This is a genomic window from Candidatus Stygibacter australis, from assembly GCA_030765845.1.
Lineage (GTDB): Bacteria > Cloacimonadota > Cloacimonadia > Cloacimonadales > TCS61 > Stygibacter > Stygibacter australis.
In genome coordinates, this window is the sequence record JAVCDJ010000203.1 from 57,672 (window position 1) to 115,342 (window position 57,671).

Here is a 57,671-nt window from a genome sequence, read left to right on the forward strand (position 1 = left end):
GATTTACCGTTACGGGTGTGATCAAGGATCTGCCGCAAAACAGTCATTTGAACTTTGAGGCTCTTGCTTCCATGGTAACACTGGCTCAATTTTATGGAGCAGAAACATTTCACAGTCTGGATCCCAATCTTTTCTGGAATGTGGGATTTTACTCATTTATAAAACTAACAGAGGGCGGATCAATTGACAACATCATGCGAGGTTATCCTGCCTTTAATGAAAAATACATCAAAGCGTTAGGAGAAACCCTCAATGCCAAATTCCAGTTAATGGCGCAGCGACTGGATAAAGTGCATTTGAATTCCAAACTGAAATATGAGCTACCTACCGGTAATATGGGGTATGTTTTTATCTTTGGCATTGTAGCACTTTTTCTATTATTGATAGGCTGCATAAACTACATGAATATGGCGACAGCGCAATCATCAGGACGTGCAACAGAAGTGGGAATCCGCAAAGTAGCAGGAGCGCAGAGAGGTTCATTGCAAATGCAATTCCTGCTGGAATCAGTAGTGATCAGCATATTTGCTTATGTGTTGGCAGTATTAGCAGTGGAATTGCTCTTGCCGACATTTAATGAGCTTGCCGGAAGAGAACTCAGCTTAAACATTGGTGAAAACCTTAATTATTATGGGTTATTTCTGTTGGTGAGCGTAGTGGTGGGATTAGTATCGGGTAGTTATCCAGCATTTTACCTATCATCGTTTGTACCCGTGGAAGTACTTAAAGGAAAATTGAGCAAGGGAAGTACAACCTTACGTAAGCTTTTGGTAGTAGTGCAATTTTCCATATCTATCATCATGATAATCTGTACTCTGGGAGTGGTAAGTCAGCTTAAATTCATGCAGAATACTGATCTGGGATTTGATAAAGATAATATAGTGGTTTTGACAATTAGAGATACAACGGGAGCCAGAAATCTGGCAACCTTTAGAGATGAGCTTTTGCAGCATCCGAAGATATTGAAAGCCGGCACATCATCAAGCATACCAGGTAGTGGATATGGTATCATTGTGCAGCGTTTTGAAACAGATGAAGGTGAGATGAGTGAGAAAGCCATCAACTTTGTGATGGTTGATGAGAATTATCTGGATGTGATGGATATAAAGATACTATTGGGTAGAGAATTTGATCCTGAACTGGCAACCGATCTGGAAGAAGCCTGCCTGATAAATCAAAGCTGTGCAGAAAATCTGGGCTGGGGTGAAAATGCCATTGGCAAGAAACTTGATTTCGGAGCCGCACCAGACGGAACAGCAACCAGAAATACACGCGTGATTGGAGTAGTGAAAGATTTTCATTACACATCTCTGCACAATCTGATTGATCCACTCATATTAATGCTTTCTGATGAGCCATTACAGACAATAACGTTACGGATAGATCAAAGTGATCTGGAATCTACCCTGAGTTTTATGGAAGAGAAATGGAACGAATTTTGCCCGACATTTCCTTTCAGCTACGAATTTATGGATGACAACCTGAGAGCACAATATGAAGCAGAAGAAAAGACCAGCCGTGTATTTAGTTATTTCACCATTATCTGCATTTTCATTGCCTGTCTGGGACTTCTGGGCTTAACAGCTTATGCCACGGAGCAAAGGATCAGAGAGATCAGCATCCGTAAAGTACTGGGTGCCACAGAGAAATCAATCGTATATCTGCTAACCAGCAATTTTGCCATCCTGGTGATAATTTCCAATGTAATAGCCTGGCCTGTTGCCTGGTGGGGAATGAAAAATTGGTTGGAGAATTTTGCCTATAGTACAAAACTTTCACCACTTATATATGTCGCAGCAGGATTGATAGCATTAATAATTGCCATATTGACAATAAGCATCAGAGCAATACATGCCGCAAGGACAAATCCGGCAGATGCTTTGAAATACGAATAGGAATATAAAATCATGATACTGAATTATCTAAAAATTGCTTACCGGAATATACTCCGTCAGAAGTTTTATTCACTGCTGAATATAGCGGGACTGGCTATCAGCATCACCTGTTGTATTTTGATCAGTCTTTATATTCAGGAAGAAGTATCATACGATAAATTTCAGCCAGGTGGAGAACGTATTTATCGTTTGGTTAACCGGAATAATATGGGGGGGAAGATCGATACTTACTGCAATGCCCCACGACCTATAACCCCTCAAATGAAAGAAATATATCCAGAAATAGAAGCAGTAACACGGGTGAGGGGAGCAAATGGATTATACACTCATTCAGCAAATATCTCCTATGAGCAGAATCTGATAGCTTCAGAAAAGGTATATATTGTGGACTCGACTTTTTTTGATGTTTTTGCCACGGAATTTATTGCTGGTAACCCAAAGGATGGTTTAACCGGAGAAGTTGGAATACTCATCTCTGAGAGCCTGGCAAAGAAATTGTTTGGATCAGAAGAAGCATTGGGTAAAACCATGCTCTTAGATGAACAATTTCCGATAACTGTTAAAGCAGTATTCAAAGATCAGCCGGGACGGAGTCATTTTGAATATGAAGCTCTTTTACCCTGGAGGTTAGCTTATAGACAGGGAGAGGAAATTGCCTGGTATGGCTGGCAGGTATATCATTATCTAAAATTGTATGAAGGTGCTGATGCAAAAGAGCTTCAGGCAAAATTCCCTCAATTTTTCACTGATTATATGAAAGAGAAATATGATACTCTGGATGGTACGTCAGAGCTGTCTCTGCAGCCTCTTAAAGATATTCATCTGAAATCAAATCTTATCTGGGAAATGGTTCCTAATGGCAATCTTAATAATTTATATATTATGGCATCCATAGGATTATTCTTATTGATAATTGCCTGTATTAATTATGTGAATCTGGCAACAGCCAGATCAGTAAGGCGAGCCAGAGAAGTGGGGCTCAGGAAATTATTCGGTTCTCCACGAGGACTATTGATCCGCCAGTTTTTAGTGGAATCTATCATTTTATCATTGATTGCTTCTCTGGTTGCACTGGTCATTGCAGAATTATTATTACCAGTATTTAATAGTATTGCTGTACGGGACATCAGTTTAAATTTATTAAATAATCATGTTCTGATCCTGGGGATTATTGGATTAGGAATATTTGTGGGACTTCTGGCAGGAATATATCCGGCATTAGTGTTGTCAAATTTTAGCATTGTGGAAGCAATAAAATCAAGATCAGAAAATGGCACAGGTGGTATGGTGCTGCGTAAGATATTAATAGTTATGCAGTTTGCAATTTCAATCACCCTTATCATTTCCACTCTTATTTTGGTTGAGCAGATGAAATTTGCCCGGGATATTGATATGGGGTTCAATAAGGAAAATGTGCTGGCAGTTACCGTGCGCGATACACTGGTAGCCAGGAATCTCCAAGTGATCAAACAGGAACTCAGAGATAATCCTGAGATAATCTCAGCAGCTTGTTCATTAAATATGCCAGGCACTACTTTTAACCGTTTTCCAGCAACTATTGAAAATAATGAGGGAGGTTTTAGTCAGACGAGTTGCCAATTCATGCAGATAGATTATGATTTTATTCCCACGATGGATATGACTATAGTTGAAGGCAGAAACTATCAGCGTGATCAGGAAGAGAATCGTTTTTCAGTGATATTAGTAAATGAAGCTTTAGTGAGAAAATTTGGCTGGGATAACCCAATCGGAAAGCGTGTATTTCTTTATACAGATAGCTTAGGCACTGCATTTTATCAGGAAGTGATTGGAGTAGTAAAAGATTTTCATCCCAATTCCGTGCGGCAGGAGATCAGTCCTATGATAATATATCTGATCAATGATAATCTGGAAGCACGCAGCGGAGGAAATCTGAATCTGTTTATCCGTTTAAAAGGTGAGAATCTGCATCAGACAATGACTGATATCAAAGATATCATTCAGCAATATAATCCTGATGATCCATTTCAGTATGTATTTCTGGATGAACATCTGAGCCGGATGTATGAAGGGGAAGAAAGATTGATCCAGCTTTTCAGTTATTTTACTATGATGATCATCTTTATAGCCTGTCTGGGATTATTTGGACTGGCATCATTCACGGCAGAAAAGCGAAGAAGAGAAATCGGTATTCGCAAAGTGCTGGGTGCCACTATCCGTCAGATAGTGCTTTTATTATCAACAGAATTTTCACGCTGGGTGCTATTGGCAAACGTAATCGCCTGGCCCCTTGCCTGGTATTTCATGAATAAATGGTTAGAGAATTTTGCCTACCACATCCAGATAACTCTTCTTAATTTCATCATCGCCGGTCTGGCAGCCTTAGTGATAGCATTATTTACGGTAAGTTTTCAGGCATTAAGGGCAGCAATGAGCAATCCGATAAAATCAATCAGGTATGAGTAAATGAGGGAAATATTATGATATTCAGTATAATCAAGACAGCGATCAGGCATTTATATAAGAGAAAAGCGTTTTCTTTGATCAATATACTGGGACTGGCTATAGGAATGAGCTGCTGTATATTCATATTGCTCTGGGTGAGTGATGAGCTTAGTTATGACAGATTTCATCCTAATTTTGAGAATATCTATCGCGTGGCAGAAAATCAGAAACAGGGAGATGACCCCTTTCCTGTAGGTGTCACTCCTGCTCCCTTAGGTCCTGCAATGGTAGAAAGTTTTCCTGAGATAATTAACAGTGTGCGTATTCAATATGGCGTAAGCGGATTAATAAAATACGATGATAAATTGTTTCGTGAATCAGATATTATTCTTACCGATCCGTCATTTTTTGAGGTATTTAATTTTCCACTGTTGAAAGGTGATAAAAGTCAGGTGCTGGCAGAGAATAGCTCATTTGTGATCACTGAATCCATTGCCAAAAAGTATTTTGGAGACGAAGACCCCATTGGTAAAGTGTTAAATTTTAATAATGCTATCGATCAAACAGTAACTGGTGTGATGGCAGATCCCCCTGCAAACACCCATCTTCAATTCGATATAATAGCTCCATTTAAAATTCTGGAACAGTTTGGTGCTGATCTTGAAACCAGTTGGGGCAGTAATTCATATATTACTTATGTGGAACTGGCAGATAAGGTGCCATATAAGGAATTGAACGCAAAAATTGAGGATTTTCTATCTGAACATGATCCTGGATATTATGTGGAATTGCATTTGCAGCCACTTAAAGACATGCACTTGAAATCTAATTATACTGCAGACTGGAGTGGGCATGGCAGTGAGTTGTACGTTAAGATGTTTTCATTAATTGCTGTATTTATCCTGGTGATCGCCTGCATTAATTTCATGAATTTATCTACTGCCCAGTCACCATTAAGAGCACGCGAGATTGGCATTAGAAAAGTTGCAGGTGCAAATCGCAGTTTGCTTATCTGGCAGTTTTTGGGTGAATCTTTGCTGATAGCGTTCCTGGCACTGTGTATTGGTATTGTCATAGTAGAAATTCTCCTGCCTTATTACAATACTTTTACCGGCAAGGAGATGAGCCTTGATCTTACGGGTAACTGGAGATTATTAACTGGTATTATATTAATTGCTTTGATCACAGGATTTGTAGCTGGCAGTTATCCAGCTCTGGTATTATCAGGATTTAAGCCCGTACAGGTATTAAAAGGCAAAGTAAGCAGCAGTAAAGGTGGAGCGATATTTAGAAAGGTGTTAGTGATCTTTCAGTTCACACTTTCCATAGCTTTGATCTCAAGCACTATGATAATATTTAAGCAGATAAATCTCATACGCAATATTGATCTGGGCTATAATAAAGATCAGATCATTAAAATAAATCAGAATACAAGTTTGAGACCCCAGTTTGAGGCATTTAAAGCAGAATTATTAAGTAACCCCAGGATAAAATCACTTACTACCTCCAGCGGACGACCTACAGATATTTATAACTCCGGGTATGGATTAAGTTGGGAAGGGATGCCGGATTCCGAAGATAGAAGACATCTAGTGCATACTCTTAATGTGGGTCCGGGTTTTTTTGAGACATTTGATATCAAGATCAAAGAAGGCAGAGCTTTTTCTAGTGAAATTACATCTGATACTTTGAATTATATCTGTAATAGTGAAGTGCTTAAGATAATCGGAAAAGATAATCCTCTGGGAATCGGGATATCATATTATCGTGAGGAAGAAGGGGAATTAATCGGAATAGTAGAAGATTTTCATTTTAAATCTTTGCACAGTAAAATAGAACCTTTAATAATCTCATTTGCAGATAAAAATGTACATGATCAGATATTCATCAGGATGCAGACAGGTGATATGGAAGCAACTTTATCTGATATAAAAACATTATGGGAAAAATACAGTGATGATTATCCTTTTGAATACAGGTTCCTGGATGAATATTATGATCGATTATACAAGGCCGAATTCCGGATGAGCAAATTGTTCAACCTGTTTGCTGTCCTGGCAATTCTGATTTCCTGTCTGGGTCTCTTTGGGCTGGTTTCTTATACAACAACCTGCCGGATCAGGGAGATAGGTATCAGAAAAGTAATGGGAGCAAGCGTCGCGAACATTCTGGTGCTGCTATCAAGCAGATTCCTGATATTAGTTATATTCTCAAACCTTCTGGCAGGAGCACTTTCCTGGTATTATATGACGAAATGGTTAGATAATTTTGCTTATAGAATAGATGCCGGGATATTGAATTTTATCTATGCTGGTCTAATTGCTCTGGGGGTTGCCTTGATCACTTTGAGCTGGCATACGCTTAAAGCAGCAAACGCTAATCCCATAAGATCATTAAGGTACGAGTAGGCAGCCATGTTCAGGAATTATCTGTTAACTGCGCTCCGAAATATCAGAAGAAATAAGCTTCTGACGGTGATCAATGTTACAGGTCTCACTCTTTGTTTTGTTTGTGTATTTTTAATCGCCGTTTATTGCCTGAATGAATGCTGTTACGATAAATATAACAAAAATTCACAGGATATCTACAGGGTGATCAGATCCTATGAATCTGCTGATGGGGTGCTCAGATACGAAGGTAATTGTCCTGACAGAATTGGAAGGGATTTCCAGTTGTCATATCCTGATCAGGTTTCATCAGTAAGTAGATTATGGAATTACTGGGGACTGGGTTTTAATATTCAGTATAATGACGTGCTCTATCAGGAGAAGAATCTATTTTATGCCGATAAAGGTATATTTGATATTTTTGATATTGAAGTATTAGCTGGTGATGTTTCAGGATCATTTGATCAACCAGGTCAAGTGGCAATATCGGAAACAACAGCAAAGGTTTATTTCAATGGTGAAGATGCGGTTGGTAAATCGCTGAAAGTCAATAATGGTTATGATCTAACCGTTTGCGCCGTAATAAGTGATCTCCCCCGACAATCGCATCTTCACTTAGATTTTATTGCTTCATTTTCTACGTTGGAAAGTCAACCCTGGAATAGATATTTAGGGTCACTCGATAGTGACTTCTGCTATGTTTACTTATTAGCAAACAGTGGTAGTCAGGAGCTGGAAATAGCTTTTGACAGTTATTGCCAAAACCACATACCAGCAGAATATAGAGATCAGAATAAATTACTGCTTCAGCCTTTAGAAAAGATTCACCTTGATAATAAACTGGTGGATGAAATAGAAACTGGGGGAAACCGGAAGCAGTTATTTATTCTGAGATTCATCGCCATGTTTCTGCTTCTGATCACTACAATAAATTATATAAATCTAAGCCTGGCATCCAGTAGCAGAAGGCTTCATGAAATCAATCTTTATCGGGTAAATGGAGCCAGCAGAATTCAAATTATCTGGCAATTCCTGATTGAAGCTTTAATAATATGTACATTTTCACTCCTGGCAGCAATGACGATCATTGAATCATCATTACCAGTGATCAGCAGATATGTTGGCATATATTATCAAAATTCTCAGATCTGGAGTCTGAGATCAGTTCTGCAGCTTATCAGCACGGGATATTTTATCAGTATTTTAATTAGTATCTATCCAGCTATAATAATCTCTCGGCTGAGTCAGAGTGAGTTCATAAATTTCCAAATAGTAACATCAAAAAGCCTTATCTGGAAGAAATTGCTGGTGATCACTCAGTTGATGATAACAACAATTCTGATCACCAGTTCATTGGTAATCTCCAAACAGGTCAATTTTCTGGAGAATTTTGATACCAATTATGATAAAGATAATCTTGTCATCCTGCCGGTGAATAATACGCCCATAGCAGATGAGAAATATCAGGCATTCAAAGATGATATACTCTCTAATGGTAAAGTTGAGAGTGTTTGTGGAATGCGTACTATAGCGGGTATGAATCATATCAGTGAGGGTTTTTCAATCACAGAAGATTTTTCTGAACAATCAAAAGTACCTTTCCTTCTGGTGAGAGATGATTTTCCGGCAACATTTGGGCTAAATATTGTTGCCGGGCGTAACTTTGTAACTGGAGATAAAGGCGATATAGATTCAGGAGTTTTAATAAATGAAGAATATGCGCAGGTCTTGGGATATGAGCCAGATGAAGCGATAGGCAGAAACCTGTATCATCAAGGTTGGGGCAAATTGACTATCATTGGAATCGTGAAAGATTTCAATTTTGAATCTTTGCACCGCGATATCAAACCTTTGGTGATCAAGCAGATATGGGAAAGCAGGTATTCATCATTAACTGATTATATTGCCATCAGGACTACTGTGAATGAAACAACTAAGATCATCCCCTATTTAGAGGAAACCTGGGAGAAATCCGCTCCGGAAAGCGCTTTTGAGTTTATGACGTTAAGAACTGGTTTGAGTGGAAATTATGAGAATGAAAGAATTACGGGAAAGATCACGGTTATATTTACTTATATTGCCATTATCACAGCAAGTTTTGGTCTTCTGGGTTTGATGCTGTTGATCACAGAAAATCGCAGGCGCGAGATCGGGATCAGAAAATCGCTGGGAGCAGGTATTTATAGTCTGATAATGCTTGTTATCACAGAACAGCTCAATCTTACTCTATTAGCATTTATTTTAGCTATACCGGCTGCCTTGATATTTTTAAACCAATGGCTGGCAAATTTCGCCTACAGAACGTCAATATCGCTTGAATCAATTTTAACTGCAGGTTTAGTGATATTATTGATTTGTATCTTTACGATAAGTATTCAGATATTAAAGGCAAGTCATACAAATCCTGCTGATATTTTACGAAATGAATAGGAGTGCATTATGTTCAAAAATTATGTAAAAATTGCTATAAGAAATATTCTAAGAAATAAACTTTATTCTCTTATCAATATATTGGGACTTACTATTGGGATAACTGCCTGTTTACTTATTATGTTATTTATCAATTATGAGTATTCTTATGAAAATATGTTTTCCAAAGCGGACAGGATATATCGCGTACTTACCATTGATGCAGCACTGGGTACAAATAAGCAGAGGGTGGGTATCACAATGCCTCCTTTGGGAACTGTTCTGACGGATAACTTTCCTGAAATTGAAGCTGCTACGCGAGTATCCGGTGGACGCAGAACGTTGATGCAAATCGGAGACGAACAAGGGATTTATGCTGAAAAAATGAGAGCAGCAGACACCAATTTCTTTGCAATATTCGATTTTAAATTATTGAAAGGGGATATTCAAACGGCACTTTCCGAACCTTACAATTTAGTTTTAACCACTAAAATGGCTAATTCATTATTCGGTGATAAAGAGGTGATGGGAAAGTCTGTGAAAGCTGCTGGAATAGAAATGACAGTGACTGGAATAATGTCAGATTTACCGGCTAATACTCATTTCACCTTTGATGCCCTGGCTTCGATTTCAACTTTTGCAGCTCTGGCAAAAGCACAACAACCGGAAAACAGCACCAGACCTATCTGGCTGGAAGAGTGGCAGATGATTGCAATGCCCACTTATATGCTGGCTGCCCCCAAAGCTGATCTAACTGGTCTTGATGAGCGAATTACAGCTTTAACCAGAGAATATGATGTGGGAGAAAATTTCACTATTACCCTGCAGGCTCTCAATGATGTCCATCTTCATTCCACAGACGTTATCTTTGATAGAATCGCTAATAAAGGAGATATTAAAAATATTTACATTTTTGCTATAATTGCTCTTTTGATTTTGGTCATTGCAACAGTGAACTATATGAATCTTTCAACTGCCTGCAGTTTGCAGCGCTCCCGTGAAGTAGGCATCCGAAAAGTTGTGGGATCTCAAATCAGCCAGCTCCGTATGCAGTTTCTGGGTGAATCACTGGGAATCACACTGCTATCGATATTGCTGGCAATCCCTTTACTGGAACTTACAATACCTTTTTTGAACAGTATCTCTGGTTCTCAGATTATCATGGGTGGTGAAGAGTTACAATTGATAGGTTATTCCATGCTGGCGATCTGTATTTTGATCGGTATTCTGGCAGGATTATACCCGGCATTTGTGTTATCCCGCTATAAACCGGTTCAGGTTCTAATGGGGGCATTTAAATCACAGGATAAAGGTGTTTTACTGCGTCGTATATTGGTGATATTTCAGTTCACCCTTTCCATTGCCATGATCGGACTAACGGTGATCATTCAGCAGCAGATGCATTATATCTCACAAAAAGATATTGGATATAATAGAGAGCAGGTTGCTGTTTTCGAAATGTCTGGCAGACCAATGTATAATCAAGCAGATAATTTCAGTGCTTCTCTGCGTGAATTCAGCGGGATCAAAAGTGTTGGATCAGCGAGTAATATACCAGGACGTACTTTTAGCCGAACAGGTCTTCTTCCAGAAGGGTCTGCTTCTGATGATATCTGGATTTGGAGCAGATTAAATATTAAACCTGATTTCATATCAGCACTTGATATGCAGATTATAGAAGGTAGAAACTTCCGGTCTGAAAATGAAGATTCTGATGAAAACAGCGTCCTGATCAACGAGACAGCTGTTCAGCAAATAGGCTGGGAAAATCCAATCGGTATGATGATCTATAGAGAATCTGGTGATTCTGTAGGCGTGGAGGTTATTGGAGTAGTTAAGGATTTTCATTTTATTACAATGCATCAAAACATCGAGCCAGTAATAATTTATCCTCTTTTAAATAATCCCGCAAGCTTTATTGCAGCAAAAATTGAAAAGGGCAGAATAAATGAAGCGTTGGAATATATGGAAACAAAATGGCAGGAATTTTTCCCCGATTATCCATTTAGCTTCATTTTTCTGGATGATGAATTCAATGCCTTATATTCGAGAGACCAGAATACCGGCACAGTTGTGAAAATATTCTCTCTTCTGACCATTTTTGTTGCCTGTCTTGGATTACTGGGACTTTCCAGTCATTCTATCAGTCAGCGCCGCAAAGAGATAGGAATTCGCAAAGTACTTGGTGCCACTACGGGAGAAATGACCCGGCTTCTACTATTAAATTTTATCCAGTGGGTAGCTCTGGCAAATATTTTTGCCATTCCCCTTGGCTGGTATGTAGCCAGGCAGTGGTTAAAGAATTTTGCTTACCATATAGATCCCGGGATCCTCACTTTTATCATTTCAGGAGCCATAGCTGTGCTCATTGCAATGATAGCAATTATATTCCAAACAGTAAGAACTGCAAATGCAAATCCAGCCGATGCTTTGAAATATGAATAGAAATTATTATGTTTAAGAAATACTTTTTACTTGCATTAAGGGGAATTTCCAGAAACAGGAGTTACTCCTTTATCAATATTCTGGGATTTGCTCTGGGACTTTATGTCTGCATAATCATCAGTCTTTATGTTCTTGATGATCTCACCTTTGATCATCAATTTGAAGAACCGGAGAATATCTATAGAATAGTATCTAATGATAATTCCAAGGACTGGATATCCGCTGTCACAGTGGGACCTTTATATGGGTTTCTGGAAGAAAACGTACCGGAAGTGGTGGCAGCAACGCGGATTGGACGCTATGGTGTACGCCTGCTCAGAAATGATATTGAACAACCAGATTCCATGGCAATTTTCCGTAGAGCATTACTCACCGATAGTGATTATTTCAGGGTATTTCGACCAGAAATTATCAGTGGTGAGAAAGAAAATCCTCTCTCCGATCCTAATGCTGTATATCTTACAGAAGCTACTGCTGAAGCAATATATGGTGATGAAGATCCAGTTGGAAAGAGCATTGAGATCAGTTTTATAGAGAATGGCTATGTGGCTGGAATTGTAAAAGAGCCCCCTTTAAACACTCATATGCGGTACGGTGTAATAATTACAATGGATCCTTCATTTAACCCGCTCTGGTGGGATTCATGGGAAAATCTCACCCTTACAGGATATGTGAGAGTGCAGGATAATATCGACGTTAAATCAATGGAACAAAAAATCGTTGATGTAGCCAGGCAAAATGGGATGACCACTATGTTCACGCCAGTAATGCAGCCATTACTGGAGATGCATCTTAAATCTTCTGAACTGAGGTATGATGCCTTTAATCTGAATAAAAGTGATGCCTCTATCCCTTACAGCCTTATCATCATTGCAATCCTTGTTTTGATAGTTGCCTCCATAAATTTCATCAATCTATCCACAGCAAAATCTTCTAATCGAGGTAAGGAAATAGGTGTCAGAAAGGTTCTTGGTGCTGATAAATTCCAATTATCAATGCAGTTTCTAACAGAATCAATCCTATATACAATTCTGGCAATGATCATAGCTCTGGGAGCCGTAGAAATCTCCTTATCATGGCTACAGCCATTCTTAAACAAACCTCTTGAATTTAACATCATCCAGAATCCATTCACTATTCCTTTTGCAATGTTAGCAGCGATCTTTATTGGTGTAATTTCTGGTTTATATCCCTCAATGGTGTTATCATCATTTAAGCCTATCAGTACTCTCAAAGGTGAATTTAAATCCGGTAAGAAGGGTATTGTCATGCGCCGGATTCTGGTTATCGGGCAATTTTCGATTTCTATTGCTTTAATCCTGGCAGTGCTCGTAGTTATTAGTCAATTAAAATATATGCAGAAAATCAATCTTGGTTATAATAAGGAAAGTGTTCTGGTAATCAGGACCCGGGACGTGAGAATTGATTTGGAATCAGATATATTCAAAGAGAGAGTGATGGAACTACCAGCAGTAAGCAATTCTGCCAGACTGCGTCAGCTGCCTGGTAACACATTACCTACTGCTGAGGTATATTTTGATTATCGCACAGATGAAATTGGCATAATGACTGATGAGATATTTGTTGATGAGAATTTCATTGATGCGCTTGACGTGGATTTGATCACAGGTAGAAATTTTATCAGAGGATCTCAAGCTGACTCAGCATCTTCAATATTGATGAATGAAACTGCCTTTAAAATGACGGGCTGGGATAATATTGATGGTCATAAAATAATCTGGGTTCCCGCTGATGGTGTAGATGTGGAACTTAATGTAATTGGTGTGATCAAAGACATTCATCTTGGAGAAGCAAAAAATGTGATCGAACCCATGATCATTCATTATAACCCGCGAAGTGATTTCCTGTTGGTTCGCACAAATGACATTGAACTGGCAGCCTCTCAAATTGAATTAGTGTCCAATGAGTTTTTACCGGAACGTGATTTTGATTACTTCCCGCTTAATGATATATTTATGATGCAATTCAGGGAAGAAGACAGCTTTGCGCAGAAGATAGCAGTTTTTGCTATTATCGCAATTTTGATCGCCTGTCTGGGATTATTTGCCCTGGCAGCATTCATCACAGAAAAAAGAACCCGTGAAATTGGAATACGTAAGGTGCTTGGCTCTCCCATCTGGTCTATAGTTGTATTATTAACCAGTGATTTTATAAAATGGGTGCTGATCGCAAATCTGATCGCCTGGCCCCTTGCCTGGTATGCTATGAGTGCCTGGCTGCAGAATTTTGCCTATAGAACGCCATTGAATCCCCTCTTATTTGTTGTCGCGGGTTTCGCAGCGTTGATCATTGCCATTATAACTGTAGGTTTTCATACTCTCAAAGCAGCAAACCAGAATCCAGCGAATATAATGAAATATGAATAGGAGATATAATGCTTAAAATGCAGAAAGTTTTTAAATACTACGTTAATAAATACCGGCGTGAGTATATCCTCAGGGATATAGACCTGGAAGTGAAGCAGGGAGAATTTATAACTGTGATGGGACCATCCGGGGCAGGAAAATCTACTTTGCTTTACCTTTTGGGAATGCTGGAATCTATTGATGAAGGTGAATACCTCTATAAGGATATTCCCATCCATTCCTACAATGACAAAAAACGTACAGAGATCCATAAACACGAAATTGGCTTTGTATTTCAGCAATATCATCTGATAGACGAGCTCACAGTTTATGAAAATATTGAAATTCCCCTCTTGTACCAAAAAGTGAAATCCGCTGAACGAAAAAGCCTGGTCTGTGATATCCTTGATAAATTCAATATTGTTGCTAAAAAAGACCTTTTCCCCAATCAGCTTTCTGGAGGACAGCAGCAATTGGTGGGTATCTGCCGGGCTATTATCGGGAAACCAGACCTGCTGCTGGCTGATGAACCTACCGGAAATCTCAATTCTGAGCAGGGTCTGGAAATTATGGAAGCATTAAAGAAGATGAACCAGCAAGGGACGACTATCATTCAAGTCACACATTCCCGTGAGAAAGCTGCTTTTGGTGATAGGATCATTAACCTTCTGGATGGCATGATCCAGCCAGATTAATAGCTGGAGATAAATATGAAAAAGTATCTTGTGCTCGGATTGGTTATCATGTTTTACCTATGCCTTTCTGCTCAGGATAATTTCCTGATTGTTGCTGATCAATACTGGGAGGACAATCCTTCTTTAAATGATTTCTGTGACTGGAAAACGGAAAAGGGATTTGCTATTACCAGCCTTTTTTGTGAATCTGAAAGCACAATTGAAGAAATTGATTCCTGGGTTGAAGAACAGTATTTTCTTCTGGAGCCTGCTCCAAAGTTTCTTCTGCTGATTGGTGATGCCACTGGAGATTACAGCATTCCCACTCAGTCGGAAGGTTTGCCGAATGGTCCTGGAGATATCCATTCTGACCTGATATATGGAGTAATTGGTGAAGTAACTGACCTTAATAGAATTCCTGATATTTATGTTGGCAGATTTCCTTGCAGCAATGGAATAGAATTATCTGCTCTGGTAAACAAAACTATCTGGTATGAAAAAGATCAGTACCTGAATGCTGCTGATCTCTCCTATCTGTCAAATGCTCTGGGGGTTTCCAATAATAGTCCAGATTATGCTGATCATCGGAATGCTGTGATCAATTATGGCTGGGACTGGTATTTTAACGATACATACTATAATCCCTATACTTATGAAACAAATGGAATAAATGGCATCAGCATGTTGTATCCCCATGCGGATACTTTAGCATTGGTGCAGGATATAAAAAATGAAATTAATTCTGGAACTGGTTTTTATTACTATATAGGTAATTCTGATGCCTTTCGATTTAAGTATCCAGATTTCACAATTGCGGACCTGGAAGAATTGGATAACTATCAAAAATACCCAATTGTGATGGGTGGGGGCTGATGCTCGGCAACATTCCTTGAGAATGATTGCTTCGGTGAAGCATTTATTAATCTGCCTGATAAAGGTGGTGTTGCCTATATAGGTAACACCACCAGAACTTATCTAAATGTAAACTGGAAAATAGCTACCGGGAATAATGATCCCTTCCTGCCCCTTACTCCAGATCAAATGGGACTTTTTGATGCCCTGATGCACCCGGAATATGATAATCTGGGTAGGATCATTAATGAAATGCGTCATGCTGTAGAAGGAGTCAATGGTATTGATGAAAGCCTTAAAACGAGACATATTTATTCGCTTACGCTGCTTGGTGATCCTTCTTTGACGCCATGTCTGGGTATTCCACAGGAGCTGGATGTACAATATAACTATTTCATTGACCAAAGCTTATTTTTTGATCTTACTACAGAGCCTAATGCCCTTTTTGCTCTATCAGACAGTGAAGGGAATCTGATTTATGCAGAAAAGGCTGATGCGAATGGCTCAGGATTTGTTATACTGGAAGATTTCAATGAAAATTTTCTCAGGTTGACGATCACTGCCAAAAACAGGATACCCTACTTTGCAAATATTTATCTTACTCATAATGATAGCAGCAATATTGCTCCTGCTTCCACTCGCTGCTGTAATTATCCTAATCCCTTTAATCAATCAACCACTATCTACCGGATGAATGAGCATACCAGGCGTCAGGAAAACGACAAAATTCATTATCAGATATTTAACCTGAAGTGTGAAAAAGTTAATGAGTTCTGGCTTTCAGACAGCAAACCGGAATACTGCTGGGATGCCAGAAATGAGCAGGGAGAAATCCTCCCATCCGGCATTTACCTGATCAAGGCAGATGATCATGAAAATGAAACTGCTGGAAAACTGCTTTTACTAAAATGATCTGGAGCAGATTATGCTGAAAAATTATTTGAAGATAGCTTTAAGACATTTGCAGAAACATAAGGGATATTCTTTGATCAATATTCTGGGTCTGGCTCTGGGTATGACAGTTAGTCTCCTGCTGTTGCTCTGGGTCCAAGATGAACTGCTGTTTGATAAATTCCATCAGGATATTGAAAATATTTACCAGATTTCCATGTATGATGAGCAAAGTGCTTCTCCTTCCGGAGGTAGAACTATACCCCTCAAAATGGTACCAGTTCTAAGAGATAATTATCCCGAGATAAAAAATGCAGCCCGGTATCGGTTTTTTAATAATCTTGCACTTAATTATAACGACAAAGATTTTAATGAAAGTAACGTGATGGCGACGGAGCCAAATTTCTTTGAGATGTTTGATGTGGAGTTTATCAGAGGAGATGCCGCAACTGCGTTGTCTGATCCCAGTTCTATTATTCTCACCAGCAGTTCTGCACATAAAATTTTTGGTAATGAATCTCCTATGGGAAAAGCTATCATAGTCAATAATGACAGTCCCTTTACTGTTACAGGGATCATTAAAGATTTTCCTGTTCAATCAAGCTTGAATATTGATTATATCATTTCTTTTGCTGTGATGGGTGAAAGAGCTGATACCTGGAGCTGGGAATGCTCCGGCTTTGTGCAATTGTATCCTAATACTGATTATGAAAAATTTGCACCAAAGATCAAAACTGCTCTGGTTGATCATAGCCCCAGGGAGATAGATCAGGATATGCTCTACCTGCAACTATTTAGTCATGTGCATCTCTATTCCCCCTTAGATACTCCAGACGGTTTGATTATGGTTTATGTTCTTAGTGGCATAGCAATCCTCATTCTCCTCATTGCCTGTATCAATTTTATGAACCTGGCAAATGCCCGTTATGCCCTGCGCACCAAAGAAATTGGTGTAAGGAAAATAATGGGGGCTCAGAGGAAACAGATCATAATGCAGTTCCTCTCAGAATCAATGTTAATCACCTGTATTGCCATGCTTCTTTCTATCGCCCTGGTTGAACTCCTATTGCCTCAATTCAATCTATTAACTGCCAAAAATACCTCCATTACTATCTCAAATCTCCTATTCATCATTGGCTTTCCTCTAATTGTGCTATTTACAGGGATTTTTGCCGGAACATATCCTGCCTTTTTCCTCTCATCTTATTCACCTGTTCAGATCTTCTGTCATAAATTCAGCTCGGATTCCATGAAATCTTTCCGTAAATTACTGGTAGTTTTCCAATTCACGATCTCCATTATTCTCATTATTCTATCTTTTGCAATTTATCAGCAAATCAATTATATCAATAAAAAAGACCTGGGTATTAATACAGATTATGTGATTCATCTGCCTATGCGAAATGAACAATATCAAAAGTATGATACTATCAAAGAAGAACTGCTCAAAAATAGAAATGTATTGGCTGTAACCACTTCCACTTCTCTTCCCTCACAAGTGGGAAACGTAAACCCCGTCACCTGGGAAGGAAAACCAAATGACGATAGAGTGATTTTTCGCTTCTATAACACTGATAATGATTTCTTTAAGCTCTTTCAGATTCCATTTGTTGCCGGTAATGGTTTTACTCTGGATAAAGCAGTTCATCCGGAAATTGAATACGTGGTTAATGAAACTGCGGTCAAATTAATGGAAATGAAAGACCCGATTGGTAAAAAATTCAGCATGTTCGGCCATGATGGTTATATAGTGGGAGTTATCAAGGATTTCCATAATACCTCACTTTCAGGGGAAATAAGACCTCTTCTCATCTCGCAGCTTAGTTGGTTCAGAAGTATTATCATGATCAGAATTGCTCCTGAAGATATGAATTCCACCATTAAATACATCGAAAATTCCATGGCTGAAACCTGTCCCGGCTTCCCCTTCTCATACACTTTTCTGGATGAAAGTATTGCCAGAATGTATTATGATACCAGACGTACTCATTCTATTATTTTATATTTCACTTGCCTGGCTGTTTTTATCTCCTGCCTGGGATTATTTGGTTTGTCATCTTTTATGACAGAAAGACGTGCCAAAGAGATCAGTATCAGAAAGATCTTAGGCTCGAGTACTAATAACCTCATATTCCAACTCACCAGCAGTTTCCTTCGCTGGGTGGCTATCGCAGCCATTATTGCTATTCCAGTTGCCATGTATCTGGCAAATCTCTTCCTAAAGCAATTCGTCTATCACTATGATCTTACTATCCTTGATTTTGTGATCCCAATTGCTTTGCAATTCCTGCTGGCTGTTGTCACAGTTGGCTATCAAACTCTTCGGGCTGCACACTCGAATCCCGCTGATATATTAAAATACGAGTAGAGGTTATAAAATGTTAGTAAATTATTTACGTATCGCATTCAGAAATATCTGGAGGCAGAAAACATATTCTGCCATAAATATCGGTGGCTTTGCCATTGGCCTGGCTGTATGTCTGATCATTTCATTTTATGTGATTGATGATCTCACTTATGATCATTTCCACAAAGATGCCGAAAATATCTATCACCTGCTGACAGTTGATAATTCTGAGGATGAAGGAGCTCTCAGTTATTCAATTACAGCCGGACCTCTTGTTGCAGGTATGGCAGATGCTGTTCCAGAAATCATAGCTGCCACGCGAATCACCGCAATGGGAATAAATCTACCTTTGCCGGGAAATGAAAATGAGACTGATGAAGAAACTACGATCGCTGCCAGAGTTCTTTTGGCAGACAGCAGTTTTTTTGATGTTTTCAGTTTTGAAATACTTGCTTCTGACCAGAATCATCCGCTAAGTGATCTTAGAGGTGTCTATATATCTGAATCTTTTGCTGAAATGCTGTATCCTGAAGGTGACGCTGTGGGAAAACCTCTCGTTAACCCTCAAATGGAAGATGCTTATATTGCCGGGATAATCAGGGATGTACCTCACAATTCGCACCTGCAATTTGATCTGATAGCACCTTTGAATACCAGGGATAATCCAGTCTGGTGGGAATCATGGGAAAATCTTGCTCTTATCGGTTACTTTCGGATATATCCGGAAGCTGATCCTCAGGTCGTTTTGGGAAAATTGAATACTTATGCCACTGAAAACGGGTTTGCTGAAGTATTTGCTGTTGGAATGCAACCACTCCTGGACGTTCATATGGGTTCAGCACATCTGCGTTATGACTTTCTCAATAATGGCAAAACTGACCGGATGAAGGTTTACACATTGGCAATTGTTGCTCTGCTGGTTTTGATCATTGCTTCCATTAATTTTATCAATCTCTCCAGTGCCAGAGCTGCTCGCAGAGCTTTGGAAGTTGGTATTAGAAAAGTGGTGGGAGGTAATCGCAGGCAGCTTTTCAGGCAATTCATCGGAGAATCAATACTTACTACTTTTATCGCCATGCTCATTGCCCTGGTGCTCTTTGAGGTTGCTTTACCCTACCTGAATAACTTCCTCCAAAAGGATATCAGCTATAATCTGATAGAAAATTATAAATTTAGTATTTATATTCTGGTAATGGCAATCATGGTTGGCTTTCTGGCTGGTTTATATCCTGCTTCAATTTTATCCTCTTTCACTCCCGTAAAAGTGCTAAAAGGCAAATTCTCTACCAGTAAAAAGGGTGTTATTCAAAGAGTTATTCTGGTGGTATTACAATTCTCTGTCTCGATTGCTTTGATCATTTCTGTCCTGATCGTTCTGGATCAGGTAAAATTTTTGCAGAAAACAGATCTCGGCTATAATAAAAATAATGTTCTGGTGATCAGAAACGTATTTCGAGATCAGGCTCAACTCGTTAAAGAGCAAATAGAAAACCTCACTTTCGTGGAGGGAGTTGCTACTTCTTCCAATTTACCAGGAGGCACACTTGTCCGTCTGGAAATTATCCCTGAAGGTTATACCCGGGAAACTGGAATGATGTTTGACCGTCTGCAAATTGATGATAACCTCATTGATCTGCTAAAGATAAACTTAGTTGAAGGCAGAAACTTTGATCCTGAGTTGATTACTGACCCTGAAAGTTCTATTATCATCAATGAAGCTGCTGCCCGAAAACTCAACTGGGCTCATCCACTTGGTAAAAAGATCACTATGATAGACCAGAATGAAGATCGCCTCGAACGAACTGTGGTCGGCGTTGTAAAAGACTTTAATTTCACCACTGCACGTCGCCAGGTAAACCCCATGATCATCGCCCATATTGGTCAATTCATCCCTCGTTACCTGGTGAGATTACAGAATGATGATCCAGCTTATCAGCAGGCTATTGAAGATATTTTTCATTCAGTGGATCCAGAGGTTCCATTCAATGCCAATTATCTGGAAGATATCTTCAGTTTTCAGTTCCAGCAGGATCTTGTGTTTGCTCAGAATATCACAATCTTTGCTGTTTTGGCTGTTTTTATCGCTTCCCTGGGGCTCTTTGGTCTGGCATCGTTCACTGCTCAGCAGAGACGGCGTGAAGTTGCTGTCCGCAAAGTTCTGGGTGCACCAGTAGGCTCTATAGTTCTTATGATGTCCAAAGATTTTGCCAGATGGGTGCTGATGTCAAATATCATTGCCTGGCCCCTGGCATATTTCATCATGAAAAACTGGTTAAGCAATTTCGTATATCAAGCTCCTATAAATCTGTTATTCTTTATTATTTCCGGTTTGGCTGCTCTAATTATTGCCATGTTGACCGTCAGTTTTCATGTGCTTCATGCTGCTGGCACTAATCCTGTACTGGCTCTGAAGTACGAATAGGAGAAACACAATGTTTAAAAATCACCTGCTCTCAGCTTTCAGGCACATCAAAAAGAATAAAAGTTTTGTGCTGATCAATATTCTGGGGCTTTCCATAGGTATGGCAGTATGCCTGCTCATCATGCAATATGTGAGTTATGAAAACAGCTATGACCGCTTTCATGACGATTTTGAAAATATTTACAGAGTGCAATTCAATATTTATAGAAATGGCAATTTGCAGGTGGAATGTGCTGCAGCTGTTCCAGCAGTAGGTCCCGCTATGAAAGATAATTTCCCCGAAGTTCTGGAATTTTGCCGGGCATTTCCCATTGATGGCATTGTTTCCACACCTGAAAAAAGCTTTCGGGAAAGAAAGATGCAGATCGCTGACCCGTCTTTTATTACATTGCTTTCATTCCCGCTGATTGCCGGTGATCCAGAAACTGCTCTCAGTGCCACCAATACATGCGTGATCACTCAAGAAGCAGCAACAAGATTTTTTGGTAATGAAAATCCCATTGGCAAAACGGTTAAGTTTTCTCATCGGGATCTTGAGATCACTGGTGTTCTTGCTGATATTCCCGCAAATTCACACATCAAGTTCAGCTTCCTGATCTCTTATCAAACTCTTATTGACTGGACTGGTGATGATGCTGAAACCGCCTGGGGATGGTATGATTTCAATACTTACGTAAAGCTTGCACCCGGAACGGATTATATTGAGTTCAATAAAAAGTTTGATAGTTGGCTCACTGAAAAGTTCCAGGAACGGTGGGAAAAGTATAATAGTAGAAATGAATTTCCTCTCCAACCGCTGCAAAGCATACATCTCCACTCTGATCTGCTTCAGGAATCTGAACCTGATGAAAATGGAAATGCCACATCAATAAAGTTTCTCACAATTATTGCCTTTTTTATTCTATTCATTGCCTGGGTAAATTATATCAATCTGGCAACTGCCAGAGCTGTAGATCGCAGTCGTGAAGTTGGCATTCGCAAAGTCGTGGGTGCTTCCAGAAAACAGCTCATTCAGCAGTTTTTGCTGGAATCGGTAATCCTTAATCTCATTTCTGCGATAATTGCATTTGTACTCGTGGAAATATTTCTGCCTGCTTACAGGCAATTTACAGGTGTTCCCCTTACCTTGAAATTACTCTCAGATCTCAATATCTGGTTATATCTCACTGGGCTCTTCATCTTCGGAACTTATATCTCAGGTTTATATCCTGCCTTTATCTTATCAGCATTTCCTCCTGCAACGATCATCAAAGGTACTATTACCGGCAAAAGCAGAGATAATTACATCCGCTCTGCACTCGTGATATTCCAGTTCATTATCTCTTTCTCTCTCATATCAGGGATCATTGTAGTATATCAACAGCTTGATTTTATGCGAAGCAAAGATATCGGCTTTGATCTTGATAATACTTTCGTGCTCAAAGCTCCCGGCAACTATGAAAGTGATTCGCTTTTTACCGAACAGTTTTACGCCTTCAAAGATGAGATCACAAAATATCCCTTCGTGAAGTCATTTACCACTTCCACAAACGTACCCGGTGATGAAATATTCTGGGGAAACGGCAGCAGGGCATTCGAGCAATCGGAAGATAAAAATGCCGTCATGTACATCGCAGGTATAGATGATCAATTCATCCCCACATTTGATATCAAACTCATTGCCGGCAGAAACTTTGATCGTGAAATTGCCTCTGATGATTCTGCTGTGGTTATCAATAGAGCCGCCGTGGATCGTTTTGAATTTATATCTCCTGAAAATTCTATTGGGAAAAGAATACATCTGGGACGCAGGGATGTCACGGTGGTCGGCGTGATCGATAACTTCAATCAGATGTCTTTGAAAACATCCGTTATTCCGCTTTCATTTCCTTATTATGATTTCCTCGAAAGCTATTATTCTTTCAAGTTTAACTCAGAAGATATCTCTCAGTATATTAAGGTAATCAAAAAAGAATGGGACACGTTTTTCCCCGGCAATCCTTATGATTATTTCTTTCTCGACGAGTTCTATGACCGTCAGTATAAAAAGGATATCCAGTTTGGCAGCGTCTTTGGTGTATTTACATTTATAGCCATATTTATCGCTCTTCTCGGTCTGTTGGCACTTTCCATATTTGATAATGTCAGGCGCAATAAAGAAATCGGTATCCGCAAAGCAATTGGTGCTTCTTCAAGTGATATAGTTATCCTACTCGTCAAAAATATGATCAAAAAGATCATCCTGGCTATCATTATAGCCGTCCCCGTTATCTGGTATCTGATGGATAAATGGCTCAGCACTTATGCTTACCGCATAAAGATCAATCCCCTCGTTTTTCTCATCGCTGCCGTCATTACCATAATTGTTGCCCTGGGTACTATTCTCATCCATTCCCTCCGTTCGGCAAACCGTAACCCGTCTGAGATACTGAAATATGAATAAGTCTAAAAAAAACGATTCACTACAATAAAAGGAGTTAATCATGAGAGAAATATCACTTTCTATCCCCACCCTGGAAGCCGAACAAAATGTGGAAATTGATGTCCGCATCAATGGCAGAAAGAAAACACTGAAATACAGAGTTGAGATCATCCACTGGGAAGATGAAAACCCGGATACAGAACAAAAAGTTACTACTCTGAGACATTACATCAAGGAGTATGATAAAGACTGGGAACTTATCCAGATCGGTGCTCCCGAAACTGATCGTATCCCGCTCATGTTCAGATCCAAAAATTCTAAAAAAGATTAAATACTCAGGAAATATTATGCAAAAAAAGTTTATTATTTTCATTATAGTTACGCTAATTGCCCTCTTTTGCCAGGCACAGCAGTATTCTCTGGAGCAATTCATCACTATTGCCCTGCAAAATTCTTATGATGGTCAGTTTGCTGATACAAATCTCAAAGATGCTTCCGGCAGACTGCGCAGCAGCTACTATGAACTTCTCCCCTCAGCATCTATCAACCTTTATAAATCCAGCTATCTGGATAATGAACCACAGGAATGGTCTAATTCAGCGATGATAACTCTGGAAAAATCTCTCTACCTTAATGACCCTACCTTCTTTAGCATTATTTCCGATAATTATGACCGGCAAAATGCTGAACTGGCATTGGATCACACCGTAAAATCCATTGCTTATACTGTGTTTGATTTATATCTGAGTGTTCTACAAAATCAGACTGTGCTCGTTATTCAGCAGCAAAATCTATTGCTCCAGCAAAAAATCCATCAGCAGACCAATATCCTCTATGAAAACGGCAAAAAATCATTGCTCGATCTCAGGCAAAGCGAGATCTATCTCATTGATTATGATATTGCTGTAAAGGATGCTGAAATTGCCTTGATCAATTCCCGTAACTCACTCTTTAATTATCTGAATATTGATGATAATGGCTCTGGGCTTGCTGTTCCGGAATTTGATACTGAATCCAGACCCGGTGAATTCTCACAAAATCTTATGATCAAACAAAAAAATAATAGTATCAATAAAACAAAAGCATCTCTCATCCATCAAAAGCTCAGTTTTCTTCCTGATCTGTCGCTCAGTTATACCCTTTATCAGAATAATGACGATGGCTGTTTTACCACTGATGATTATTACAGATATTCCAATACGCTCTCACTTACCGCTTCCTGGAATATCTTCAATTTGCTGCAGAAAAACGAAGCTCATGCTATCACCAGACGCTCTCTCAATCTGCTGCAGCTTGATCTGGATATTTACCGCAGACAACTGGAAAACAATCTTCAGGTACTCAATCAGGAGCTTGAAAATCTTGAATCCACCCGGAATTTATATCAGCAGAAACTTGATCTTGCTCAGCAGAATCTAAATATGGCGCAACAGCAATATCAGCTTGGAACCATTGACTTGATCGGTCTCGATAGAAACAGACTTGATCTCCAAAATGCCCAGCTCTCATATAATACCCGATATTACAACCTGATCCGCAAACAGCAGGAAATCAATCTCCTTCTCTCCCACCAGATACTCGGCAAATGGTGAAACCAGATATTGAATATTAAAAATTTATAAATTGATCTTACTCACCTCCGAGTTCGGTCTCCGGCAGCTTCCAACTGCCGGTTTTTTTTGTACATCATCCACTCCACTAAGCAGGAGTTTTGGCTGGTACTCCTGACAAGACTTCTGGCGACCATTATTACCACTAAACTGCCGCCCAGAAATCCTATCCTGAGTACGGTTCATCCCGATGTATCGGGACTGACTTAGATAGGGCGCGATTAGCATATTGTCCACCCTGTCCATTTCGTCCATCCCCCCCCCCCCAAAAAAAAAGAACCGGAGCTTTTCAGCTCCGGTTCAGGAGAATTCCTAGAGAAAAATCAAGCTTTCACGTTGACCACGATATTCCGGAATCTAGCTGGAGCTACACCATGTGAGAGGTGCATTCCCTGCCCAGGTTCACCTTTTCCGCAGTGGAATGTGCCGTGCATTTCCCATTCTTCGGGTCCGCAGATGCGGTCACAGGCATTCCAGAATTCTGGAGTAATGCCAAAATATGTAGGTTCTTTGACTATTCCAGTAATTTCACCGTTTTCAATTTTCCAACCGATTTCTGTGCTGAACTGGAAGTTGTTACGGTTATCATCAATACTCCAGGTTTTGGTATGATCCACGAGGTATCCATGTTCAGTATCAGCAATGAGATCTTTGAGTGATCCCTTACCGGGTGCCAGGCAGAAATTAGTCATTCTCACCAGAGGGATATCATCAGCGAAGCTTGCTACCATATTTGACGAAGGTTGAAGGTTCAAAAGGGGAGCAATTTCACGTGAAGTTTGCTGGTCAACCAGAATCCCATCTTTGATGATGTCACAGCGTCTGGCTGGGATACCTTCATCATCTACCGGATGATAGCCCATACCACGCTTATCAGTACTGTCAGAATATATATTTACGATGGGAGAACCATACTGGAAAGTACCCAGCATCTTTGGTTTGATAAATGTTTTTCCGGCATAAGAGATCTCTTTTCCGAAGATGCGGTCAGCTTCTGTGGCATGTCCCACGGATTCATGAAGCTGAAGAGCTAAATGTCCACCACCGATGATGATGTCAGCGCGTTCTTCTTCTATGCGGGGAGCGTCCAACAGTTGGATGGCTTCTTCGATAATGATTTGAGTATTTTTTTCCATCTCAAGATTACGTAATACTTCAAATCCTCCCCGACGACCATTCATGTGTCCCGGGAAAGTACGGCACATGGTTTCTTTGCCGTTACTGGCAAGCACATACATGGTTGGCAGAGTATCATAAACCAGGGTATCCACAAAAGTGCCTTCGGTATTGGCATAAACCTTATACTGACGATAGAAAGACACATAAGTATAAGAAAAAACAATCTTCTTATCCAGTGTAAGTTTTGTGGCAATACTTTCCATAAGGTTAAGTTTGGTTTGATCATCCATCAGGAAGGGGTCTTCTTCGGGCTGATAGATATAACTTGCCTGCACTGCTTTAGAAGGGGTATATTTGATCTTCTGGTTACGGAATTTTGCTCCGAGCTTTGCATTTGTAACTGCAAGTTTTATAGTTTTATCTATCTCGCTAGTATTCAGGATATCAGTTCCGGCAAAACCCCAGCAACCATCAATCAGCACGCGAACACCAATAGCCTGAGCGTCCATCGCTCTGCCATAATACTTCAAACTGCCTTTCTGGAAATAGATGGTTTCATCATCAGTGGATGTATAGCGGACGTCAGCGAAAGTAACGCCCATTGCCTTTGTTTTGTTGAGTATATCATTTACTAATTTTTTCATAATTTTCTCCCTCCTTAGATGGTTCCGGTTGACGATGTGATGTTAAATGAGCTGATTGTCACATGCGGCATGCGATAACTGTCGATTCCAAAGTGTCCATAATTCTGGGAAAATGGAATTGTGACCGCTTTATTTTCTATCTCAGTGATATTTTCAATGATGCGCACTATCTTTTCTGTGAAACGGAGATTATTGATCACCTTGGTGATCTTGCCATCTTCGATGAGGAATGTGCCGTCACGGGTGAGACCGGTAACTGAAGTTTCTTTAGGATTAATGAAATTCATGTAGTGCAAAGAAGAAACATAAATTCCTTTCTTAATGCCGGCTATCATCTCAGCGAGTGTTTTATCTCCAGTATCCATAATAAGCGCAGATGCTTCGGAGCCGGTTTCTTTCATTTTGAGTTTATGAGCATAATAATTACTGACCATAAAGTTACGGAACACACCATTTTCAATGATCTTAAGATTTTCATAAGGATGCCCGGAATTTGTGTAATCAAACTGCATCATATCAGGATGTTGAGGATTATCGGTAATGCTGACATTCTCCGGGAATAGTTTTTGGTCGAGTTTGCCTTCAAAAAAGCTGTTTTTGCTGTCCAGGCTGCGAGCAGAAACGCTGTTCATCAGATACATGAAATATTCTGCAATACAGCGGGGTGCAAGAACCACGGGGTATTTGCCAGGTTCCAGATCCACAATTTCATTATTTCCGGCTTCAGCCTTTTTCACCAGGCTGTCTCGGAAATCAGGCAGGTCAAAGCTCTTAAAATTTTCACCACCGAATGTCTCCAGTACGGTAACTTCTGTTTTCTGGTTAACAGCCTTCACTTCCAGGGCAATTGGTGAATTCATTTCATGTTTATCCACGCCATTGCTGTTTACTATGTAAAGGTCATTGTAATTACAGATAAAAGTACCATAGATCTTATAATCAAAGGGTGCTACTGCCTTGGCAAGTTGCTGCAGGATTTCGATCTTTTTCTCCAGATCTACTGTCTCTCTGTTATCAGGCTTTGGCTTTTCAGCAGTCTTGTTGATATTAGCTTCGATATCTACGTAGTCAGGGTCTTCAGGCAGATCATCAATGAATTTTACTACTTCATTGATCTTTTCACGCAGAGCTTCTTCGGTGGGATTATCAAGGGAGAAGTCATAATACCTTTTGCCCTTGTGGACTGTGGCGCTCAGAGCCAATGAGCTTTTGGAAATATTATAATTGGTTTGACTCTGATAAAATCTCAAAAAGTCCGTATGCCATTTTCTGAGATGGAATTGAAACTTGAGATCAGTGAATTCGTTACAGATGTTTACCAGTTTTTCTTTAAATTTTAAGATCATATTTACTCCTCATTTTCTTCTGCTTCTGGCAGATATTTAAATTTGATTATTTTCTCTGGCTGGGATGAAATTCCACGGAGATAAAAATTTAGAAAGTAATAAAAATACTCATGAGCAAATTTCTTTTTCTCAGCTTCTGTTTTATGCTCTGCATTATTCCAGATGGCATTATGGGTGATAGCTCTCAGGCAATGGATAAATTGACTGTAAACTATTTCCGGCTGGATGTCAGGATTGATGCTGCCATCTTCAATGCCCTGCGTAAAAGCTGAAAGATGCTTGATATTTGCTTCCTTATTGATATTGATAAATTTATTGACTACTTTTTCTTCCACTTTGTCATATTCAATACCACGATAATCAAAATATTGCACCAGAAGCAGCATTTGAGGATTCTCTTCAAAAAACTCAAAGTATGCTGTTCCCAGTGCCTTGATCTTATCTATTCCGGTTTCGGCATTATCCATTGATTCTTCTATGAATATGCGGCGCTTTTCTAATCCACGGCAATAAACCTCTAAATATAATTCTCCTTTGCCAGTTATGTATGAATACAGGGTCTTCTTAGTGTAATCCGCTGCCCTGGCAATATCACCGAGTGTAACATTCTCATATCCCCGTTCATAGAAAAGCTGCTCTGATACATCTATTATCAGTTCTCTGCGCAACTGATATTCGCGCTCTTTTCGGTTTACTTTCATAGCTGCTAATTTCTTTGTGCTACGAAACCTGATGTCTTCCGACATCAGTATATCTGGTACGTCTCTCGTTCCACGTCTGGGTGAAATTCTTAGTCATCACAATCCTCCTAACAAATTTAACAATTAAAACCACATCTATTACACTCATGGTGTAAATAACTAAAACGGGGTTTTCTTGTCAAATCTTTTTTTTGTCACTAAGTTAATTGTGCACCGCCGGGTATTTCCAGGTGGGGTGCAGTTAACGACCGTTTTCAAACCATCTCTGGTAGGGGGTGTTCTTTATCAGGGTAATTGCAGCGAATTTGATAAAATCGTTAACACCGTTCACTGTGTTAACCATGTCCAAAAGGATCTTCAACTTTTTTAGAATTTTATGTCAAATTTGTCAAAACTGTTAAAAGTTCTTCTAATTTTAACCCAGTCTAAACTTTACTCTTAGATCATGAAATTGATTGAAATCAATTATTTTATCATGCATGAGTCGACCTACAATAATACCTTTGTGTATTTTGATCTCATTTGAGAATTCTTCTATACTTTGTCGTGATACACCAGGTGATATAAATTTAGAATATTCATTTTCAGGGATCAATGTGCTTTTAGCAAAATTATCAGCTTCTATTTCCATTTCAGAATTTACATCAGGAATATCAATAAATGTCCCTTTTTTATAATGTCCAAAGTAAATATGCCCGATTTCATGAAAGAGACTAAACCAGAATATGTCAGAATATTTTCCTTTCAGGCTTAACTGAAGCATTATTTTATCAGGAGAAATCCATTTAATAGCACCATTTACATGGGTTTGGGAAATATGAGGAACAATGGCTAAAGCTATACCACAATCAGCAAGTAGATGAGTGAGTGTATCTATAGTTTCTTCAAGAGGTTTTAGTGTAAGTTTTCTAATCTCAGGAATAGCTTTTTTAAGTTTTGATTTCAAATACCTGTCAGTTTGTACTTCCTGAGCTGCGATTTCTCCTTTTCTTAGCCAAGTTGCTAAAGCATATTCTGAAGAAGTGTATTTTTCTGATTTTCTGAATGCTATGGGAATCAACAGAGGAGTGTAATTAAGGTTTGCTATCCCAAAGAAAGCCCGTAGATTATCTATTTTCTTTTTAATTGCTCGCGTTTTTTCCACCCAGCCAAATTTTGCAATTTCAGCATAATTGATTGAATTAGCAATTTCCTTCTCCTTTTCATCAATTAGCAGGTGATTTGATCTTGTTACTGCTTCTTGATATGAAGCCTCTAATCCCACCCAGAAAGATGCAGGTAATCCTAATACACACTCTAATTTTAGAGCGGTTTCAATTGTTATAGGAGATTTACCATTTATGATCTCGTTTAAGTGCTTAGTGGACATTCCAAGCCTTAGAGACAATTCTTTTTGCGTCATATCCCATATTTCTATCTGTTCCAATAGAGTTGCGCCTGGTGGCACTGGGATAGGGGCTACCTTTCTATTTGCCATGATAATCCTCCATTTTTACTATACTAACAAATACTACTTCATTTATATCTTTATTTTCAGATTCAAAAACAGGTTTAATTATCATCCTCAATGGATGCTCCAGATCTAAAGCATATTTTCCTTTTAAATTACCCGTTAACGAGTGACATCGTCCTACTTTACATTTTACCATCGTACCAAGATCAGAAATATTACTTAGCTCATTATAACGCTGAATAATAAGTCTTGCATTCCTATTACCGTATTCTATTGTTAATTTACGGGCATCTGATATGACTTTCTTCAGCTTTCTGTCCAGAATCTGTATCTTCACACCTCACTCCTTGATCAAAAACATAATTATTTCATGACAGATAACTGTCAATAAAATTAACCTGACAGGTTAATGATTTAACAAATAAAATTTCATGATATAATGTTATCTCAATAATATTTATGTAATTACGAGCTTCTGATTATTTTTTTAACTGAACTATTTCTCTGTAGGAACCACTATCCCCCTGATAATGATATTCTGGAAGAATACAAATACGACAAATGTAGGGATAGAAGCAACAACCAGGGCAGCAAACCCTACTCCGGCACTTGTGCGCTGCATCATTTGATAGATATTCACCATCATCGTCCACATGGATTTATCCTGGCAGACAATAAAGGCGAACATAAAATTGCGGTAGGCAGCATTAAAGGCACTGAGTGCTATCACAGCCATAATGGGTTTGGAGAGGCTCATGGCAATGCGCCAGAATATCGTCCACTCACTGGCACCATCTATGGTGGCAGATTCAAAAAGTTCTTTTGGCAGTGAGTCAAAGAAGCCTTTGAGCAGGAAGATGAAATATCCGTCGGCGAGTCCGGGCAGGATAAGTGCCCAGAAGGTGTTCAGCATCCCGAACTTTTTCATGATCAAAAAGTTAGGAATACCCATCACCATTGCCGGGAATGCCATGGTCAGCATCAAAACAAGGATGATCTTATAAGTAGCAGGCAGTTTATAACGGCTCATGGCGTAGGCAGCCAGAGGATTGACAATCAGTGCGGAGATGATCGCCAGCAGACAGTAAATAACGGTATTGAGCATGGCTCTGCCATTATATAGCATCTCGTCCAGCACCATCACATAATTACGCCTGGTGAATTCCCAGAAGATACTTGTTTTGTGTTCTTTATAAATAGAATAGTCTATCTGGTAATGATCAATAGGCACTTCGCTGAAATCCCGCCAGCTCAAATGCCAGGCCTGGTTCAAAAGCTTCACATGCCCATATTTATAGGTAAGATAGCTGAGCCATCTGCCTTCCTCATCAGGGGTCAGTTCCAGAAAGCGGTTTGACGTATAATTTTGCACAAAACTAAGCCAGTCCCTTTGATAATTACCGTTTTCCGGTATTTTGCGGGGCGGATAGATGAATATTTCCTGCTCATAATTTGTGTTATACTCGGTATTGAAGCTTGCCAGATCAAGCGAGCCGTCTGTGCCCGGATGCAGTTCGCGCATATAGGTTAAGAACTGCTGCTGACTTAAGGGCTTTAGTCTGATAGACCGCGAATCAGCTTCCTGGCGCACAAACCAGCTCCAGTCAAATTCCTTAGCCAGATTGAATTTCGGATTGGTCAAGGGCAGCTCAATTTCCTTGAATTCATTATATCCCCGCTCAAAAGTGGTATTCAAATCTTCTATATCACCATATTTCTTTGCCAGCCATCTGCGGTAATCAAGCTCAACTGAGGTAACTTTCAGCCATTGCGGCTGAGCCATATTTTCAATGAAAAATGTATAATCAACAGGCAATGCCCCGCTGCGTGGCAATTCTGCAGGAATCGTGATAGAGCTGAACTGCGAATAATCAGTTTTCCAGGTCTTATTCAGCAGGCTGATATCATCATATTTTTCTTGAACAAAATCCTGCCAGGCTCCCAACGCTTCAGGCAATAATTGAATATGGTGGATATTCAAGCGCTGCTTCACATAGTTAACCCAGAATGGCTGCAAAGTGCCATCAGGTATCGTTTCAGCCAGCTTGATCTCTTCCCAGTTCATAAAATTAGTCTGTAAACTGTCATTTATTAACCGGATCTCATTCTTGAAAAGCGGACGTAATTCAGAATTAATAAAATTACCATCCAGACTTACATATACTCTTTGCCATAACGGCAGATCATGCCTGAAATCACTATATTCAGTCAAAAAGCCGGTATAATCACCATTAAAATTTCTGCCTGTTATCCCTGTTTCTTCCAGTCGTACCTCATCCCAATTGAGCGTGGAAGTTTCATAGAGCTCATTCAAGCGGTTAAGACTGCTTCCGGTTTTCTTTTTCATATAATTACGGAATTTCCGCTCATTGCGTGGATATATCCCTCTGCCATACTGTTCCGAGATATAATAATCAAAAATATCATGTCTTTGATGATTTTCATTCAGAAATTCAAACCAGTCGTCATGAACCTGCGGTATCAGTTTTGCCGGAGGATCAAGCAATGTGAAACTGAGAGCACGGTTTTTATATTGCTCAGCCATCCTGTCGCCCAGTTCATCCATTCTGGCTTCAATATATTTGCGATACAGCATCTCATCATCAAAAAAGAATTGCGGATAAATCGAGAAGGTCTGGGCGTCAACATTGCTTTTAAATGAAGCAGATATCATCACCATAAAAGGATAGATCATTGTGACGGCTCCCAGCAGCAGCACGATATGTATTATCAGACTCAAAATTCTTACTTTTAAGGTTTTGCGTCCCACTTTTCCTATAATTGGCATATCATATATCCTTTTATTCAGCAGAAGCTGTCTTAAATTCCATTTTATTAAGCCTGCGCAATTGGATTACCGTAAAGCCCATCATCATCATACCCAGCATCCATGCCATCGTGGTAGCAACGCCAAATTTGAGAAAGAGATATGCTTTTTCAAAGATCAGCAGATTCGCCACCCGCGTAGCTTCATTAGGACCTCCAAAGGTCATTACCAGGATAAACCCGCTTTGCTGACTGGATGCTATGAAAGCAGCAATGAACTGGATAATGATCAGAGCTTTCAGATTAGGGACCACGATGTAGCGTATCTTATGAAAGAAGTTTGCCCCGTCAATATCGGCAGCTTCATAATTTTCATCCGGGATTCCCTTGAGCGCTGCCAGATAGATCAGGCAGCCAGGTCCCACACCTGCCCACACTGTGGGTAATATGCAGCAGAGCATTGCCAGGTTTTCATCCCGTATCCAGCGGCTTTTTTCCATACCCAGCGCCATCAGTATCTGATTAAGTCCACCAGCATCAGACGGGTCGTAGAGCAGTTTCCATAGATAGATCACGATCACTCCGCTGATCACTGCCGGCAGGTAATAAATAACACGATAAACCAGTTTTCCATGCGATACTTCCTGCAGCAGAATAGCCAGAATAATTGGAGGGAAGAATCCCAGGGAGAGTGATAATGCCATGTAATACAAAGTTTTTCCAAGAGATGACCACCACACTGTGTCAAACAGCACATCCGCAAAATTCTGCAAACCGATGAATTGACTGTCTCCCACGATCTGATAATCCTGAAATGCCATTACAGAGCCCATCAGCATAGGCACATATTTCCATAATATGATCGAGCCTAAGGCAGGAACTATCATCATCCACGCCCAGAAATAACTCTTTTTCTTCAGATTGGATCTATTATTGACCAGAGTCTTGGGTGTGAATATCTTCCAGACTTTGATCAGTGCAACTGCAAAAGCCAGGAAAATGAAAACCGCCACCAGAAATGCGATACTATTACGTTTTTTGCGTTCGGCATCGCTTACTTTCCCGATCATTTTCTCATTAGTCCGCTGCACACCACCATCAAGTATACTTTTGATATTCTCCCGTTTTTCCTCTCTGGTTTCACCCAGTTCGCCTTCCCGCTCCATTGAGATACAGGTCTCAATGGGATAGGTCATGAAATAATATATTTTCTGGCAATTATGCCCATAAGGCTCAGGATTTCCATTGGCAACGGCTTCTTCAAAGGTTTCCAGCCAGCCCGGAGGTACGTATTTCAAGTATTCATCATAGCCGTAACGCTGAAGATAAATAGGGTTCTGCATCTTGCCATAACCGGCTTCTATCATCACCTTCATTCTGATCTGACGCGCTTCTTCGGAATCATAAAACCAGATATAATTCCAGGCAGCTTCCTTCACTTTTTGCGGATCACGATCACCCAACCCGGCATTATTGGTCTCTCCAGCTTGAGAAAAAATCCCCATCATGCGAGAATTTATCTCTGACCCCCGCTCTCCTGTGGGTCCATAAGGTGGAGGAGCAGCACCATATAGATTAGGATCTATCTGTCCTCCCAGATTGCGCTGATCCATATACATCATCCGCATCCCTATCTTGCCTTCATCCCACATCCTGCCCCAGTCTCCTTCGCGGATCACAAAGCCTTCCTGATTATTACCTTCAGCATCTATCCAGGGAGTAGTGATAAGATCCAGATAAAATTCCATGGCATCCACGCCAGCTTCACTATTAAAAGCTGCATACCATTCTTCTGTATATGGATCCTGCTGCACTGCCTTGCCACCGGCTGACCACAGATAGGTTATCCAGTCATAAGCCATTTCCGGACCACTGGCAAGAAACAAGCCATATACACCTTCAGAGGGGATAGTGAGCCTGCGTGCATAATCAAGCAGTTCTTCCCAGTTCCGGGGTGGCTGCTCAGGATCAATGCCAGCCTTGTGAAAAAGGTCTTTGCGATACATCAGCACCCGCACCAGAGTTTCATAGGGAAGACACCACACATGCTCCTGGGACTCTCCAACTTTTTTCCGCTTGATCACGGGCATCACTGGCTTTTCTATGCGATAATCTATTTCCTGCTGGCTTTGAAGTGCCAGAAATTTATCCATGGGATATAAAAAGTCATTCTCTATATAAGTGTCAGACTGCCGGAAATTTACATAGATCACATCAGGAGATACTCCTCCTGCAATTGCCATCAAGGGACCGGCATCCAATTCCATATTCTCGATCTGAATTCCCGAAAATGAACGCAGTTCTATCCCGGGATATTTTTTCTTAAATGCCTTGATCACTTCCATGTCTGCTCGATTAAAAGCATCAGTAGCTTTCGGATCAGGAAGTGAAAATACTTTTAAGATGACTTTCTCTTCGCCATGCAGACTTGTTATTATAAGGATAAATATTAAAAAAAGTAAAATCTTCCGAGCTATTTTTTTCAATCAATACTCCTGAAATCTATTTAAACCCTTTACGAAGTAAATTCTATTTCCGGTCAAGAAATTTCCCCCTTGCCAGAAAGATCATCAGCAACTAAGTTAGATGTGCATCGCTGGTGTACCCACAAGTGAGGCGCAAATAACGACCTCTATCAAGCGATTACTGAATAGAAAATATCATCTCATCAGCCTATGATAACCAGTTTTCTTCCCAAAATGTTAAAAACCGATAAAATCATAGAGTATCAATACACATGTTATAGTATAATAATAATGAATTATAAGCTCAAAACACTAAAATCAAAACCTAATCCATATTTTGCATAGATTTTGCTATACTTTCATAATATAACCACCTGATAATAAACTATTTAACAACTATAACCTGCCCTTAAACCAGAACAACAAGGCACAATCTAACATAAAAATGTCAGTACGTGCTTTGTTGTTCAATTTATAATCCTGTCAAAATATATGAAGATACGGGCGTACCACATGGGAAAATGTGAAATATAGGTTATATTGAGCGTGATGTCTGATAATTTGTTATTATCGACTCGGAAAAAGGGAAAAAATTGGTTTGACACATGGACAGGCTGGCAGAATTTAACCTGAAATCGCTTGGATAATGGGAGATCAAATAGACATTTTATTAGCGATTTAAGATAAAATTAAAAGGCTGGATGGCACTTATGAATATTAGCGAAAATGCACTTAAAGTATTGGAGAGAAGATATTTCCAAAAAAATGAAAATGGGGAATGTATTGAAAACTGGCAGGACATGGTTTTACGTGTTGCTTCCAATATAGCCGGTGGTGATAAAGAGAAAACTCAAAGGTATATCAACCTGCTGGACTCTGGTTATTTTCTGCCAAATTCTCCTACTTTGATGAATGCTGGCAATGATTTGCAGCAGCTAAGTGCCTGCTTTGTTTTACCGGTTGAGGATAGTATTGAGGGTATTTTCGAAAGTGTAAAAAATGCTGCCTTGATCCATAAATCAGGAGGCGGGACTGGCTTCAGTTTCAGCCGTCTACGTGAGCAGAATGCCCGGGTGAGATCAACTAATGGAGTTTCTTCCGGACCGATAAGTTTTTTGAGTGTATTTAATGCTGCCACTGATGCTGTGAAGCAGGGCGGTACCCGCAGGGGTGCTAATATGGCAATTTTGAATGTTGACCATCCCGATATTCTGGAATTTATCACCTGTAAAGAAGATATCAATAATCTTACGAATTTCAATATTTCTGTGGGCATAACGGAAGAATTTATGCAGGCTGTGCATGATGATCAGGAATATCCTCTTGTTTCTCCCCATTCAGGCGAGATCACTCAGAAAATAAAGGCGACGGAAGTATTTAATCTTATCGTGGAAATGGCACATAAGAATGGTGAACCGGGAATTGTGTTCATAGACCGCATTAATGACTATAATCCGACTCCTCAGGTGGGAGCTATGGAATCTACTAATCCCTGCGGTGAGCAGCCGCTATTGCCTAATGAAGCCTGCAATCTGGGCTCGATGAATCTGGCACTTTTATGGGAAGATAATGAATTCAACTGGGATAGATTGCAGCAGGTGGTATATGACAGTGTAGATTTTCTGGATGATGTGATAAATAGATCGCAGTTCCCTCTGCAAGCGATCGATTACACTGTGAAGCAAAACCGGAAAATCGGACTTGGCGTGATGGGCTGGGCTGATCTGCTTTATGAGATGAAAATTCCCTATAATTCAGATGAAGCCACGCTTCTGGCAGCAAAGCTGATGGAATTTATCGATTATCACTCCAAGCTGAAATCAATCAAGCTGGCAGAGCAGCAGGGTTCTTTCCCTAATTTTAAAGGCAGTATATACAGTCAGGGCACTTTGCATCGCAAGGGTGAACTGGATTGGGATATGTTGCGGAATGATATCAGCAGCAAGGGCATCAGAAATGCTACCACCACTACGATAGCACCTACAGGAACTATCAGCATGATAGCTAATACTTCCAGCGGTGTGGAACCACAATTCTCACTGGTTTACGTTAAAAATGTGATGGATGGAGAAAAACTGCTCTATGTGAATCCGCACTTTGAGAAAGCTATGCATGATGCCGGATTATATTCCGAAGAAATGATGATAAAAGTGGCTGAAACTGGCTCTATCCAGGAGATGTCAAAGATTCCTGCCGAGATCAGAGAAGTATTTGTTACCTCGCATGATATTACTCCCGAATGGCATATCAGGATGCAGGCAGCCTTCCAGAAATTTGTGGATAATGCCGTATCCAAAACTATTAATTTCACTAATGAAGCTTCAGTTGAAGATATCCGCATTTCTTATGAACTGGCGCATGAACTGGGCTGCAAAGGTGTAACCGTCTATCGTGACGGCAGCAGGCAAAACCAGGTGCTGAATGTGGGCTCTTCGATCAAGGAAGATAAGGAAGTGCCCTGCACTCAATTGAAACCACGCCAAAGACCGGAATTCACCCAGGGCATGACGCGTAAAATTGAAACCGGCTGTGGACATCTCTATGTGACTATTAATTATGACAGCGAGGGACCTTTTGAATTATTTACCACCATGGGGAAAGTAGGTGGCTGTGCTTCTGCTCAATTGGAAGCGATAGCCCGTCTGGTGTCCCTGTGCCTGCGCTCAAATATAGATAGTGATGAGATAGCCCGTCAATTGAAAGCTATTCGTTGCCCTTCACCAATGTGGAATAAAGGCGAAATGGTTACCTCCTGCGCTGATGCCATAGCCAGATCATTAGAGAAATTCAGTCAAATAGAACCGGTAAATATAGCTGGCATGGAATCAAATACCCAGACAACGGCAAAGCCACGACCCAGAAAGAAAATGAGCGGAACCTGCCCCGAATGCGGCAGCACCATCCAACACGTGGAAGGATGCCTCACCTGCCCCAATTGCGGCTGGTCTAAATGCTAAAAGATTACTTTCAAAATTATTAGCCACCTGAATATTCAGATGGCTAATAAGAATTTTATGAAATATCATTTAGGATAATACATCACTCAAAACATCTACGTCTTTATTTCAACAATAAACATCTTTTCACTGCTTCCGTTTTGCCATCTACATTAAGCCTGTAGAAATATACTCCGGAACCTGCTAATTTCCCGTTTTCTTCTTCTCCATTCCAGATAACAGAATGAATTCCTTTATCGAAATCACCGCTTAGAAGTTTTTTCACTTTTTGCCCTTTGATATTATAAATGCTAAACTCAATTACACTATTCTCAGGTAATGAAAATGATATTGTTGTAGTTGGATTAAAAGGATTAGGGAAATTTTGAAAGAGTTCAATTCCCGTTACTTCGGGTGAATATATGCCCCCGTCTTTCGACTGGTTATTTAGTAAACTCCATAGACTCTGCTCTTTTTCCTTTGCCTGCTCAATACTGTTCAATTGTCTTTCTAAATTAGTAAAATTGATAGCAGCCCTTGTTCCTCCAGATGATGCTTCCAGATAGGTATATACAATATCAAGCTCAGTATAAATAGAATCAATGAAAGTCAATTCATCATCCAGCAAAACTTCATACTCAGTTATTGCAGACTGATAATCTCCCATAAGTCTATTGCAAAATGTATTTTCCAGATTGATTGTTTCTGATAATTTAGTTTCAGGATACTGAGCGGAAAGCTCAGAAAAATAATCCTGTAATTCGATATATTCAGACTCAGTATCAAGACAGTTTATTAACCTGTTCGCAGACCAAATTGCCTCTATATCATCTGGATTTTCAGCTATGCTTTGCATATAGTAATCTTTGGCTGTCTCATAATCACCCTCTGATTCTGCAATCAGACCCAGGCTAAACAATCCGTCTCCTGCCAATGGATCATAACCTACCCAGGGAGATGTGTGTACTGGAAGATAGTTTACCTGCCAGTTAGCAGGAAAAAATGAATCTTCTACATCATTCTCAATTGTTGTACCCCACCATAAATCACGGCAGTAATATTCCAGCGTTACTGCATCTTGATTATAAAATGAGTAGCTGTTACCGAATATTATATCGTTACATCTTTTATCTACTACCGGATATGATGTTCCGCTGATCTTTATCTCAGGATAATCAGTGCCATCGTAATGGGTATAACTGATCGTTGATTTTGTAACAACCGGATTTGATCCTCGATTTGCAAGAATACCGGCATATTTATTAGCATAAATGGTATCATTCAGAACAACTGCAGAAGCGTTATAAAACCATAATCCATAATCATTCCCGGTAAATTTACTATACTTGATCTCTGAACGATAAATCGGTTCATGACTGTTCATCAATAAAATTCCAAATAATCCACAATTATGAATATAAGAGTTATTAATCTGGTATCTTTCAGGTTTTTCCAGATATATACCCCGATCATTATACAGAAATTCACAATTATCAACTATGATTTCTCCCTTACTGTTCAAAGGGAATTCAGCATTCTGAAATTCACAATATTCCAATTCGGCTGATCCTATTTCAGTAATCTCGATCTTATTCCAGTTATTAGTCAGATATTTATCAAATACAATCACGTTTTCTTCATTACCTATTGCAGTTAATACTCCATCTACGATCAGATGAAAATCCTCTGCTAATTCTGGATGAGCACTTGCCAGGAATATAATTTCTGCTCCTGTCGGAACATAAATCTCATCCTTTAATATTATCTCGCCGCAACCAAATTGAACTATATCCTGAATGATAATCCCATTAAATACCCCGCTATGTATAGTTAAATCCTCCGTAAGCATGTTTCCTGCAACCAGATCTGAATAATCATAATTAACATAAAAATATTCATCATCATAAGCCAGATAAGATATGTTATCTTCGATAGTACCACGTTCCCCACCAGGTTCTGTTCCCGGCTGATATGTTCCGAATTCGGTCTTAGAATGCAAATTCTCAGGTTCCACTCCGCAACGCAATATTCTATATTGCGTTCTGTCATTTTCTTCGGTTTTATGGGTTACATATAACTCCCCATTATCCCATTCTGCCATTACTTCTTCCGCTTCATAGTCAGAATCATATAGTTCTACAGCAGTAAACCGTGATAATTGATCTCGTGCCCTGATATAGTTATCTCCATTAATGATCAGTTTTCTGATATCAGTAAAGCTTGAATTTGCTTCCACTAAAAAGAAATCAGCCGATGTTACAAACTGTAAACTTATCTGTGTAAACTCAAATTGTGAGTCACCAGAATAAACTGCTGCGTAAGTATCATAATCATCGCTTGTATCCAGATCATATCGCACACCGTATCCATAACTATGATCAGCAATGAGTTCTATCGGATCTGCAATATCTTCTGATGGAATCAATAGAGTAATGAATTGTTCATTGATCATATTTTTTGTTGTAATTCTCAATCGGCTGTGACTCGTATCATCACCATCCCAACCGGTTGGTAAACCATTATAATATGCACCATAATTAATATCTTTGTCTTCATAATTAGTATGGAAATTATTCACAGCTCCCATTACCCCATGTAAAAATATATTATTTACAGAAGAACAGAAATGAGATTCATGATCATTATCAAATGTTTCTTCAGACACTGGATTGAAATGTATCTGGTTTCTGTAATTGTTTTCTTCGCCTTCAGTATTATCTACTCGGTCATAAATGATGTAATAGTGATCATCAATCATGTAAAAACCCCTTGAAACTATGCAAGGGTGTTCTGTACCGTACATATCGGGTTTTTTATTATCGTAATTCACACTAACTTTTAAGTGTTGGATTTCATCATTTGTGATCAAAAATTCTTTTTGAGCTGGATTCGGAATATCGTTAACGGTGTGGTATTCAAACCTGTTAAGATGTGATATCGGATCTTTTTTATTCAGATCTTGAATTGGATGTGCAAAGATTTCTTCTGCCGAATAGTAACACCATTCAGTTAAATCTGAGAATTCACCTACATAAGTACTCCCTTCAATATCAGTACTATCTGGATTAATTATAATCAAATTATGAGCATAGGGAGATTCAAACCATTCCATTGTTCTACCCCACTGACTATAGGAAATACCATTATGCTCTAAAGTATTATACCAGGTTTTATATCCTAAATCAATAATAAGATACTCCCCTTTATAGAATAATTGGAAGTGGGTTTTATCGCTATTCCAATGATTATGATCAAAAGAATTCTCATGATTTATAGACATCCAAGGTACATCAAGTACTTTGTCATCATTGATTGTAATTATATTATTAGCAGTTGCCTGAGGACGCAATATTGTCAACTCCCCATCTGAATATGAACCGGTTTCCAGATATGAAGGAAAATAATTATCTGTTGTGATAGGCATTGAACTAACTGACTCTGGATCATAACACATAACAACATCAAAACTTTCTGTATTAGCTTCATTTGTCTCTAATGGATAGTCTCCATTATTATTTTCTTTTGCCCTGTGAACATACCACCTGATAGACTTTCTTAATTCAAGATTATTAGTATTGTTATAATAATACGGTAATAATCCCTTTTCGATATTATTGTTATCATTAGGTGGATATTCATCTGCTCCTGCACTTCTATGCCTGAAATCATCTTCCTGGGTTATATGACAAAACTGTGGATCATTACGCATCATTATCTGAGTCATCCAACCATTCATAAAATCCGTATCCCACATATTAAATTCAGTTACCCTTTTTAATGCTGTAAAAAATAAGGGAGTAAGATATATTGCTCGATTAGCGTAAGTATATCCACCAATATACATACCGGAATTTGTTACGCCATAATCCTGATAGCCATGTAAATCTGTTCCTTCAGGATAAAAATCTGTTGAGAAAAACTGCTCCATCACAAAATCTTTTAATCTGGTTCCCGGTGTTAAATCTTCCCCCGCTACAAGACAGCAATATCCCAGACCACTCAGATTTATCAAACGAAAACTGGATGCTCCTATTTCAGGTAAGCGACTATAATAATCATAACAATAACCTGGATTAGTAGTCCAAAGATCACTATTATAGATATCATCTATTGCCCAATCTATCAGATCATCTAATTTGGCTTGTAATAAAGCTTGCTGTCCAGGGCTCATATAATAATATGCCATATCACACATGAATGCGATAAAATTGAGACCATAAGACATATCCAGGGCTCTCGCATAAAAATCATCTGCTTGAGGTCCATCAGGATTATATATAGCCAGTTCAAATCCTTCCCAGTCAAATGAATCCTCTGACTCTACTAATAAAAAGAATATAACCTCATTCATAAAATCTACATTATTATGAATTAATCCATTATATGCTTTCCTGCAATTGTACAATAGATCGAAAGGATCTGCATAATAACGATCACCTAATTCCTCAATTTCTTCAGGTGTTAACTCTCGTGTTTCTCTTGTTTCTTGATAATACAACCAAATTAACGGATCTTCAGTTTCGGATGGATCTGCTAAACATACATTCCTAATACCTTGTAATGTCGAAGATGAGATAGTAAATGTCTGATCAACGGCTGTTAGTGTAAAAGTAATTACACAACAGATTACTACAAGCAAAGACTTTTTTGCTTTCATTTTTTCCTCCTATTTAATTAACAGCATTTTATTTGCTGCTTTTTTTTCTCCGTTTGTCATCAGTTGGTAATAATATACCCCGCTGCCAACTAATGCACCTGCTTGATTTTTCCCATCCCAAATGATTTCTCCTGATTTACCGTTTATTACTCCTTCGTGTGCTATTTTTAATTCTCTAACTTTTTGCCCTTTAATATTTGATATTTCAATAATTGTGTTTTCTAAATTGCTATCTATTTCATACTTAATTGTGGTTATTGGATTGAAAGGATTAGGATAATTACTTAGTCTTTGTTTAATACCGGGTAATTCATTATTATCTACTATCAAATTTCCTTCTTCATCAACTCTTAGTAAAACAAATTCAGGAAAGAGACATTGTCTGTCCGTTGTTCCGCAATAAATAATATCTCCGTTTATATGTTCAAAGCCTTTCTTATCTTCCTTGCCAATCCAATCAGGATAGGCAGGACTATTTTCCAGATAATTCCTGCTCCACAATACTTCTCCATCAAATGTTACTTTATGAATTTCTCCTTCTTCTGCGTTGAAAGTTATTAATATATTACTGTCGTTAAGTTTAAGAAGTCTTGATGTATTTGATTGATCATAAAATGGTGTCAAAATATCATATTCTTCTAACAGCATTCCAGAAATATTATACTTTAACAAAAAACCTCGACCTCGTACATAATCCGATTGCCAAGAGAAAGTAAATAAAGTATCTTCATCATACTCTAGCAGACTTGAAAACATTGCGTTTTCTCGCGTTTTTGTCCATAGAGTGTCTCCTTCTGAATTAAATTTCATCAATGTTCCCCAAAAGGGATTATATGTCTTGAAGCCGCATGTCAAAAATCCACCATCTGATGTTTGAATTATTGTATTCATTTCAGGTGGATATTCTCCATTTATCATCAGGTCATAGCCACATTTATACCAGATGATATTACCATCAAAATCTGTTTTCATTATAGAAGGTGAGGGATAATTATCTGCCATACCTGCCATTATCAAGCCATCTTCTATTATCTGCATGGAATTTATTGTAACACGTAGTGAATCAATATCCCAATAATTATGTGTTGAAATCAAACCACAATTCTCATCAAGAATATAGAGCACTCTCGGGAAGGTGTATCCGCCTCCTCTTCCTCCTATAGCATAATACCTGTCCACTTCGTTAGATACTAATGAACCGAAATAATTACTGAATATTGAAGCATCCTGAACCCGCCATTCCATTTCACCTTCTTCCGATATTTTCCAGAACATACTCTGTGGTTCTGAATAAAACTCATAGCCAGGTGTTACATAAGCATTTAATAAAAAGCCTCCACCAATTGCTGGTATCACATTGCAACTCCCGTCACGATAGGAATAAGCAAAATATTCTTCAAAAAGATCACGATACGGATAGCTGTTAAAAAAAGTCGGCTCAGCTTCTAAGAATAAAGTAACACAAAGTATTATAATTATAATAATAATGATATTTCTGGGCATAATGTTCCTCCTATTCATTTTGTTATTCATCATATCATAGTTCATTTGTTCACAATCTCCATTTTCTTGTCAACATTTATTCAACCTTACTAAGCAGGAGTTTTGCACAGTACCCCGGACAATGCTTCTGGCGACAGTTGATTTCCCATTCTGTCCATATTATCCATTAAGTCCATCACGTCCATAATCCAGTCTAGTAAATAATTCCCTTGACCTGAATATGATTCATTATTTATTTTAAATTAGACCTTAAGGAGGTGTATCCATGAAAATAAAGATGATATTATCCCTTATTTTATTTTTGCTTTTGATAATACCCCTGGTATCAGAAGAATTAGATGATCAGGAACTCTTCAAAAAGGTCGAAAAACTTGCTTTATCAGGTGATATTGAAGCTCAATATAACACGGGAAGATGCTATGAAGAAGGATTCGGAACCGAAAAGAATGGTGCTAAAGCCATGAGCTGGTATAATACAGCAGCACAGCAGGGTCACATGGAAGCACAATTTCGGTTAGCTTGTCTTTACGATTTTGGAGAAAATGTACTTCATAATAACGTGCAAGCAGTTAAATGGTACACAATGGCAGCAGAGCAGGGGAAGATGGAAGCCCAATATAATCTGGCAATATGTTATGAAGATGGAAATGGTGTGGATCAGGATGATGAAGCAGCTCTTAAATAGTACACAAGGGCGGCAGAACAGGGAGATGTCGATGCTCAGTTCATTGTGGGAGATTGTTACGATTTTGGCGAATTAGTTGCGAGAGATGCCGCAGAAGCATTTAAGTGGTACAAATTGGCAGGAGATCAGGGACATCCCGATGCTCTTTACAGTCTGGCAATATGTTATGAAGATGGAAATGGAGTAGAGCAGGATTTTCAAGAGGCATATAAATACTACTTGTTAACCTGCAATTTCGCTTCAGGAGGATTGTACGAGTCAGCAGAAGCAAATCTAAGCCTGGCAGCAGAACAACTGACCGCATCTCAGATAGAAGCCGCCACTGACGAAGTAAACAGTATTTTGGGTAACAGATAAGGAATCGGTAGTACATATTTTTTGCTTTAAATATCAGAGAATATCTTCGCATTAAATTATTCTCTTGAGAACAGGGATCTGCTTGATCAGCCAGGAGGATGCCAGGGAAAGGCAAAATACAGCGATGGCAGTGAGTGGTATTGAAAAAGCAGGATTCATTATTGATACACCCAATCCCTTGAGATTAATAAGTTTCAGGAAAATCGGATGGATGAGATAAACTCCTAGTGTAAGGCTCGCAATCTGGTGGATATTCGGTGAATTGAAAACCTTTATATGATAATATTTAAACCACATCATAATACAGGCAGCCATAATGACCACAGCAAAACTAAAATATCCCTGGAAGTATATCCCTGATGAAGCATGCCGTATTTGCGCACTAAAATAATAGCCCGTAGCAATTATAACCCCGCTGCAAAAGAAAATAGCAAGTAAGGTGATCTTTGAGGGTTTATATTGAGTGCTTCTGATCAGGTAACCCAGAAAATAGTAGGGAATAAATGGGATAAATTTAGTGATAAATAATGGAGGTATCCCGGGAAGAAGTTCTGTATATAAAAAACTGAAAGTGCTGATCAAGAACATAATCAGTACTAAAATTTGAAGTTCTTTGTGAGAAGAATTCTTGATTATCAGTCTGAAAAATGGGGTAAATAAATACAAACCGATGATCATGTATAAGAACCAGAGGTGGAAATGTGGTTTTCCTTCCAGCAGGTTAAGAAATATTTGCTGTTTTGATGTTTGAATTCCGTAAGTAGCAGCATAAAAATAATCCAGACAAAGATAGATAGCAGACCAGGCAAGAAGGGGTATAAATATCCTTGCAAACCTTTTTCTATAAAACAATCGAAAGGGTTCATTTTTACCTGGATCAAGCAGTAAAGCACCACTGATCATCACAAATACAGGAATTGCCCATCTTACCAGAGAGTTATAAATATTTCCTGACCACCAGTATTCTGAGCCGATCATGTTTGCAGACTGCACCAAAATTGCAGAATGCAAAACTACTATTGCCAGAGTAGCAGATATTCTTGCCTTATCTATCCAGATCATTACTTCAGCAGCAGGCATTTATTTACGGCTTCAGTTTTGCCATTGATCGCCAGTTGATAAAAATATATTCCTGAGCCTGCACGCTTACCATTTTCGTCATTGCCATCCCAGATCACTGAATGATCGCCCTGCTCCATTATACTAGATCTCAGCTTCTTAATCCTTTGTCCTTTAATGTTATAGATAGCCAGCTCCACGTTACAATCAACAGGAATTGAAAACGATATGGTTGTGGCTGGGTTAAAGGGATTGGGGAAGCAGGATAATTTGTCAAGTTCAGCAATATTGCCGTTATCTTCGTCATCAGGTTCAGGTATTTCTATATGATCAATTGCCACATTGCCTGAATCAGCAACAGGTTCAGGAAAGTTGAATTGCTCTGGTGCATTCATATTAATCAGATAACCCTGCAAAGGTTCCAGCATTGTCATAGAGCCATACCAGCCCACACCCTCATAATAAATTGCGCTTTCAACCTGGCTTTTGATCGCAGCTCCATTTTCCAGATCAGCTAAGGCATAATTGATCTCCTGAGCTTCCTGAGGTGCAAAAGATATCCAGTTCCAGCCATCGGTTAGCTCATAAGTATTTAACCTCACATTTACAGGAACTCCAGAATATTCCAGAGTGGACGGATTTTCAACCTCCAGTTTGTATAAGGAGACATTATCAATATGAGTCAATGATCCAAACCAACCCGTGCCCTCATAATAAATAGAGCTTTGAGTTTGACTTTTTAAATTTGAGGCATTATTACCTATGGAAGCCAGAACTGCATTAGTGGACATATCATCCCCCCTCACATTGAGCGCAAACCAGTTCCAGCCGGATGTAAATTCTTTGCTGACCGTTACTGGGGGAGGATAAAAGACAAAATCGCTGATCACCACTTCCAGATTTTCACCTATATCAGCATCAGGAAGTAACCATAAATTCAATCTTGCCCGGGCATTTCCCGCAGGAGGAATGTCATTTCCAGAATATTCCCAGGCTTCGATGATGTCTGCTTCATCAGGTGGATAATCACCCGCATCACCAGACCAGGTAACAAAATTCAACTGGTCTTCACTCCAGTTAAAGGCACAGGAAACTTCTCCCTCTGGATAGTAGTCAAATTGATACCGGTTATCATTTTCATACCAGGGCTGAACCACATATTGAGCAAAGGGGGTATTGGAATCACCCCAATAAGATAATTCTACATCGATCTCGTGGTAAATATTATCTATATTAGGATTAAAAGTAATCGCTTCATCCCAGGAAAAGAGTCCCAATACTGCTTCTAAAGGGAAATCAGGGAATCCATCAGCCAGAGTAAAGATATATGTCCCGTAACCCAGTTTTTCTTCACACACTATCTCACTGCAATGCCAGAAATCACCATCATCGATAATATTCAAATGCAGATCATCATTGTCATCCACAAAAACCATATTTAAAGCATCAGAAAAATAATTGTTACCAGGTCCTGCCTGAGCTGTGAAAGTTTTGCAGATCCAATCCAGATCACCAAAACTTATCTCACGATTTCCGGGTAATCGATCAGTAAAGGTATAGGGAAAGTCAGCAAATTCATCTGGCAGAAATTCATGCCACTGTCCCCATTCTCCTCCAGATTGCGGTGGAACGTAGTCAACGGGGGTCAAAAAAGCAAAATAACGAGTTGCTTCCGTATCATATCCTCCCCCGGTCACATCACAAGTCCAGGTGAGATTATCACTTATCAAGCAATAACTCGATGCTGACGGCTTGGGGTACCACCATCCGCCATAAAATAGAAATACATGCACTGCATACATTTCGGGCACCGTAATACCCGTCACATGACCATACATATCCTGATCCGACTGAAATTCCGGCATCTCATCAATAAATATATCCTGTCCTGATATAATACTGCAAAGCCCAATCAGAAATAACACAAACCATAGCTTTTTCATCATTGATCCACCTCGGTTATTTAGAAGTTAAAGAGTTTCTCCCGTTCGGAATACAGCCTTTCATAAGTTTTTTTAATTATCTTATTTTCATCGCTATCCAGCTCTGGATCAATATCAAGCACCCAGCCAGCTACAGCACGGGCATGGATCAAAAGCTGTCTGTCACGCACGATATTGGCATGACGAAAGATATTCATTCCACTTTGAGCAGTCCCAAAAAACTCTCCGGGACCGCGGAGTTCCAGGTCCTTTTCTGCAATCAAAAAGCCGTCATTAGTTTCCACCATTGTCCGCAGTCTTTCAGAACCTTCCTTTGAGAGCGGATAATAAGCAACCAGGTAGCAGAATGATGCTGCACTTCCTCTGCCCACTCTGCCGCGCAACTGATGCAATTGTGCCAGTCCAAAGCGTTCTGCATGCTCAATGATCATCACTGAGGCATTTGGTATATCAATTCCTACTTCAATCACTGTAGTGGAAACCAGCACATCAAATTCATGGTTCTTAAAGCGCGACATGATTTCATCTTTATCTTTATTTTTCATCCTGCCATGTAATATTTCTGCCCGGCATTCAGTCATCAAAGTTGACCTTATATCTTCATACAGCGTTTCTGCTGCCAGCAGGTCAGATTTCTCTGATTCCTCGATCAAGGGACACACAATATAGATCTGTCTGCCTTCACGTACTTCTGCGATTGCATGATTATAGGCATCTATTCTTCTGCCTTCACCTTTCCAGATGGTGGTTATTTGCTTGCGTCCCGGCGGCATTTCATCAATCACACTAACTGTAAGATCACCATAAACGGTAAGTGCCAGTGAGCGGGGAATAGGAGTTGCTGACATATATAAAAGGTCTGGATTATCACCTTTTGAGGGTATCAATGACCTTTGCATTACGCCAAAACGGTGCTGCTCATCCACAGCCACAAAGCCAATTTTATGAAATTCCACATCCTTCTGCAAAAGCGCATGCGTGCCTACTATAATCTGGATATTGCCACTTTTGATCTCTTCCTTAGTTTTCTTTTTGCCTTTATAATTGCCACCTTTTAAGAGGGCTACTCGAATATCCATATCAGCCAGATAATTTGTAAAACTCAAAAAATGCTGCTCAGCCAATATCTCGGTCGGTGCCATAATAACAGCCTGACAGCCGTTTTCCACTGCCAGCAGCATGGCAAAAAGCGTCACGATTGTCTTGCCGGAGCCCACATCACCCTGCAGCAGGCGGTTCATCTGATAAACGGAAGTCATATCCTCCACAATTTCTCTGATCACTTTCTTTTGGGCAGGGGTTAACTTGAATTGCAATGAATTCTTTAATCGAGTGGTATAAGTCCTTTTTAATTCAAAAGCTCTACCATTTTTCTCTTTCTCGTGTCCCCTTCGTACCTTTGCCAGCATCAACTGATTATAAAAAAGCTCTTCGAAAGAATAGCGTTGTTTTATACCTGCAACTACAGCCGGCTGGTTAGAAAAATGGATTTTCTGCAGGCTGATGCTACGTGGTTCCCAGCCAAATTTTTCCAGTAATCCTTGGGAAAGGGTCTCTTCAATATCCTTGGCATAAAGCCTGAATAGGTTATAGATCATGTATCGCAACTGTCCGATTTTCAGTTTGTCTGTAAGTGGATAAACCGGTAAAACGGAGCGGGAATGCCAGAAATTAGTTGTATCCTCCCCTTTATCGAGCACTTCCAGTTCAGGATGAATGATCTGAAACTGGTCTCTGAATGAGGTGATCATGCCGGATACCCACACTTTTTGCCCCTGCTGGAGCATATCAGTGAGCCAGGTGCCATATCTGAACCAGGTACATAAAAGGTTGTATTCACCGTCAGAAAGCACTACATTTAATTGCCTCTGTCTGCCTCGCTGAGTTTCGCGAATGCTCACGATCTCGGCTGTCAGTGATGACCGTCTGCCAATTTCCAGGTCAGCAATGGAGCTTTTGGCATCACGTTGAATATAATCCCGCGGGAAAAATTCCAGCAGATCATTGAGTGTAAAAACACCCAGTTTATTCAATAGTTTTGCCCGGTGCTCACCAACACCTTTTAAGAATTTGATCTCAGTTGAAAATAAATCCACTTTTCACCTCTATCGTATTTTCTTAAGATTATGTTTAAGTAGTCAAGTAAATTCAGTGTTCTGATTTTATCCTGAAATTTACTAATCAGCATTAGGTTAGAGCTACCTGAAATCAGCTTGCAATCAGCAGGCAGAACAACTTAGCATAATCTAACAAAAAAATGTCAATATGTGCTTTGTTGTTCCTCCTGATAATTTTCCGGAACTGGCACCTCTCGACTTCTACTAATACTACACTTTGTTAAAATAGATGATAAATTAAAGTGTTGGAATAAAGAAGATAGATTTACACTTTCTTCACGTATCCCCCCCCCCAAAAATTACAAATACACCTCAATTAACCATATTTAACATAGTGAATTATGAAATTAGAAGCAAAAATAGAAATGTAGATCATTTAACTACGAAGATGAATTTTATGATAGAAATAATAATATATCTGGTACAAAACTTAAGTAATAAAATGATATACAGGAATTTGGCAAAAGAATTGAATAAAAATTTGGCATATAGGTTATCGAATATCGTATCAGAACTTTTTAGGGGATTCTTAGTTAGACCAAGAAATAGACATAAGGGTAAGTACAAGAAATATTATCTGGAAAAGCTACAGTATAGGCTGGTGTTAAATGATAATTAAAAAAGGGGGGGGGGATGCGTGATCTAATATTTTAGTTGACAGATATAAGCATTTTCTTTAAAAGAAATCCAAATATAGGAGGTGCATATGAGAAAGCTGATCATTTTTGGATTATTATTATTTTTAACAGCAAGTGCTTATGCATTTGAAAAGGGAACTGTCAATGTCGGCGGAAACGTAAGTTATTCAAGTATAAAAGCTAATTCAGATGCTGATGCTTATACAATATTTTTGTTCTCTTCACAAGCAGGTTATTTTGTTAGAGATAATATCGCTCTTGATATCGGATTTGATTTATCAGTTGCGGATTATGATGGTAGTGAGACTTCATTGATATTTGATATTGGGAGTCGTTACTTTATTGGTGACATATTCTATTCTGGATTTAAGGTTATGGTACAAACGTATAGTGGTGGTGGATTTAAACTTTCACAGAATTTTGTACAATTAGGTGCTGGATATTTAGTTCCTTTAGTAAAAAATGTTGTATATCTTAATCTTGATGTCAATTATACTATGGGTATTGGAGACTATGGTGGAGATATATCCGGGACAAATGAAGAGTCAAGGCTCAATTTTGGAGCAGGAATCGAGTATTTTATTAAGAAATAAAGATTTTTTGTATAATGTAAAAGCTCTTCATTCGAAGGGTTTTTATTATATGTAAATAATTAAAAGATCCGCTCTTAATGGGCGGTTCTTTTTTATAGGTTTTATACGTCCTATATGACCTATAATATAACCACTTATCTAATCAAACTCACCTATAGATCAGTGAGTGAGAAGAACAACAAAACACGCCCCATAAATAAATGTCAGTATGTGCTTCGTTGTTCCTCCTGATAATTTCCAAGAGGCTGAGAAATATGTGATCAGAGATAATATGTTGACAAATAGAAGGTTAAGAGAAAAGGTGAATCATTGATGTAGAGATCAGTGAGAAAGGTGAAATGGAAAAAATCTGCAAAAGAGAAAAACAGATTATATTATCTGCAGCAGAAAGCAGAAAAGGTGAGAGAAGAAGTTTAAAAGATGGTAATGAAAGAGAAAAAGCTTGACATTGGAATTGGTGGAAAGCAATTAAGTTCAGAAGTATTTGAGTGTGCCGAAGTGGTGAAACTGGTAGACGCAGTGGACTCAAAATCCTCCGAGCTTACGCTTGTGCCGGTTCGAGTCCGGCCTTCGGCACCAATAGAAAGAAATAAAATAAAGCCCATAATGGAGGGTCTTAATACTGAATTGTTATGGTCGCTTGACTATTACTTTTTTCATATTCAAAATTTTTGAAATTTATTCGGAGGATTAACATGAAACAGAGCTTAATTTTAATTGCCCTGGTGATATTATTACTTATACCAGTATTTTCATATGCAGTATCAGAAGCTGGATTGGTATATCTATTAATGGAACCGGGATCTCGTTCTGGCGGTATGGGTCAAGCATACGTGGCACAAGTGGATGATGCTTTTGCCGGATATTGGAATACCGGAGCAATGGCATTTAACCGATCAACCCAGTTTGCATTAATGCATTCAAACTGGCTGGGTGATGTTTTTGATGACATTTATTATGAATATTTCGGGTTCAACACCTATCTGGAAGATACAGGTAACATTGGCTTTAATGTGATGTTCCTCACTTATGGTGAGCAGGATGCTTATGATGAAGATGCAAATTTCCTGAAGTCTTTTTCTTCATGGGAAGTGGCACCTTCAATAACTTACGGTTATCAGTTGAACAAATATCTAGGAGTTGGAGGCGCATTCAAATTTATCCATTCTGATCTGGCACCTGAAGGTACAGGAGCTACAGAGGAAGGTTTGAAGGGACAGGGAAGTACATTTGCCTTTGATTTTGGCATAAATTTAAAAGATCTTCCATGGTCTTTAAGTGATATCTTTTATGTATTTTTCCCTAACTTACTATTAATTCGCGACTTATCACTTCCTAATATTCCTGATCTTCCCGGTTCCAGTATGAGTTTAGGGCTTAATATCCAGAATCTTGGTCCAAACATAGTTTATATAAATGAAGAGCAATCAGATCCGATACCTTTGAACTGGCGAATGGGTTTTTCCTGGCAGATGTGGGAAACAGAGATATCAAGATTAACCTTTAATGCTGATATGAATAAATTATTAGCTAATCGCGATCACGTCTGGTATGAAAGGATTTATAGAGACTGGGTAGATCAACCTCTTGATGAAGAATGGGCAGATATTATCTGGGGTACCGGAGGAGAGTTTTCATATCTTAACCTTTTGAGTTTGCGATTGGGATATATATATGATCGTGTAGGTGAGATTGAAGGTATATCCTATGGTGCTGGACTCTTTTATGAGCAGGATAAATTCAGGGTTGATGTAGATTTTGCAATGCAACCTGGGGGAGACCTTCAGGACTTCAATCGCACATTCTCTATTAAAGTATCCTTTTAGTTAGTCTATGAATCTGCAGAAGCGAATATATATTTTCCTTCTGTTATTACCGATATTTCTATTTGGTGGAAAGATCGAATTACAGAAGGCTGTAGCACCAAATCCTACTCGTCAGGATATACATCCTCTCGAGCAGTATTTCAGCAAATCAATAGACCGCAGGGAACTTTCAGAGCAAAACCGGGTAGTAGATAACCGCTTGCTGGTGATGCTAATAGATTTTGTAGAAGATAGCGATTCCACAACAACCGGCAATGGAAAATTTATCTTCTCTGATGATGATTATCCGATTGATCTGGGGAAAGCTCCACATGATCAGGAATATTTTGGATATGTGATGGAAAGTGTGCGTTACTATTATGAAGCAGCCAGTCTGGGAGCATTTGAACTCGATTATGATGTTTATCCCCAGCATGATTATACTGAAGCCGATACAGTAATTTTTGCCTATACATTACCGCATGAGATGAGTTATTACAATCCAATCGGAGTAGATACCGCAACCATGATAAGCCGCTTTGAGGAATATTTTAAAGATGTGTTTGAACGGGTTGATGATGATGATAACGTGGATTTTTCCCAGTATGGTCATTTTATGATAATCCATGCCGGCTCGGATTCTCAGCATGATATTGCCGGTGATTCCCGCAGTGATATACCATCATTTTTTATCAATGTAGGTGATGGAAAAGAAGCAATAGTTGATGATGGAATAGTGATCGATCATGCCTGCAATGTGCCTGAGACTATCAGTCAAGATGGACAATACGGTGTGACCACGGCGGTTACTGCCCATGAATTTGGTCATTCACTGGGATTTATAGATCTTTACAGTACATTGACCGGTTCTCCACAGGTAGGCTGGTTTGATATTATGGATTCCGGTGGTATGGGAGATTTGATAGTAGATGAGATTGATGGTGAACTGATCACTATTGAAGGTGGCTTACCAACTCTACCCAGTGCTTGGCACAGGATACTTGCCTGGGAAGATTATTTCCGCGAACATGGGATGCTGAAGGATATTGATGAACTTGACTGGAGTGAACCAATCGGTGTCGATCCGGCAGAGAAATTATTAAGTGGTATCAATTCAGGCAATCCCTATTTCATTAAAATACCACTGACTGATACAGAATATCTATTAGTAGAGAACCGTCAGGTTGATCCTGATGGCGATAGTGGACTAAGTTTTAAGGGAGCACTACCACAATCTGATAATCCTAATGATAGAAAATATCGGATACTGCTTTATCCCACTTTTCCGGCAGATGACCCTCGCGACTATCCTAACTGGGAATATGATCTTTTCATTCCGGGTTGGCAGAATGAAAATGAAATAGATAATAAGATCTATAATTATGGTGGTGGACTGGTTATCTGGCATATAGATGATGAGATCATTTTTGAGACTGGAGATTGGGAAGATGGAGTATTTTATAGCAATTATGATCAGAACACCGTTAATGCCTTGCATTCAAAGCGTGGTATCAAAATTATAGAAGCAGATGGTTTTGATGATATTGGCAATTATAATGACGGCTATAATATCATGGGTTCGGCTTATGATCCATTCTATTTATATAATCCGCTTTTCTCAGAAAATGGAAATTTCCTGGGCTGGGATGATTCAGGTATGGTACCTGGTTATCAGCCGGTAAATGAAGATAGATTTATTCATACCGTGGAATTCAATGGTTCTTCTTTCCCGCGTCTGGAGACTAATGATGGTGATCCATTTATGTTTGGATTCCGGGATATCAGTTCATATTCGATTGATGTAGATGTTGAGAGGAGTATGTCATTTAGCTGGGGTAGTCATCTATTTGATGATATTCAGGTTTTGGCAGAGTATGAAGAGATACAGGGATTATCTAATGTGACAGATGTATTGGGATTGCCATCGCTGGCGATAGTTACTTCAGATAAGATAGAGATGATGACCCTGGTGGGAGATAGCTGGGATAATTATCTGGAGGTGCAGATCCCTTTTGAATATCGGCCGGATCAGCCGATCCTTAGTATGGATACTGATGCTGATGCTGAAGAAGAAATATTGATAGCTTCTGATAGTGTACTGACAATTCTGGATGGGGTAACGATTTCTCAGGAAATATACCCATCTCCACTGAGTGATCTTCCGATGTATATCAGGCTGGATGAAGTGATCAATGTTTATCCGCTGACAGATAGATTGATCATTGGTGATGAAGAATTAGACGTGCCGGGAGCAAAAATAAGCTATGACCAGCAGCATTTGATAGCTGCCAATCGGGATGGTATCTGGTTCATTGATCCTTTAGAGAAACAGATCATTAATAAATTTGAACTTGGTCACAGCGATGTTGATTATTATCCTGTTGTATTGAAAACACTGTCAGGTAATAATGAGTACTGTTTCCAGGCAGTTTCCAATGGTGAGATCTGGAGATTTGCCGGTGATGAAAAGAAATTAATATTCACAGCCAGTGATTATTGTGACACCGCACCCAGCCAGATATTATTATCACCACTTGAAGAAAATGGCAGGACGTGGCTTGTGTTTGCGGCAGGTGAATATTTATTTGCTATCACGAATGAAGGGACTCTTATGCAGGGGTATCCTGTTTACCTGGAAGATATAAACATCGAGTCAGGAAGTTGGCTGCAGGCATTAAAGCTCAATGGAGAATACCTGATCAGGCTGCAACGTGATAATGGCGCAAAATTTGCAGTTAATGGTAACGGAGATTATCGCCTTGATCTTTCAGCAGCTGCCGCGGGTCAGAAAAATTCTCAATACTGGTATGATGAAATATCACAGGAACTTGTCTGGTTTGGTGGAGATAAAGCATTATGGCAGGGTAGGAGATTTGAGGTTTCGGAATCACCATTGATCAACCGAGGTTATCGTAATGAAGAATATAATTCATTTACTACAATAGGATACGATCAACCACAGGAAGCAGGGACTTTCAGGGGCTATGCCTTTCCCAATCCTGCTAAAAGTGATTATGCAAAAGTCCGTGTATTTTATGCTGAGGCAAAGATCAGTCTTAAGTTGTATGATATCGCGGGAAATCTGGTGCTAATTCAGTATGAAGAAAAAGAAGATAATTCCCATCAAGACATTGATCTCGATATAACCGGGATTTCCAGTGGTGTATATTATGCCCGTATCAAGAGCGGTAATAAATCATTGACAGTACCATTAGGAATAGAAAAGTGAAAAATAAGAAATAATGGGGGGTAAATAATGAGAACAAAAGTGATAATAATTTTATTATCATTACTGATATCAGTAATGATTTTTGGAGAAGAGATCACTAATGATATTTTTCAGGTGGAATACAGTCAAAAGAGTGCTCAAAAAGCCATGCTGTTTTCAGCAATAGTCCCTGGTGTTGGACAATTTTATGCGAACCCCAACACAATTACAGCTTACATTTTCCCAGTTCTGGAATTTGGACTCTGGTATGGTTATTTCTATTTTCAAAGTGAAGGTGATGATATCACCGATCAGTATGAAGAATATGCCGATCAGCACTACAGCCGTGAAAATCAATGGAGTGCTCAGAGATCTTTGATCGATGACCCCTTAAGTTATAATGGTTTCTATGCTCCAGATGATTATGATCCCAACGATCCAGACGAATTAGGAGAAGGTGGACATTTCCGCCTTGATCATGAAGATACTCAGCATTTTTATGAAGACATCGGGAAATATGATAAATATATCTTTGGCTGGGAAGACTGGACAG

At 39.2% G+C, this 57,671-nt stretch carries 32 protein-coding genes, 1 tRNA gene and 1 pseudogene (2 of these 34 cut by a window edge); 21 read left to right on the forward strand and 13 right to left on the reverse strand.

All coding sequences use genetic code 11. The annotated features are described in order from the left end of the window. The 13 genes and pseudogenes from RAO94_10365 to RAO94_10425 all read left to right on the forward strand — a co-directional run. Positions 1-1,895: the 3' portion of an ABC transporter permease gene (locus tag RAO94_10365; GenBank protein ID MDP8322742.1), read on the forward strand. 526 nt of this gene lie to the left of the window's left edge; only the last 1,895 of its 2,421 coding nucleotides appear in the window; its start codon lies beyond the left edge, outside the window; the stop codon is at positions 1,893-1,895. 12 nt (positions 1,896-1,907) lie between these two features. Beyond that, on the forward strand, positions 1,908-4,340 hold the full coding sequence (locus tag RAO94_10370) for an ABC transporter permease (GenBank protein MDP8322743.1): 2,433 nt from the start codon (positions 1,908-1,910) through the stop codon (positions 4,338-4,340). 14 nt (positions 4,341-4,354) lie between these two features. After that, positions 4,355-6,727, forward strand: a complete 2,373-nt coding sequence (locus RAO94_10375) for an ABC transporter permease (protein MDP8322744.1) — start codon at positions 4,355-4,357, stop codon at positions 6,725-6,727. Positions 6,728-6,733: 6 nt separating this feature from the next. Then, on the forward strand, positions 6,734-9,136 hold the full coding sequence (locus RAO94_10380; GenBank protein ID MDP8322745.1) for an ABC transporter permease: 2,403 nt from the start codon (positions 6,734-6,736) through the stop codon (positions 9,134-9,136). A 9-nt stretch (positions 9,137-9,145) separates the two neighbouring features. Continuing rightward, a complete protein-coding gene (locus RAO94_10385) occupies positions 9,146-11,560 on the forward strand; it encodes an ABC transporter permease (GenBank protein ID MDP8322746.1) in 2,415 nt (804 codons plus the stop codon). An 8-nt stretch (positions 11,561-11,568) separates the two neighbouring features. Further along, a complete protein-coding gene (locus RAO94_10390; protein ID MDP8322747.1) occupies positions 11,569-13,947 on the forward strand; it encodes an ABC transporter permease in 2,379 nt (792 codons plus the stop codon). A gap of 17 nt (positions 13,948-13,964) precedes the next feature. After that, the gene (locus RAO94_10395; GenBank protein MDP8322748.1) at positions 13,965-14,621 is read left to right on the forward strand and encodes an ABC transporter ATP-binding protein; all 657 of its coding nucleotides are present in this window, start codon (positions 13,965-13,967) and stop codon (positions 14,619-14,621) included. Positions 14,622-14,669: 48 nt separating this feature from the next. Further along, a pseudogene (locus RAO94_10400) lies at positions 14,670-16,364 on the forward strand (C25 family cysteine peptidase). 13 nt (positions 16,365-16,377) lie between these two features. Next, entirely contained in the window at positions 16,378-18,711 is a 2,334-nt protein-coding gene (locus RAO94_10405) for an ABC transporter permease (protein MDP8322749.1), read from the forward strand. A gap of 10 nt (positions 18,712-18,721) precedes the next feature. Then, on the forward strand, positions 18,722-21,112 hold the full coding sequence (locus RAO94_10410) for an ABC transporter permease (GenBank protein ID MDP8322750.1): 2,391 nt from the start codon (positions 18,722-18,724) through the stop codon (positions 21,110-21,112). Positions 21,113-21,122: 10 nt separating this feature from the next. Beyond that, complete coding sequence (locus RAO94_10415) at positions 21,123-23,534, forward strand: ABC transporter permease (GenBank protein MDP8322751.1); 2,412 nt, start codon at positions 21,123-21,125, stop codon at positions 23,532-23,534. A 40-nt stretch (positions 23,535-23,574) separates the two neighbouring features. After that, the gene (locus RAO94_10420) at positions 23,575-23,844 is read left to right on the forward strand and encodes a hypothetical protein (GenBank protein MDP8322752.1); all 270 of its coding nucleotides are present in this window, start codon (positions 23,575-23,577) and stop codon (positions 23,842-23,844) included. A gap of 16 nt (positions 23,845-23,860) precedes the next feature. Then, entirely contained in the window at positions 23,861-25,105 is a 1,245-nt protein-coding gene (locus tag RAO94_10425; protein MDP8322753.1) for a TolC family protein, read from the forward strand. A 24-nt stretch (positions 25,106-25,129) separates the two neighbouring features. On the opposite strand, the gene RAO94_10430 is transcribed toward RAO94_10425, so the two are convergent. From RAO94_10430 to RAO94_10465, 8 genes are all read right to left on the reverse strand, one after another. Next, entirely contained in the window at positions 25,130-25,378 is a 249-nt protein-coding gene (locus tag RAO94_10430; GenBank protein ID MDP8322754.1) for a hypothetical protein, read from the reverse strand. A gap of 68 nt (positions 25,379-25,446) precedes the next feature. After that, positions 25,447-26,886, reverse strand: coding sequence for a TldD/PmbA family protein (locus RAO94_10435; GenBank protein MDP8322755.1), 1,440 nt, complete (start codon positions 26,884-26,886; stop codon positions 25,447-25,449). Positions 26,887-26,900: 14 nt separating this feature from the next. Continuing rightward, a complete protein-coding gene (locus tag RAO94_10440) occupies positions 26,901-28,232 on the reverse strand; it encodes a metallopeptidase TldD-related protein (GenBank protein MDP8322756.1) in 1,332 nt (443 codons plus the stop codon). Between the two features lie 2 nt (positions 28,233-28,234). Beyond that, positions 28,235-28,978 (reverse strand): TetR/AcrR family transcriptional regulator, encoded by a 744-nt coding sequence (locus tag RAO94_10445; GenBank protein MDP8322757.1) that lies wholly within the window; start codon positions 28,976-28,978, stop codon positions 28,235-28,237. A 370-nt stretch (positions 28,979-29,348) separates the two neighbouring features. Continuing rightward, entirely contained in the window at positions 29,349-30,410 is a 1,062-nt protein-coding gene (locus RAO94_10450; protein ID MDP8322758.1) for a HigA family addiction module antitoxin, read from the reverse strand. After that, positions 30,400-30,723 (reverse strand): hypothetical protein, encoded by a 324-nt coding sequence (locus RAO94_10455; protein MDP8322759.1) that lies wholly within the window; start codon positions 30,721-30,723, stop codon positions 30,400-30,402. The genes RAO94_10450 and RAO94_10455 overlap by 11 nt, the downstream gene beginning before the upstream one ends. A gap of 159 nt (positions 30,724-30,882) precedes the next feature. Beyond that, complete coding sequence (locus RAO94_10460) at positions 30,883-33,174, reverse strand: ABC transporter permease subunit (protein MDP8322760.1); 2,292 nt, start codon at positions 33,172-33,174, stop codon at positions 30,883-30,885. Between the two features lie 13 nt (positions 33,175-33,187). Continuing rightward, positions 33,188-35,638 carry an extracellular solute-binding protein gene (locus tag RAO94_10465; protein MDP8322761.1) on the reverse strand — a complete coding sequence of 817 codons (2,451 nt, stop codon included), beginning with the start codon at positions 35,636-35,638 and terminating at the stop codon, positions 33,188-33,190. 689 nt (positions 35,639-36,327) lie between these two features. Here RAO94_10465 and RAO94_10470 point away from each other — a divergent pair. Beyond that, positions 36,328-38,574 (forward strand): vitamin B12-dependent ribonucleotide reductase, encoded by a 2,247-nt coding sequence (locus RAO94_10470; GenBank protein ID MDP8322762.1) that lies wholly within the window; start codon positions 36,328-36,330, stop codon positions 38,572-38,574. Between the two features lie 103 nt (positions 38,575-38,677). Here the strand turns inward: RAO94_10470 and RAO94_10475 are convergent, their stop codons facing one another. Both RAO94_10475 and RAO94_10480 read right to left on the reverse strand, forming a co-directional pair. After that, positions 38,678-43,210 (reverse strand): right-handed parallel beta-helix repeat-containing protein, encoded by a 4,533-nt coding sequence (locus RAO94_10475; protein ID MDP8322763.1) that lies wholly within the window; start codon positions 43,208-43,210, stop codon positions 38,678-38,680. Positions 43,211-43,219: 9 nt separating this feature from the next. Continuing rightward, complete coding sequence (locus tag RAO94_10480; GenBank protein ID MDP8322764.1) at positions 43,220-44,713, reverse strand: T9SS type A sorting domain-containing protein; 1,494 nt, start codon at positions 44,711-44,713, stop codon at positions 43,220-43,222. A 265-nt stretch (positions 44,714-44,978) separates the two neighbouring features. On the opposite strand from RAO94_10480, the gene RAO94_10485 reads away from it, so the two are divergent. Together RAO94_10485 and RAO94_10490 are read left to right on the forward strand one after the other, a co-directional pair. Further along, positions 44,979-45,398: a tetratricopeptide repeat protein gene (locus tag RAO94_10485; protein MDP8322765.1), complete on the forward strand. Its 420-nt coding sequence runs from the start codon at positions 44,979-44,981 to the stop codon at positions 45,396-45,398. Positions 45,399-45,440: 42 nt separating this feature from the next. Further along, the gene (locus RAO94_10490) at positions 45,441-45,755 is read left to right on the forward strand and encodes a hypothetical protein (protein MDP8322766.1); all 315 of its coding nucleotides are present in this window, start codon (positions 45,441-45,443) and stop codon (positions 45,753-45,755) included. 51 nt (positions 45,756-45,806) lie between these two features. Here the strand turns inward: RAO94_10490 and RAO94_10495 are convergent, their stop codons facing one another. The 3 genes from RAO94_10495 to recG are packed head-to-tail and all read right to left on the reverse strand — an operon-like array spanning position 45,807 to position 50,853. Further along, positions 45,807-46,817, reverse strand: a complete 1,011-nt coding sequence (locus RAO94_10495) for an acyltransferase family protein (protein MDP8322767.1) — start codon at positions 46,815-46,817, stop codon at positions 45,807-45,809. After that, a complete protein-coding gene (locus RAO94_10500) occupies positions 46,817-48,760 on the reverse strand; it encodes a FlgD immunoglobulin-like domain containing protein (GenBank protein MDP8322768.1) in 1,944 nt (647 codons plus the stop codon). The genes RAO94_10495 and RAO94_10500 overlap by 1 nt, the downstream gene beginning before the upstream one ends. 17 nt (positions 48,761-48,777) lie before the next feature. Continuing rightward, a complete protein-coding gene (recG, locus tag RAO94_10505; protein MDP8322769.1) occupies positions 48,778-50,853 on the reverse strand; it encodes an ATP-dependent DNA helicase RecG in 2,076 nt (691 codons plus the stop codon). Positions 50,854-51,580: 727 nt separating this feature from the next. Here recG and RAO94_10510 point away from each other — a divergent pair. The 5 genes from RAO94_10510 to RAO94_10530 all read left to right on the forward strand — a co-directional run. Next, positions 51,581-52,105: a hypothetical protein gene (locus RAO94_10510; GenBank protein ID MDP8322770.1), complete on the forward strand. Its 525-nt coding sequence runs from the start codon at positions 51,581-51,583 to the stop codon at positions 52,103-52,105. Between the two features lie 492 nt (positions 52,106-52,597). After that, positions 52,598-52,684, forward strand: a tRNA-Leu gene (locus RAO94_10515). Positions 52,685-52,800: 116 nt separating this feature from the next. Further along, positions 52,801-53,931, forward strand: coding sequence for a PorV/PorQ family protein (locus tag RAO94_10520; protein ID MDP8322771.1), 1,131 nt, complete (start codon positions 52,801-52,803; stop codon positions 53,929-53,931). Positions 53,932-53,938: 7 nt separating this feature from the next. After that, positions 53,939-57,139: a T9SS type A sorting domain-containing protein gene (locus RAO94_10525; GenBank protein MDP8322772.1), complete on the forward strand. Its 3,201-nt coding sequence runs from the start codon at positions 53,939-53,941 to the stop codon at positions 57,137-57,139. 27 nt (positions 57,140-57,166) lie between these two features. Then, positions 57,167-57,671, forward strand: partial view of a hypothetical protein gene (locus RAO94_10530; protein MDP8322773.1) — the 5' portion only. 404 nt of this gene lie beyond the right edge of the window; 505 of the gene's 909 nt are visible here — the first part of the coding sequence; the start codon lies at positions 57,167-57,169; its stop codon lies off the right edge, out of view.

Bases quoted from the DNA above. Each gene is read 5' to 3' on its own strand.
- RAO94_10430 (MDP8322754.1), bottom strand. From the start codon at position 25,378: ATGGACGAAATGGACAGGGTGGACAATATGCTAATCGCGCCCTATCTA.
- RAO94_10385 (MDP8322746.1), top strand. From the start codon at position 9,146: ATGTTCAAAAATTATGTAAAAATTGCTATAAGAAATATTCTAAGAAAT.
- RAO94_10375 (MDP8322744.1), top strand. From the start codon at position 4,355: ATGATATTCAGTATAATCAAGACAGCGATCAGGCATTTATATAAGAGA.
- RAO94_10415 (MDP8322751.1), top strand. From the start codon at position 21,123: ATGTTTAAAAATCACCTGCTCTCAGCTTTCAGGCACATCAAAAAGAAT.
- RAO94_10480 (MDP8322764.1), bottom strand. From the start codon at position 44,713: ATGCCCAGAAATATCATTATTATTATAATTATAATACTTTGTGTTACT.
- RAO94_10520 (MDP8322771.1), top strand. From the start codon at position 52,801: ATGAAACAGAGCTTAATTTTAATTGCCCTGGTGATATTATTACTTATA.
- RAO94_10510 (MDP8322770.1), top strand. From the start codon at position 51,581: ATGAGAAAGCTGATCATTTTTGGATTATTATTATTTTTAACAGCAAGT.
- RAO94_10440 (MDP8322756.1), bottom strand. From the start codon at position 28,232: ATGATCTTAAAATTTAAAGAAAAACTGGTAAACATCTGTAACGAATTC.
- RAO94_10370 (MDP8322743.1), top strand. From the start codon at position 1,908: ATGATACTGAATTATCTAAAAATTGCTTACCGGAATATACTCCGTCAG.
- RAO94_10525 (MDP8322772.1), top strand. From the start codon at position 53,939: ATGAATCTGCAGAAGCGAATATATATTTTCCTTCTGTTATTACCGATA.
- RAO94_10485 (MDP8322765.1), top strand. From the start codon at position 44,979: ATGAAAATAAAGATGATATTATCCCTTATTTTATTTTTGCTTTTGATA.
- RAO94_10445 (MDP8322757.1), bottom strand. From the start codon at position 28,978: ATGTCGGAAGACATCAGGTTTCGTAGCACAAAGAAATTAGCAGCTATG.
- RAO94_10435 (MDP8322755.1), bottom strand. From the start codon at position 26,886: ATGAAAAAATTAGTAAATGATATACTCAACAAAACAAAGGCAATGGGC.
- RAO94_10420 (MDP8322752.1), top strand. From the start codon at position 23,575: ATGAGAGAAATATCACTTTCTATCCCCACCCTGGAAGCCGAACAAAAT.
- RAO94_10495 (MDP8322767.1), bottom strand. From the start codon at position 46,817: ATGATCTGGATAGATAAGGCAAGAATATCTGCTACTCTGGCAATAGTA.
- RAO94_10395 (MDP8322748.1), top strand. From the start codon at position 13,965: ATGCAGAAAGTTTTTAAATACTACGTTAATAAATACCGGCGTGAGTAT.
- RAO94_10460 (MDP8322760.1), bottom strand. From the start codon at position 33,174: ATGCCAATTATAGGAAAAGTGGGACGCAAAACCTTAAAAGTAAGAATT.
- RAO94_10410 (MDP8322750.1), top strand. From the start codon at position 18,722: ATGTTAGTAAATTATTTACGTATCGCATTCAGAAATATCTGGAGGCAG.
- RAO94_10500 (MDP8322768.1), bottom strand. From the start codon at position 48,760: ATGATGAAAAAGCTATGGTTTGTGTTATTTCTGATTGGGCTTTGCAGT.
- RAO94_10450 (MDP8322758.1), bottom strand. From the start codon at position 30,410: ATGGCAAATAGAAAGGTAGCCCCTATCCCAGTGCCACCAGGCGCAACT.
- RAO94_10470 (MDP8322762.1), top strand. From the start codon at position 36,328: ATGAATATTAGCGAAAATGCACTTAAAGTATTGGAGAGAAGATATTTC.
- RAO94_10405 (MDP8322749.1), top strand. From the start codon at position 16,378: ATGCTGAAAAATTATTTGAAGATAGCTTTAAGACATTTGCAGAAACAT.
- RAO94_10475 (MDP8322763.1), bottom strand. From the start codon at position 43,210: ATGAAAGCAAAAAAGTCTTTGCTTGTAGTAATCTGTTGTGTAATTACT.
- RAO94_10425 (MDP8322753.1), top strand. From the start codon at position 23,861: ATGCAAAAAAAGTTTATTATTTTCATTATAGTTACGCTAATTGCCCTC.
- RAO94_10390 (MDP8322747.1), top strand. From the start codon at position 11,569: ATGTTTAAGAAATACTTTTTACTTGCATTAAGGGGAATTTCCAGAAAC.
- RAO94_10380 (MDP8322745.1), top strand. From the start codon at position 6,734: ATGTTCAGGAATTATCTGTTAACTGCGCTCCGAAATATCAGAAGAAAT.